This window comes from Streptomyces sp. NPDC051555, assembly GCF_044454405.1.
Taxonomy (GTDB): Bacteria; Actinomycetota; Actinomycetes; order Streptomycetales; family Streptomycetaceae; genus Streptomyces.
The window spans coordinates 1-41,479 of record NZ_JBITDP010000041.1; the positions used below are offsets into that span (position 1 = coordinate 1).

At 71.8% G+C, this 41,479-nt stretch carries 41 protein-coding genes and 1 pseudogene; 29 read left to right on the forward strand and 13 right to left on the reverse strand.

Features of this window, described 5'->3' with window-relative positions:
- From ACIBEA_RS41090 to ACIBEA_RS41100, 3 genes and pseudogenes are all read left to right on the forward strand, one after another.
- Positions 1–347, forward strand: a pseudogene (locus ACIBEA_RS41090) (DNA topoisomerase IV subunit B); the annotation flags it as partial.
- A 178-nt stretch (positions 348–525) separates the two neighbouring features.
- Positions 526–1,410 (forward strand): ABC transporter ATP-binding protein, encoded by an 885-nt coding sequence (locus ACIBEA_RS41095; RefSeq protein WP_399269034.1) that lies wholly within the window; start codon positions 526–528, stop codon positions 1,408–1,410.
- Positions 1,407–2,414 (forward strand): hypothetical protein, encoded by a 1,008-nt coding sequence (locus tag ACIBEA_RS41100; RefSeq protein WP_399269036.1) that lies wholly within the window; start codon positions 1,407–1,409, stop codon positions 2,412–2,414. Before ACIBEA_RS41095 ends, ACIBEA_RS41100 begins: the two co-directional genes overlap by 4 nt.
- Before the next feature lie 21 nt (positions 2,415–2,435).
- Here ACIBEA_RS41100 and ACIBEA_RS41105 read toward each other — a convergent pair whose 3' ends face one another.
- Positions 2,436–3,449, reverse strand: coding sequence for a L,D-transpeptidase (locus ACIBEA_RS41105; RefSeq protein ID WP_399269038.1), 1,014 nt, complete (start codon positions 3,447–3,449; stop codon positions 2,436–2,438).
- Positions 3,450–3,722: 273 nt separating this feature from the next.
- On the opposite strand from ACIBEA_RS41105, the gene ACIBEA_RS41110 reads away from it, so the two are divergent.
- Entirely contained in the window at positions 3,723–4,115 is a 393-nt protein-coding gene (locus ACIBEA_RS41110; RefSeq protein WP_399269040.1) for a hypothetical protein, read from the forward strand.
- 60 nt (positions 4,116–4,175) lie between these two features.
- On the opposite strand, the gene ACIBEA_RS41115 is transcribed toward ACIBEA_RS41110, so the two are convergent.
- The 3 genes from ACIBEA_RS41115 to ACIBEA_RS41125 form a co-directional block, all read right to left on the reverse strand.
- Complete coding sequence (locus ACIBEA_RS41115; protein ID WP_385776774.1) at positions 4,176–4,403, reverse strand: hypothetical protein; 228 nt, start codon at positions 4,401–4,403, stop codon at positions 4,176–4,178.
- 141 nt (positions 4,404–4,544) lie between these two features.
- The gene (locus ACIBEA_RS41120) at positions 4,545–5,048 is read right to left on the reverse strand and encodes a hypothetical protein (protein ID WP_399269042.1); all 504 of its coding nucleotides are present in this window, start codon (positions 5,046–5,048) and stop codon (positions 4,545–4,547) included.
- Positions 5,049–5,231: 183 nt separating this feature from the next.
- Positions 5,232–5,423 carry a hypothetical protein gene (locus ACIBEA_RS41125; protein WP_399269044.1) on the reverse strand — a complete coding sequence of 64 codons (192 nt, stop codon included), beginning with the start codon at positions 5,421–5,423 and terminating at the stop codon, positions 5,232–5,234.
- A gap of 245 nt (positions 5,424–5,668) precedes the next feature.
- Between ACIBEA_RS41125 and ACIBEA_RS41130 the strand changes: the two genes are divergently transcribed.
- The 3 genes from ACIBEA_RS41130 (at position 5,669) to ACIBEA_RS41140 (ending at position 7,820) form a co-directional block, all read left to right on the forward strand.
- Positions 5,669–6,631 carry a LuxR C-terminal-related transcriptional regulator gene (locus tag ACIBEA_RS41130; RefSeq protein WP_399269046.1) on the forward strand — a complete coding sequence of 321 codons (963 nt, stop codon included), beginning with the start codon at positions 5,669–5,671 and terminating at the stop codon, positions 6,629–6,631.
- 172 nt (positions 6,632–6,803) lie between these two features.
- Positions 6,804–7,292 carry an RICIN domain-containing protein gene (locus tag ACIBEA_RS41135; RefSeq protein ID WP_399269048.1) on the forward strand — a complete coding sequence of 163 codons (489 nt, stop codon included), beginning with the start codon at positions 6,804–6,806 and terminating at the stop codon, positions 7,290–7,292.
- 48 nt (positions 7,293–7,340) lie between these two features.
- Positions 7,341–7,820, forward strand: coding sequence for an RICIN domain-containing protein (locus tag ACIBEA_RS41140; RefSeq protein ID WP_399269050.1), 480 nt, complete (start codon positions 7,341–7,343; stop codon positions 7,818–7,820).
- Between the two features lie 62 nt (positions 7,821–7,882).
- Here ACIBEA_RS41140 and ACIBEA_RS41145 read toward each other — a convergent pair whose 3' ends face one another.
- Together ACIBEA_RS41145 and ACIBEA_RS41150 are read right to left on the reverse strand one after the other, a co-directional pair.
- On the reverse strand, positions 7,883–8,752 hold the full coding sequence (locus tag ACIBEA_RS41145; RefSeq protein ID WP_399269052.1) for a DMT family transporter: 870 nt from the start codon (positions 8,750–8,752) through the stop codon (positions 7,883–7,885).
- Between the two features lie 148 nt (positions 8,753–8,900).
- Positions 8,901–9,122 (reverse strand): hypothetical protein, encoded by a 222-nt coding sequence (locus ACIBEA_RS41150; protein ID WP_399269054.1) that lies wholly within the window; start codon positions 9,120–9,122, stop codon positions 8,901–8,903.
- A gap of 203 nt (positions 9,123–9,325) precedes the next feature.
- Here ACIBEA_RS41150 and ACIBEA_RS41155 point away from each other — a divergent pair, with 203 nt between their 5' ends.
- On the forward strand, positions 9,326–9,490 hold the full coding sequence (locus ACIBEA_RS41155) for a hypothetical protein (protein ID WP_399269056.1): 165 nt from the start codon (positions 9,326–9,328) through the stop codon (positions 9,488–9,490).
- A gap of 212 nt (positions 9,491–9,702) precedes the next feature.
- On the opposite strand, the gene ACIBEA_RS41160 is transcribed toward ACIBEA_RS41155, so the two are convergent.
- Both ACIBEA_RS41160 and ACIBEA_RS41165 read right to left on the reverse strand, forming a co-directional pair.
- Entirely contained in the window at positions 9,703–10,347 is a 645-nt protein-coding gene (locus tag ACIBEA_RS41160; protein ID WP_399269115.1) for a response regulator, read from the reverse strand.
- A 38-nt stretch (positions 10,348–10,385) separates the two neighbouring features.
- The gene (locus tag ACIBEA_RS41165; RefSeq protein ID WP_399269058.1) at positions 10,386–11,696 is read right to left on the reverse strand and encodes a sensor histidine kinase; all 1,311 of its coding nucleotides are present in this window, start codon (positions 11,694–11,696) and stop codon (positions 10,386–10,388) included.
- A 190-nt stretch (positions 11,697–11,886) separates the two neighbouring features.
- On the opposite strand from ACIBEA_RS41165, the gene ACIBEA_RS41170 reads away from it, so the two are divergent.
- Both ACIBEA_RS41170 and ACIBEA_RS41175 read left to right on the forward strand, forming a co-directional pair.
- Positions 11,887–12,741 carry an ABC transporter ATP-binding protein gene (locus ACIBEA_RS41170; protein ID WP_399269060.1) on the forward strand — a complete coding sequence of 285 codons (855 nt, stop codon included), beginning with the start codon at positions 11,887–11,889 and terminating at the stop codon, positions 12,739–12,741.
- Positions 12,738–13,709: an ABC transporter permease subunit gene (locus ACIBEA_RS41175; RefSeq protein WP_399269062.1), complete on the forward strand. Its 972-nt coding sequence runs from the start codon at positions 12,738–12,740 to the stop codon at positions 13,707–13,709. The genes ACIBEA_RS41170 and ACIBEA_RS41175 overlap by 4 nt, the downstream gene beginning before the upstream one ends.
- Before the next feature lie 39 nt (positions 13,710–13,748).
- On the opposite strand, the gene ACIBEA_RS41180 is transcribed toward ACIBEA_RS41175, so the two are convergent.
- Positions 13,749–15,449 (reverse strand): protein kinase, encoded by a 1,701-nt coding sequence (locus ACIBEA_RS41180; RefSeq protein ID WP_399269064.1) that lies wholly within the window; start codon positions 15,447–15,449, stop codon positions 13,749–13,751.
- Positions 15,450–15,517: 68 nt separating this feature from the next.
- Positions 15,518–15,658 (reverse strand): hypothetical protein, encoded by a 141-nt coding sequence (locus tag ACIBEA_RS41185; protein ID WP_399269066.1) that lies wholly within the window; start codon positions 15,656–15,658, stop codon positions 15,518–15,520.
- Between the two features lie 143 nt (positions 15,659–15,801).
- Between ACIBEA_RS41185 and ACIBEA_RS41190 the strand changes: the two genes are divergently transcribed.
- The 5 genes from ACIBEA_RS41190 (at position 15,802) to ACIBEA_RS41210 (ending at position 21,340) form a co-directional block, all read left to right on the forward strand.
- Positions 15,802–17,499 (forward strand): hypothetical protein, encoded by a 1,698-nt coding sequence (locus ACIBEA_RS41190; RefSeq protein WP_399269069.1) that lies wholly within the window; start codon positions 15,802–15,804, stop codon positions 17,497–17,499.
- Positions 17,500–17,626: 127 nt separating this feature from the next.
- Positions 17,627–18,436, forward strand: coding sequence for a DUF6042 family protein (locus ACIBEA_RS41195; protein ID WP_399269071.1), 810 nt, complete (start codon positions 17,627–17,629; stop codon positions 18,434–18,436).
- Positions 18,437–18,545: 109 nt separating this feature from the next.
- Positions 18,546–19,634, forward strand: coding sequence for a hypothetical protein (locus ACIBEA_RS41200; protein WP_399269073.1), 1,089 nt, complete (start codon positions 18,546–18,548; stop codon positions 19,632–19,634).
- Positions 19,631–20,356: a peptidylprolyl isomerase gene (locus ACIBEA_RS41205; RefSeq protein ID WP_399269075.1), complete on the forward strand. Its 726-nt coding sequence runs from the start codon at positions 19,631–19,633 to the stop codon at positions 20,354–20,356. The genes ACIBEA_RS41200 and ACIBEA_RS41205 overlap by 4 nt, the downstream gene beginning before the upstream one ends.
- 123 nt (positions 20,357–20,479) lie before the next feature.
- Entirely contained in the window at positions 20,480–21,340 is an 861-nt protein-coding gene (locus ACIBEA_RS41210) for a MerR family DNA-binding transcriptional regulator (protein WP_399269077.1), read from the forward strand.
- Positions 21,341–21,483: 143 nt separating this feature from the next.
- Here the strand turns inward: ACIBEA_RS41210 and ACIBEA_RS41215 are convergent, their stop codons facing one another.
- Positions 21,484–24,315, reverse strand: coding sequence for a tetratricopeptide repeat protein (locus ACIBEA_RS41215; RefSeq protein WP_399269080.1), 2,832 nt, complete (start codon positions 24,313–24,315; stop codon positions 21,484–21,486).
- 125 nt (positions 24,316–24,440) lie between these two features.
- On the opposite strand from ACIBEA_RS41215, the gene ACIBEA_RS41220 reads away from it, so the two are divergent.
- Positions 24,441–24,641, forward strand: a complete 201-nt coding sequence (locus ACIBEA_RS41220) for a hypothetical protein (RefSeq protein WP_399269082.1) — start codon at positions 24,441–24,443, stop codon at positions 24,639–24,641.
- A gap of 200 nt (positions 24,642–24,841) precedes the next feature.
- On the opposite strand, the gene ACIBEA_RS41225 is transcribed toward ACIBEA_RS41220, so the two are convergent.
- Positions 24,842–25,153, reverse strand: coding sequence for a DUF1330 domain-containing protein (locus tag ACIBEA_RS41225; protein WP_399269084.1), 312 nt, complete (start codon positions 25,151–25,153; stop codon positions 24,842–24,844).
- Positions 25,154–25,288: 135 nt separating this feature from the next.
- Here ACIBEA_RS41225 and ACIBEA_RS41230 point away from each other — a divergent pair, with 135 nt between their 5' ends.
- From ACIBEA_RS41230 to ACIBEA_RS41250, 5 genes are all read left to right on the forward strand, one after another.
- A complete protein-coding gene (locus ACIBEA_RS41230; RefSeq protein ID WP_399269086.1) occupies positions 25,289–25,747 on the forward strand; it encodes a MarR family winged helix-turn-helix transcriptional regulator in 459 nt (152 codons plus the stop codon).
- Positions 25,744–27,228: an MFS transporter gene (locus ACIBEA_RS41235; RefSeq protein WP_399269088.1), complete on the forward strand. Its 1,485-nt coding sequence runs from the start codon at positions 25,744–25,746 to the stop codon at positions 27,226–27,228. Before ACIBEA_RS41230 ends, ACIBEA_RS41235 begins: the two co-directional genes overlap by 4 nt.
- Before the next feature lie 239 nt (positions 27,229–27,467).
- Entirely contained in the window at positions 27,468–28,112 is a 645-nt protein-coding gene (locus ACIBEA_RS41240) for a phenylalanine--tRNA ligase beta subunit-related protein (protein ID WP_399269090.1), read from the forward strand.
- Positions 28,109–28,852: a hypothetical protein gene (locus ACIBEA_RS41245; protein ID WP_399269092.1), complete on the forward strand. Its 744-nt coding sequence runs from the start codon at positions 28,109–28,111 to the stop codon at positions 28,850–28,852. Before ACIBEA_RS41240 ends, ACIBEA_RS41245 begins: the two co-directional genes overlap by 4 nt.
- A 142-nt stretch (positions 28,853–28,994) precedes the next feature.
- Positions 28,995–30,341 (forward strand): hypothetical protein, encoded by a 1,347-nt coding sequence (locus ACIBEA_RS41250; RefSeq protein WP_399269094.1) that lies wholly within the window; start codon positions 28,995–28,997, stop codon positions 30,339–30,341.
- Here ACIBEA_RS41250 and ACIBEA_RS41255 read toward each other — a convergent pair.
- Positions 30,334–31,764, reverse strand: coding sequence for a PLP-dependent aminotransferase family protein (locus ACIBEA_RS41255; protein WP_399269096.1), 1,431 nt, complete (start codon positions 31,762–31,764; stop codon positions 30,334–30,336). The genes ACIBEA_RS41250 and ACIBEA_RS41255 overlap by 8 nt on opposite strands.
- 155 nt (positions 31,765–31,919) lie before the next feature.
- Here ACIBEA_RS41255 and ACIBEA_RS41260 point away from each other — a divergent pair, with 155 nt between their 5' ends.
- The 8 genes from ACIBEA_RS41260 to ACIBEA_RS41295 all read left to right on the forward strand — a co-directional run bounded on the left by ACIBEA_RS41260 (position 31,920) and on the right by ACIBEA_RS41295 (position 40,178).
- Positions 31,920–33,167 (forward strand): acetyl-CoA carboxylase biotin carboxylase subunit family protein, encoded by a 1,248-nt coding sequence (locus ACIBEA_RS41260; RefSeq protein ID WP_399269098.1) that lies wholly within the window; start codon positions 31,920–31,922, stop codon positions 33,165–33,167.
- Entirely contained in the window at positions 33,164–34,423 is a 1,260-nt protein-coding gene (locus ACIBEA_RS41265; protein ID WP_399269100.1) for an MFS transporter, read from the forward strand. The genes ACIBEA_RS41260 and ACIBEA_RS41265 overlap by 4 nt, the downstream gene beginning before the upstream one ends.
- A 214-nt stretch (positions 34,424–34,637) precedes the next feature.
- Positions 34,638–35,522, forward strand: coding sequence for a helix-turn-helix domain-containing protein (locus ACIBEA_RS41270; protein ID WP_399269102.1), 885 nt, complete (start codon positions 34,638–34,640; stop codon positions 35,520–35,522).
- Between the two features lie 91 nt (positions 35,523–35,613).
- Entirely contained in the window at positions 35,614–36,579 is a 966-nt protein-coding gene (locus tag ACIBEA_RS41275) for an SMP-30/gluconolactonase/LRE family protein (RefSeq protein ID WP_399269105.1), read from the forward strand.
- A 384-nt stretch (positions 36,580–36,963) separates the two neighbouring features.
- A complete protein-coding gene (locus ACIBEA_RS41280; protein ID WP_399269107.1) occupies positions 36,964–37,833 on the forward strand; it encodes a 4Fe-4S domain-containing protein in 870 nt (289 codons plus the stop codon).
- A 132-nt stretch (positions 37,834–37,965) separates the two neighbouring features.
- Positions 37,966–38,352: a hypothetical protein gene (locus tag ACIBEA_RS41285; RefSeq protein ID WP_399269109.1), complete on the forward strand. Its 387-nt coding sequence runs from the start codon at positions 37,966–37,968 to the stop codon at positions 38,350–38,352.
- A 471-nt stretch (positions 38,353–38,823) separates the two neighbouring features.
- Positions 38,824–39,471 (forward strand): ankyrin repeat domain-containing protein, encoded by a 648-nt coding sequence (locus tag ACIBEA_RS41290; RefSeq protein ID WP_399269111.1) that lies wholly within the window; start codon positions 38,824–38,826, stop codon positions 39,469–39,471.
- Positions 39,472–39,824: 353 nt separating this feature from the next.
- Positions 39,825–40,178 (forward strand): hypothetical protein, encoded by a 354-nt coding sequence (locus ACIBEA_RS41295; protein WP_399269113.1) that lies wholly within the window; start codon positions 39,825–39,827, stop codon positions 40,176–40,178.
- The last annotated feature ends 1,301 nt before the right edge of the window (positions 40,179–41,479 follow it).

The following is a 41,479-nucleotide window of genomic DNA, read 5'->3' on the forward strand; positions in this document are numbered from 1 at the left end:
ACGTCTACCTCTCCCGCCCCCCGCTGTACAAGATCAAGTGGGGCCGCGACGACTTCGAGTACGCCTACTCGGACCGCGAGCGCGACGCCCTGGTCCGCCGCGGCGCCGGCTCCGGCAAGCGCCTGCGCGACGACACCATCCAGCGCTTCAAGGGCCTGGGCGAGATGAACGCCGAGGAACTGCGCGTCACCACCATGGACGTGGACCACCGCGTCCTCGGCCAGGTCACCCTGGCCGACGCCGCCCTCGCCGACGAAATCTTCTCCGTCCTGATGGGCGAGGACGTCGAGGCCCGGCGCTCCTTCATCCAGCGCAACGCCAAGGACGTCCGCTTCCTCGACATCTGAGCCGTCGTGACGTCGTGACATCGCGGCGCCGTGACCAGCGGAGCCCGCACGACGTCTTTGGCCTTTCTTCAGGTGACGCTGCCTACGATCCGCCGGTCGGTCGCCGAGGCCGCGCGGTCGGCCCAGCAGCCGGTCCCCTCGGTCGCCGCCCACGCCTCGCCGAACGAAGGAGACCGAGATGTCACAGCCCTGGCCCCCGCCGCCCGACCCGGCGGCGGCTCCCCTCCCCGCCCGGTCGACCTCCGCACCCGCCGTGGAGGCCGTCGCCCTCGCACGCCGGTTCCGGCGCGGCTGGGCGCTGCGGGAGTGCACGGTCCGGATCCCCGCGGGCCGGATCTGCGCACTCGTCGGCCCGAACGGCGCCGGCAAGTCCACGTTCCTGTCCCTGGCCGGCGGGTTGCTCCCGCCGACGGCGGGTGAGGTACGCGTCTTCGGCCGCGACGCCGGGTCGCCGGCCGCCCGGGCCACGACCGCGCTGCTCAGCCAGGACAAGCCCTTGTACCGGGGGTTCACCGTCGCCGAGACCTTGCGCACGGGCCTGGAACTGAACCCCACCTGGCGGCAGGAGACCGCCGAACGCATCGTCGGCGAGGGCGACATCCCGCTGCGGGCCAAGGTCTCCTCCCTCTCCGGCGGTCAGCGCACCCGTGTCGCCCTGGCGGTGGCCTTCGCCAAGCAGCCCGGCCTGTTGATGCTGGACGAGCCGATGGCGGACCTGGACCCGCTGGTCCGGCACGAGGTGACCGCCCTCCTGCGGGCCGAGGCCGCGGCCCACGGCACCACCGTGATCCTGTCCTCCCACACGATCACCGAACTCGCCGCTCTGTGCGACCACACCGTCGTCATCGCGGCCGGCACCGTCCGACTCGCCGGGGCCGTGGACGAGCTCCTCGCCGCCCACCACCTGACGAGCGACGACGGCATCACACCGCGCACCGCCGACACCGCAGCAGCCCCCGCCCCCGCCCTCGATCAACTCCTCCTCGCCTACCTGCGCGGAGATCCGGCCGAGCCCCACCTCACCGCCGACGCCCGCCCCCACACCCTCCGAGCCGCCGCATGAACACCAGCGCCACCCCCCGACCCGTCGGGGCCCACCCGGGTACCCCGCCCCGACGCCTCGTACGCGGCCTGCCCTGGCTCGTCCTCCGTCAACAACGCCTCGCCATCGCCCTCACGCTCCTGCTCGCGGCCGGTTCGACCTGGTACGCCGTCCACACCACGGACGTCGCCCTCGCCTTCCTGGCCCGGCACGACATCGCACCCTGCCCGCCCGGCGAAGGCTGCCGCCTGCCGACCGAGTTCGCCGAGCGGTTCCAAGTCCCCTTGCGGGGAATGACGTTCGGGCTGTCCGTCCTGCCGGTCATGGCGGGCATCTTCCTCGGCGCGCCGCTCTTCGCGACCGAGCTGGAGTCGGGCACCCACCGGCTCGTCCTGGCCCAGAGCACCACCCGCACCCGCTGGTTCCTCGCCAAAGCGATCCCGCCGGTCCTGCTCGCCCTCGTCACGACCGTGCCCGTCGCGTCGGCCGCCGGGCGCTGGCGCGGGGTGGTCCTCGATCACGCGGGCACCAACGCGACCTGGTACGACTGGGGATCCTTCAATGCCACCGGCCCGGTCCCGATCGCCCGCACCCTGCTCCTCGTCGCCGTCGGCATCGCCCTCGGGCTCCTGCTGCGCCGCACGATCACCGCCATGGGCGCGAGCCTCCTCGTCGGCGGCGCCGTCTTCGCGGCCTGGGAGAAGGCCCGCCCCTACCTGGGGCAGGCCATCACGGTCCGGGGCACCCCCGCCCGTATCGGCGTTCCCGACGGTGCCTGGGTCCGCGACAGCTCCTTCATGACCACCGGCGGAGCGCGCGTCCAGGTCCCGGACGCCTGCTTCCTGCGCGACCAGGCCGAGTACGAGGCCTGCCTGCGCGACCACGACATCACCCGCTACTGGGCCGAGTACCACCCGCCCGGCCACTTCCCGGCCCTGCAACGGGTCGAGTCGGTGACCTGCCTGGCCCTGGCCGCGCTCACCTTCGCCTTCTCCTGGTGGTGGACCCGCAACCGCCTGCACTGACGAACCGATCTCCGGGAGGCCCTACTTCACCGCGCTCTTGGCCTTCCACTGGTCGTAGCCGATGCTCCAGTCGGCGTAGCCGTTGCCGACCCCGCCGAGTTCGCCGTTGGCCTCCTCGCCCTGCACCGTGACCAGGTCGCCGAGCAGCGTGTTCTCGAAGAGCCACTTGGCGTCCTTGGGCGTCATGCCGATGCAGCCCGCGCTGTGGTTGGTGTTGCCGATGTACTGCTGGCTGTCGTCGGTCCCCTGGTGGAGGTAGCCACCGGAATCGCTGAAGCGCATGCCCCAGTTCACCCAGACGTCGTAGTTCTTCGGACCGCCCACCGACGCGGAGGTCATGTGGACCTTCTCCTCCTGCGACTTGATGGCGAAGGTGCCGGGGCGGGAGGCGCGGCCGGACACCGGCTCACCGCCGGACATGGGGATCTTCTTGACCTGCTGGCCGTCGCGCTTGACCACCAGGGTGTGGGTGTCCAGGTCCGCGACGAGCTGCTGGTCACGGCCGATCTTGAAGGTGCGGTCCAGGTCCCGTTCGAAGTGGGCGCCACCGGGATCCACGAGGGTGAGGGTTCCCTTGACGGTGACCTCGGTGTTCGCGCGCCACGGGTCCTTGGGGCGCCAGTCCAACCGGTCCTTCCCGCCCTGGGTGGTCACCCATCCCCACGACCCCTCGGTGGGGGTCGACGCGGTGACCGTCAACGCCTTCTCCACTTCGGCCTTGTTCTTCACCGGCTTCTCGAACTCCAGCGACACGGGCTGTCCGGTGCCCACCGTCTTCCCGGCCCCCGGCGTCAGGTCGAAATCCAGCAGCGGTCCGTCGGTCACCTTCTTCGGCGCCGGCGGTGCGGCCTGCGCCTGCTTGCCGTCCGCACCGGCGGACGCCCCCGCTCCGGCCGAGGCGTCCTTGCCGTCCCCGCTGCCGCACGCCGTGAGGAGGAGCAGCCCGGTGAGGACGGCGGCGGATATGCGCGCCGGCCGAAGACGGTGGTGGGCTGCGAGGGCGGTCGATACGGCCGTGGGCTGAACGCGGGACATGGCGCGACTCTTCTCCGAATGGTGTCGTTACCTTCGATAAGAGGTTCATGCCGTGTACATGGTTCTCCTCGTCCGATGACCGTTCTGCAACAGCCCTCCCGGCGGTGCGGGACGGGAACTCCCGTCGTCGCACGTGCTGTGAGGCGATCGTTAGGGAAACGTCAGTGCCGTCTGCGATGGTCACCGGCGTGTCCGGTCCCGGGCCCGCCCGCCGGGCGAGGGACGGCGCGGAACGTGCCTTGCTCGCGATCTGGTGAAGGTGGGGTCCTGCAGATGAACAAGAGGGTTCTCGGAATCTGTGCCGCGGTGTTGCTGTCGGTCGGCGTGGCCACTCCGGCCGGCGCCGCCTCGGCGGCGGAGCCGCCCTACGACATCCTGACCATGGGCCAGGGGACGAAGCTCCTCGGCATCGTCTACGAGCACGAGAACTTCACCGGGTCGCGGATCGAGTTCCGGGGCGAGTCGTGCACCGGCCGCGCGGACGGACTGCCCGACTACCAGTTCCCCCTGGGGGACAAGTGGCGGTGGCGGATCTCCTCCGTGGAGAACAAGCTCTGCAACCAGATGGGGCTGCGGGACCGGAACGGCACCAACTTGGCCATCGGCGGTTCGCAGAAGCGGCTCGGCTGGTGGAACGACCAGACGGTGACCGTTCAGTTCAGCTGAGCCCGAGCCCTGTCGCCGCCTCTGCGTCGGCCTTGCGCCGCCCCTGCGTCGGCCCCCACGTCAGTCCCCCCGGGTCCATCCGTGGAGCGCTGGTGCGGCCAGTGCCCGGTCGATCGCATGGGTGACGTCGCAGGCCGAGGTGCTCACGCGGAGGCCGAGGACGGCGTACCCGGTTCCGCATTCCAGGATTTCGCTGGTCCAGTGGGACGGGAGCTGGGCAATGATGCGCAGGCAGGCCAGCTCGGGGGTGGATTCGGGCGCCCCGGCGAGTCGGATGCGGTGCTCCACGGTGTCGTCTCCTGCGGATCGGGGGCCCGGGGGCGGCCCGGAGATGTACGCGGCATGGGCCGGTTTCCGAGAGGAGACCGGCCCATTTGCGTTGTTGGTGAGAGTCACGTGAGAAGGAGGCGGTCGATGGGGGAGTCGAGATCAGCCGCGGAAGGTCACGCTGCCGCCGTTGCGGTCGAACCAGCCGCCGAAGCCCCAGTTGGACCAGCCGCCGTCGCCGCGGTTGACGATCGTGCCCGACTTGAAGGCGAGGACCCGGTAGGTGGCGCTGCCCTGGGTGACCCGGGCGTTGGCGACCACGCCCTGGATGTCCAGGGAGTAGTTGAGGTTGTCATTGATGATCATGACGTTGTGGTTCGGGTACGCCTTCATGGTGTCGTCCAGCTGGCGGTGCACGAAGGCGGGCCGGTCCTTCTCCATCCGGATGTCGTTCAGGACGTTCCCGATGATCCCCGCGATCTGGCCCATCGCGTCGACCACGATCTCCGTCTTCCAGCCGGTGCCCATGGTCCCGGCCTGCTGGGAGGCGACCGTCGCCGCCGGTGCGGGGGCGGTGGCGGCCTGGGCGGTGGCGGGCAGCAGCAGCCCGGTGACCGCGACGGCGCCGACGAGGGTGAGGGCGGCGCGCTTGAGGTGCTTCGACATGGTGTTCTCCTTCAAGGGTGGTCCGGGCAAAGGGATGCCCGGGGCAGGGTGGCGGGAGGTCGTTCAGAGGGTGGTGGGGGACGGGCCGCGACGCTCCTTCGGAGGAATCAGGCCGGCGTCCGGACGGCGGGGCCGGGGGCGGGGTCCGCTCCGGCGGGAGCGGGCGCGCTCACCCCGGTCCGCTCATCCCCAGTCGTTGGTGAGCGGGTTGATGGTGACGGGCGTCGTGTCCGCGGCCCCCGTGGTCGTGACGACGGTGACCGCTCCGGTCGAGGACCCCGTGTCGGCGTCGTCGGCCTGGGCGATCCCGGCGCCGCCGAGGACCAGGAGGACGCTGATGACGCCGGACGCGATGCGGGAAGCGGAGCGGTTCACGGGGTACCTCCTGGAGTGCTGACGGGACCGGACCGAAGTGCGTTGTTCGGGCCCTCCCACCGTTTCCGTTCCGGCGGGCCGCCTTCACAAGAAGAACTCTGCCAGCGGGCACCGGCCCCGGACGGGCCGCGACCGTGCAGCAAACGGCCCGCTTCCCGTGCACTTTCCTGCACGCCCCGGTCCGGCGGGAACACCCGGCTGAAGCCGCTGTGTTACGGCTGGGACACCCGTGAGGGGTGGGGCCGATGATGTCCCGCCACGACACGAACGAGCTGGCCTTCCTCGGTGTCCCCCTGGAAGAGGAGCAGTTCTACCGCGCCCTGCTGCGGGACCGCGACGACGCCGGCGAGCACCAGCCGGCCGTGGTCTCCCGGACGTTGGAGCTGGGCATCGTGGTGCGCACCCCGGCCGGCGGCCTGCGGCCGCTCTCCCCCAAGCGCGCCGTGGAGCGGTTGATCGAGCACCGGGTGGGTCAGACCCAGGACGACCTCCAGGAGACCGCCCGGCGCACCGGGCTGGTCGACTCGCTGAGCACGGAGACGCACGCCCCCCGCGCCACCACGTACGACAACCCGGCGGTCCGGCAGATCGAGGGCCTGGAGGCCGTGCGCGCCGCCATCGACGAGGTGACCTTCTTCGCCCACTCGGAGAACCTGACGACCAACCCGATCGGCGTGCTCACCGCGGAGTCCATCGAGGTCTCCCGGCCGATCGACCTGAGGATCCTGCGCCGCGGGGTGCGGATGCGGACCCTGATGGCCTCGGCCTGCCTCCAGGACGGGACGACCATGGCCTACCTGAGGGAGCTCGCGGCCCGCGGCGCGCAGATCCGGGTCTCCACCCACCCCCTCGACCGCATGATCATCTGCGACCGGGCGGTGGCCCTCACCCCCATCGACCCCGACAACACCGCCCGCGGCGCGCTGCTGACGCGTGAACCCGGACTGGTGAGCACCGTGGTCTCGCTCTTCGAGCGGATGTGGGCGGCCGCCCAGGAACTCCCCGAGGAGGACCTGCCCTCCCTCACCGAGACCGAGCGGCAGATCCTCAAGACCCTCTACCTCGTCGACAAGGACGAGACGGGAGCCCGCCAGCTGAACATCGCCCTGCGCACCTACCGCAAACACGTCGCCCGGCTCATGATCCGGCTCGACGCCGACAACCGCTTCCAAGCCGCGCTGCACGCCCGCGAACGCGGCTGGATCTGAATTCTCCGCACGTTAGGAAAGCGTGAGGGAAACGTCAGTCGTGTCTGCCAAGGTCACGCGTGCCCCCGGTACGGCGCCCGTTCACGGGCCCATCCTCCGCGGGGTGGCTCACCAGGAAATCCAGAACAGAGTTCCGTTCCATGGAAATGCGCTTGAGAAGGAAGAGGGCCTCATGCACATCCACAACAAACTCGCCGGCGCCGCGGCCGTCATGGGGGCGAGCGTCCTGCTGGTGGCGGGGACGGCCACCAATGCCAGTGCCGCGGAGATCAAACAGTACCGCAACGCCCAGACCGGCCTCTGCCTCGACTCCGACGCCAAGGGGAACGTCTACACCAAGGGCTGCGGCGCGGACAACCCCTACCAGCAGTGGGAACGCAAGGTCGTGGACGGCCAGATCATGCTCCGCAACGTCGCCACCCGTCGGTGCCTCTCCCAGGAGACGGGCAGCCTGACCAACCCCTCGCCCCCCTACACCTCCCGGGTGGCCACGCGCACCTGCGTCGGCTGGGACCTGGACCGCTGGTGGGAATTGACGGTGGACGGCAAGATCCGCCTCATCAACGTGAACGCGGACAACGCCCTGGATTCCAACACCAAGGGCAACGCCTACCTGAAGAACTACACGGCGGACAACACCTACCAGCAGTGGTACATGTGAAATTCCGGCCGCCCCGCGCACAACTGACTCGGTAGGGAGATAGATCCGATGGGCCTTCGCATCAAATGGAGCGGAACCGCAGCCGTTTTCGGGGCGGGCGTCATGCTGGCGACGGGGCTGGCCACGCCCGCGCACGCCGCCGGGGAAGCCACCTGGTACCGGAACGTCCAGACCGGCCGCTGCCTCGACTCCAACCCCAGCGGGAAGGTGTACACCTCCCCCTGCGCGGACAAGTACAACTTCTACCGGCAGTGGCAGCGCACGGTCGTGAACGGGAAGATCAGGCTCAAGAACATGGCGACGAACCGATGCCTGACCCTGAACGACTCGTGGTCCGAGATCGTCAGGACCGACCCGTGCGGAATCGACGACAACGAGCTCTGGTGGGAACTCCGCGTCAACGGCACCACCCGGATCGTCAACCCTGACAGCAAGGCCCTGGACTCGGACAAGAAGGGCAACGCGTACGCGAAGGACTACGGCGCGGACAACCCGTACCAGCAGTGGAACGAGCTCGTACCGCAGTGACGACCCGGCTCCGGCCCGGACCGCCCACGGGCATCCGGGCCGGAGCCGCGCTCCCCGGGCACTCAGGGAGCGGCCGGCCCGCCCGGCGCCGCACCGCGCCGGGCGAGGGCGAACACCCCGGCCGCGATCAGGCCGAGCCCCAGCAGCTGGGGCACCAACCACCACTGGGCCCGCAGGTGTTCCTCGTACAGCAGGACGCCCAGCGCCACGCTCACGCCCGCGTCGCCGAGCGTCAGCGCCGGCTGCGAGGCGACCAACGGGCCTCCCTGCATGGCGTGTTCGAGGAGCAGTAGGGCGCAGATGCCGCTCAGTGCGAAGGCGTAGGTCTGCCAGACGGTCAGGAAGCCGACGAGCCCGTCCTCGTCGAGCACCCGCACGGCCGACTTCATCAGGGCGGCCGTGAGCGCGTAGCCGACGGCCGTGGCCGCGCCCAGGCAGCCGGCCCGCATCCGGCCGGGGGGCCGGCGCAGTCCGACCGCGGCCGTCACCGCCATCGCCGCCGCGCACGCCACCAGTGCCAGGACCCAGCGGTCGAAGGGCACGTGGGTGCGGTTCCCGGTCGGCGACGCGGCCACCAGGACGACCCCGAGCCCGACCACCACCCCCGCGACGGCGAGCCAGAGCGCCCCGGGCAGCCGGCTGCGCCCCACCAGCGAGGCGATCAGCAGCGCGAACGGCAGTTCCAGCACGAACAAGGGCTGTACGAGGGCCAGCGCACCCAGGGAGAGCGCCGCGGCCTGCCCCACACCGGCCGCGATCACCGCCAGGATCCCGCCGATCCACAGCGGCTGCCGCAGCAGGTCCAGGACCAGCCCGAAGCGGAAGCCGTCGCTCTGCGGCACGGTGAGCGCCGCCCGCCGCTGGAGCACGGTCGCGAGCGCGTTGCTGAGCGCCGCGAACAGCGCGAAGAGGACCGGCAGTGCGATGCCCATGCCCCGATCCTCACCGCACCCGCGCCGACCGCGCCCCCGCGACATCGCCCCGCACCCACCCACCGCCCCGCGTTCCCCCGTACGGTCCCGTGCTCATTACCTGATCCGCCGACGTGGTCCGGGTCCGTGGCAGGGTCAGGCCAGGGGATCAAATGCCGTCGGCGTAAGGCTCGCCGAGATCCTTGCCGGCCTCGGCCGAGTTCATGAGAACAGCTGGGCCATAGGTAAGGAGGTCCAGGAGCGGCCACGCCGCCCCGGCCATCGCAGAGCACAGCAGCGGGCCAAGCGGAGGCCCGGGGACGGCGGCGGCGCCAGGCAGATCCTGTTGGAAGACGACCGCGTTGGCGAGCAGGGCGGCGAGCTTCATCATCTGTCTGGGACTGGCCGCTCCGGCCCGTGGCGAAGGGGATTGCCAGCATCAACAATGAGGGCATGGCAGAGGACAAGCCTGGGTGGCGCCCACCCAACAGCAAACATCCTTGGATACCGCCGAGAGAGGTACGCCCGCTTTCTCCCCACAACGGCCGTGAACCTGGTGGGTGGCGATCTCCGCAGGGCCTCAGCACCTACATCGTGGTCATCGCATTCGCCATCTGGACTCTCGGCGCCATCCAGTGGCACAGCCAGGACTGCGCCCTCATCCCCGTCTCCTACCGCCTCGTCATCACCCACGGATTTCCAGACATCATGGAAGGGTGCGGACCCCGGCACGCAGTCGACGTGGACGACGACTCGTAGTGCATCAAGGGGGCGCGGCAGCGGTGACTACTGCTCCCCCGTCCAAGAGCCCGTCCGCCTCCGCGCGTTCAGCGGGCAGTAACCGCGGCGCGGCGGACATCGCCGCCTCCCCGACGCACGTCCGCGCCCCCGTTCCACCGGCTTCCGCTCCGGCCGGTCTTCCCACGACTCCCCTCCTCCCGAAGGGAGTCGAGCCCGTCGGCCGTGCCCCGTCAGGTGCCCGGAGCGGCGCCCGCGGGCGGGGCGTCCGGGCCGGCGTCGTGGACGATCAGGGCGACCTGGACCCGATTGGTGACGTCGAGCTTGGCCAGGATGCTCGATACGTGGGCCTTGACCGTCGGCACGCTCATGTAGAGCCGGGCGGCGATCTCCGCGTTGGTCCGGCCCTGCCCCACGGCGAGCGCGACGTCGTACTCCCGCGGCGCGAGGCGCTCCAGCCGGGCCCGGGCCCTGACCCGGGTGTCGGCGGCAGCGGACGGCGGGGCCAGGGCCCGGGAGATGAGCTGCTGGGTCACCGCGGGGGACAGGACGGGTTCCCCGGCGGCCACGCGCCGCACGGCGGCCACGATGTCGGTGGGCGGGGTGTCCTTGAGCAGGAACCCCGCGGCGCCGTGGGCCAGGGCCCGCAGGACGTACTCGTCCGGATTGAAGGTGGTCAGGATGATGATCGCCGGGGGTTCGGCCAGGGCGCGCAGGAGCACGGTGGCGGCCAGCCCGTCCATGACGGGCATCCGGATGTCGAGCAGGACCACGTCCGGGCGGTGCTCCGCGGCCCGGGCGGCGGCCTGTTCTCCGTCGGCGGCCTCCCCGACGATCGCGATGTCGTCGACGCCGGCGAACATCACCCGCAGACCCATCCGCACGAGCGGGTCGTCGTCGGCGAGCAGGACCCGGATCACGCGGCCCACGGCAGCCACGCGTGGACGAGGTAGTCCCCGCCCGTCGGTCCGTGCCGCAGCTGGCCCCCGGCCAGCGACGTCCGCTCGGCCAAGCCGATCAGCCCCTGCCCGGAGCCGGGGATGGCCGGGGCGCGGGCCGCCGTGCGCGCGGGCGTCGCGGGGACCGGGTTGCGGACGATGACGTCGACGCCGCCGCCGGGCTCCCCGCTCACCTCGACGCGCACGTCGGCGTCCGGGGCGTGCTTTCGGGCGTTGGTCAGCGCTTCTTGGACGATCCGGTAGACGGTCCGGCCGGCGAGGGCCGGCACCGCGTCGGGGTCCTCGACGTCCAGCTCCAACCGCAGCCGCATGCCGGCGGCCCGGGATTCACGGGCGAGCCGGTCGAGGTCGCCCAGGACCGGTTGGGGCGCCTCGGGCGCCGCCGGCCCGGGCCGCCCGTCGGCTGCGCCCGCCTCCCCGGGGGCGGCGCCCCCGGCCGGCGCGGGCGCGCGCAGCACCCCGATGACGGTCCTGAGGTCTTCCAGCGCCTGGTGGGCGTTGTCCCGGATGACCCCGGCCACCTGCCCCACGTCGGCGGGGTGCGCGGACGTGTTGAACTCCAGCGCCCCGGCGTGCACGCTCAGCAGCGACAGCCGGTGCGCCAGTACGTCGTGCATCTCGCGGGCGATGTCCTCGCGCACCCGCGCCTGAGCCTCCAGGGCCCGCCGGGCGGCGTCCTCCTCGGCCCGCCACGCCCGCTCGGTCAGGGTCCCGACGAGCATCCGCCGCGAGCGGACGAAGAGTCCCCACCCGACCGCGAGGGCGACGAGCGTCCACGCGATCAGCAGGATGCCGAGGACGGAGAAGCCGGTCGAGGGCATCGCGCCGAACAGCATGGTCAGCGGAACAGGCAGCGCCGCGGCCGCGGCGACCCGGGCGGTGACGCGCTGCGGACGCAGCGCCGCGACGGTGAACAGCGCGACCATCGCCGACACGGTGACGGCCGGGGACAGCAGGCCGAGTACGAGGGTGAGGACGGCCACGGCCACGGGGAAGCGCCGCCGCCACCCCAGCGCGAGGGCCGCGCACACCCCGGTGAGCGCGCCGGGCCCGTACATCCTCAGCCACCCGCTCCCCGTCGCGGACGCGACGAGGTGTTCCACCGGGTCGAGGACCACGGTGCCCACGGTCATCCGCGGGAACATCAGCAGCGGGTTGCTGCCCGTCGCGGCCAGCGCGACCGACAGTCCGGCGGCGAACACCACGAGGGCGAGGTCGACGGACCGCGCGCGGGAGATGCGGGAGATCGCGCGGGGGATTCGGGGCATGGGCCAGAAGCCTACGTGAACCAATAGGTATAAAACGCCCAGTCCTCGCTTCCCCCGCCCGGTACCTCCCTTCGTCGGGGGAAGCCCATACTTTGGTCACCGCGGCCCGCCCGCGCCCCCTCCCAAGGTCCCGCCGGCCGCAGACCTTGCTCCGATGCCCGGCCCCCGGCGGCCTGCCTAGCGTCGGGGCATGAACACCGAACCGAAGCCGCCGACCGGTGGACCCGGTGCCCTCGGGCCCGAAGCCCTCGGGACCGGCGCCCTCCCCGCGCTACGGGCCGCCGGGCTCGGCCGCCGCTACCGGCGCGGCTGGGCCCTGAAGGACTGCGACTTCCAGATCCCGGCCGGCCGGCGCTGCGCCCTCGTCGGACCCAACGGCGCGGGCAAGAGCACCCTGCTGTCCCTGGCCTCCGACCTGCTCACCCCCACCGAAGGCACGATCAGCGTCTTCGGCGCCCCGCCGCGGGCCCCGGCCGCACGCCGCACCACGGCCTTGCTCAGTCAGGACAAACCGCTCTACCGGGGCTTTCGGGTCTCGGAGATCCTGCGCATGGGCCGGGAGATGAACCCCGACTGGGACCCGGCGACCGCCGAGCGCGTCATCGCCGGCGGCGACATCGCGCACCGGGCCCGGATCGGCTCGCTCTCCGGCGGCCAGCGCACCCGGGTGGCCCTCGCCCTCGCCTTCGGCAAACGCCCCCGGCTGTTGATGCTCGACGAGCCCATGGCCGACCTCGACCCGCTGGTGCGCCACGAGATGGCCCAGCTCCTGGTCAGCGAGGCGGCCGTGCACGGCACGACCGTCCTGCTCTCCTCGCACGTCCTCTCCGAGCTGGAGGGCACCTGCGACTTCCTGGTCGTCCTCGGCTCCGGCCGGGTCCGCCTCGCCGGCGACATCGACGAACTCCGCGCCGTCCACCACCCCGGCGGCGACGACCCCGCACCCTCACTGGAACAGCTCGTCATGACCTACCTGCGCGACCCCCACCTGCCGTCCGTGACGACGGCCGCCGCCCAGCCCGCGCCCGCCCGGGAAGCGGCGTGATCGGCGTGCGCGGCGTGAGCGGCGTGAGCTGGCTGGTGTGGCGCCAGCACCGGACCGCCCTGTGGGCCCTCCTCGCGACGACCGTCCTCGTCGGCGGCTACCTCGTCTCCGGCGCCCTCGCCGCCCACACGGACCTCCCCGGCCTCGACGGATGCACGGGAGCCGCCGCCGAGCACTCCCGGCGCTGCTCGGACGCCCTCACCACCTTCCAAATGCGGCACCAGCACCCGCTGCGCACCGCCCTCCAAGGCCTGCTGCTGCTCCCGCTGCTGTTCGGCCTGTTCCTCGGCGGGCCGCTGTTCGCCCAGGAGTTGGAGTGCGGCACCCATCGCACCGCGCTGTCCCAGTCCGTGACGCGCACCCGCTGGTTCCTGGCCAAGCTCGCCGTCCCGGTGACCCTCACCATCCTCTTCAGCGGGTTGATCACCGCCGCGGCGACCTGGTGGTGGCACACCGTCGCCACCCCGCTCGGCAGCACCTTCCCCTGGTACGGCCCGATGCCCTTCGACGCCGTCGGCCCCGCCCCCACGGCCAAGGCCGTGCTGATGCTGCTCATCGGCATCACCCTGAGCCTGCTGGTCCGCCGTACGGTCGGGGCGATGGGCGCGACGGTGGCGGTCGGCGCCGTGGTCCTGTTCGCCCTGGAACAGGCGCGCGGCGCACTGTGGCCCGTAGCGGAGGGACGCGTGTACGACGTGGGCGGCGACCCCGCACCGTCCGGAGCCTGGCTCCTCGACGAAGGACTGCTCTCCACCGGAGGCCGGCGCATGGCGGACCTCCCGGACTGCCTCGCCGCCACGGACCCGACGCGATGCCTCACCGCACACGGCGCCGCGGGCCGCTGGGCCGAGTACCACCCGAGCGCCCACATGTGGCCCCTCCAGTGGACGGAAACGGCCCTCTGCCTCACGGCCGCCGTAGCCCTGGCCCTCTTCTGCCACTGGTGGACCCGCCGACGACTCACCTGAGCAGATGCCACCTGAGCGGACGTCGCACCGAGCGCGCGGTCAGGAACGTCGGCAGTGGCCACCGGGGGAGGCGGCCGGCGGGGTGCACTGGTACCCGTGATCGCGCGCGTCGTCACTGAGGTAGCGGCCGATGCACTCGTTGGCGGTGGTCCGGCCCTTGGCCGCGCAGAAGGTGACGGCCGCCCCGCCATCGGTGAAGGGGCCGGGGACGTAGACCACCCAATACCCGGGATTGAGCGAGGCGTAGTCCCCGCTGCGCAGCACCTGTGCCTCGGGGACGGTGACGCGGATCGCAGCCAGCCGCTGGTCGCGTACGGCGATGCCGGAGCGCTCCGGCTCGGAAAGGAGCTGGGCGATCCAGCGGCCGGCGCCGGGTGCCGGCCCGTCACCGTCGGGCACGGCCGCCGCCGGAGCGCTCTCGGTCGCACGCGGCGCGCTCTTCGTCGCTCCGGGCGCGCTGGAGGTACCCGCGGGAGAGGAGACCGGACCCGGATCCGCGGGAGGGGAGACCGGACCAGCGGAGCGCCCGGAAGCCGTGGGCGAGGCCGCGTCCTTGGCGTCCGTACGGTCGCCCGCGCCCGGCCCGAACAGGGCGTACCCACCGAAGCCGAGCAGCGCCAGGGCCACCACAGCGGCCGCCGCGGTGAGCGGGGCGGCCTTGCGCCGGCGGTCCGGTCCGCTGGACGGCGGTGCCCCGTGCGGGCCACCACCACCGTCCAGCGGGCCGATGGTCGGCAGCGCACTGCGGGGCGTGGCCGCGTACGGCGGGAAGGGCACGGGCGTGGGCGGCGGGCCGAACCGCTCGACGGACGGCGGCCGCCCGGCCACGGGGGAGACCTCGGGAGGTGAGGCGGGCGCCCGATCGAGCCGGGTGGGCTCCGGCACGACGGCACCACCCGCACCACCCGCACCACCCGCGCTCCCCGCGTCCCCGGCGACGACGGCCAACAGCCGGTCCAACCGCTCGGCGGACGGCCGTGCGGCCGGATCGCGGACCAGCAGCTCGGCCAGTACGGACGCCAGCGGACCGGCCCGGTGCGGCGGCGGAACCGGCTCGTCGAGGACCGCGGCCAGGGTGGCCAAGGTGGTGGCCCGGCGCATCGGACTGACGCCTTCCACGCACACGTACAACATCATGCCCAGCGACCACAGATCGGAGGCGGCCAGGTCGGCGCCGCGGATCCGCTCGGGCGCCAGGAATTCGGGGGTCCCGATGACCTCCCCGGTCACCGTGAGCGCGGCGGCCTCCTGGAGCGCGGCGATGCCGAAGTCGGTGAGCACGGCCGAACCGTCCACCCGCAGCAGCACGTTGGCGGGCTTCACGTCCCGGTGCCGGATGCCGACCGCGTGCGCGGCCCGCAGCCCGGCGAGCACCTCGCGACCGGTCCGGGCGGCCTCGGCGGGCGCCAACGGCCCCTGTTCCAGCCTCCGATCGAGGGAGTGACCGGGCAGCAGCTCCATCACCAGCCAGGGGTGCTCGCCCTCGTCGACGATGTGGTGGATGGTGACCACGTTCGGATGGTTGATCCGGGCCTGGGCGCGGGCCTCGCGCAGCACCCGCTCGCGCAGCACCCGCCGCAGTTCCGGATCGCCTTGCCCCACCTCCGCCCGCACTTCCTTCACGGCCACTTCACGATGGAGCGCACGGTCCAGCGCCCGCCAGACCGTTCCCATCCCCCCGCTGCCGAGCCGATCCACCAGCTCGAACCGTCCACCGATCACGTCCCCTGCCGCGCTCATGGCGCAAGGCTAGGGCAGCGCCGGACACGCCGCCCCGCTCTTCGCGGTATGCCCCCCTCCGGTCGGCCTCACTGCCTGTCCGCGCGCCGACGGGCCCGGCCGATCCGGGCGGCGCGCACCGCCCAACTGCTGCCGGTGATGACCGCGGCGGCGGTGATGTTGCCGAGGACGTCGTGGAGAAGGAAGTCGAAGAAGCCGTTCAGCATCACGGTGCGTTCCCCCTGGGGATGGATGTGGTGAACCGGGTGTCGCCCCAGATTGGGAGGTGATCTGATGGACCGGGGGGCCGGCAGGGCATCACCGCACGTCAATGCCACATCGGGTGTGGACACGGCTGGACAACGGGGGTCGGATGGCGCGCAAGAGGCAGCTGAAGGGGCGGCCGGAAGCGAACAGGCTGGCGGCGTTCGTGTGTCGGATCACGGACCCGCGGACCATCGACCAGGTACTCGCCCTCGTTCCCGGCGCCAGCAAGGGCAACTCCACCTGGGCGAAGTACATGAACGGCACCGAAGTCATCCCCAAGAAGGACCTGGGAGCCCTGATCCAGGCGCTGTCCACCGGCAAGCCGGCCCAGTTGCGCGCCTACACGGTGGAGGCGAACGAGCTCTGGAAGGCCGCGCACGCGGAGTCCCTGCGCCCGGCCGGACCGGAGTCGGCGACCGTGGAGGGCCGGGGCCGGGCGGCGGAGGGGGCGGCGCTCACACTGGTGCAGGTGCAGGGTGAGCTCATCGAGGCGCTGAAGGGACAGCACAAAGCGGTCAAGGCGGCGGACAAGGCCAACGCGATGATCTCCTCGCTGCTGCAGATGGGCGCCCTCCTGGACACCGTCATCGCCGGCCAGGAGACGCGGCTGAGGTCGGTCGCCGTCCGGGAGCGGGCCGAGGCGGAACTACAGCTGTCACAGGCCCGGTTACGGCTGGAGCGGACCGCGGCGGAACTGGCGAAGGCGAATGGGCGTCGCTACACCGCCGAGCAGGCCCAGCGGGCCCTGGCCCACGAGGTGTGGGAGGCCCGCCAGCAGGTGGCCCGGCTCCAGCAGCGCATGGAGGACGTCATAGCGGTGGAGCCCCCGGTCGTGGCCGCGCTGCCGCCGGTGCCCGACGTCCTGATGGAGGAGTTCGACGACGCCCTGGCGGGCCTGATCGAGGAGGGCGCCGAGGCCGACCAGGAGATCGCCGACCTCGCCGCGCAGGCCCACCTGCGGCAGGAGGAAACCCCGGCCGGGCCGACCCTCATCGAGGGCACCGTCATCACCGGCCTGGTCCGCACGGAACAACAGCGCACCGACCGCCCCTCATTGTCCTGGACAACCCCGGACAATGCCGTGACCGGCGGCGAGAGGGACCAGCCGGAGAACACGGCCGGCTTCCAGGGCACCACCTCGTCCCTGGTGGCAGGACTCGCGGAGGTTCAGGACGCCACGGGCTTCGCCCACCAACTGCGCGCCCTGCGCTTCCGTTCCGGCGCCCACAACTGGCCGCTGGACAAGATCGCCACGATGGTCCTCGGCGACGTCGGCCTGACGGTCGACATCGCGACCTGGTTCTCCGGCCGGACCCTCCCCCCGGACGGTCCGCTGACGAGGAGCCTCGTCCTCGCCATGGGCGCCACGGCCGGGGAGGCGCAAGCCTTCGAAGACGCGCACGGCCGCATCGCCGAGCGCGTGCGCGAGGAGGCGGGGACCGGGCCGGCACCGACCCCCGGCACGCCCCGACCCCACCTGCTCCAGCGGCCCCCGATCCAGCGGCTGGGCGCGATCAACTACGCCTCGATGCTCGCCGCGTCGGCGAGCGCGGCCGTCACGGCATCGGCGATCACCGTCCAGGCCCAGATACAGGGCCCCACGTGGGTGAACTTCTGGCTGGCCCTGTTCCTGGCCGCCGTCCTCGGCACCGTCTGGGTGATCTGGCCCACGACCACGGGCGCCGCGGCCCGCCGCTGGCGGGCAGTCGTCGCACTCGCGCTCCTGGCCGGCATCATCCTCCCGGTGGCAACGGGCACGGACCTCTTCGGCGCCCGATGGATCGAGGCGTACACCCAGGGCTGACCCCGTGCCCGTGGGCCTCCTGACGCGTACCGGCACGCGTGCCGGCATGCCTGCGCGCGGCCACGGCGACCCCACCCGCGGGCATACGATGCGAGCGTCTGACCGCCTTTCGAGGAGGACCTCACGGATGCCTGAGAACCCGTCTGTGCCCGGACCGCGCCGGGACATCGCGATGCACAACGACTGGTGGGCTTCGGGCTGGGAGCACGTCCTGCCCCGTCAGGGCCTGCCGCTGACGATGCTGATCGGGACGGCGAGCCAGCCGGACTTCACCGGATCCCTGGACGATGTCCTGCGGGAGACGTTCGGAGGCCACTGGCGCATGCTCGCCGACGGCCTCGACGGCCCGCTCACGTTCTCCTGGACCGAAGAGGAATGGGACTACGACGAGGCGCCCGAGGGGCGCGAGGCCTCCGAGGCGAAGCGCTGGGAGCGCTTCGGCGCCCTGCTCACCGCCGCCGGCTTCCCGGTACCCGGCACCGTGCGGGAGTTGTCCGAGCTCTACCTGACGTGGGGCCTGGCGAGCCGCGAGGAGACGCCGGACGGCACCCGATGGTCGATGCCCCCGGTACTGCCGCTGCCCGGTGACCTGCTGACCCTGGACGCCGAACTCACCGAGCGGCTCGACTCGATCCGCTGGACGATGGGCACCGGCCCGCTCGTCAACGACTTCATCACGCACCTGATCGACGATCTGGGTGAACCGCAGGAGGTGCTCACCTCCCTGGACCGCCTGGCGGCCAGTACCGGTCTGGACGCCGCCGACGTCCGCCTCGCCATCGTGGAGCTCGTACTGTCCGGCGACGCCCAGGTGCACCGCGGGCAGGAGCCCGTCGACGCGGAACGACTGGCGACCCACCAGCGCTTCCGCCTGGTCATGGACTGGGAGCACTTCCACGAGACCAGGATCCAACTGAGCCACGCCGACGACGCGTGACGTAGAGCGCCCGGGTCCCCGCGCCCCGGAGGCACCTCCCCCGGCTGGGGGAGGGGGATCGCTCCGGCGGCCGACGCCACCTCGCCGCGGTCGGTGCGACGTTCAGGGCATGACTGGTGCTGAACGGACGACGAAGGCGCTCTGGAGTGCCTGGTGGCGGCGATGGCCGCACTGGGTGCCCAGGGCCACGGCGCTGTGGGCGGTGCTGTACGCCGCCTTCGGCCTGGCGTGCGCGCTGAGCGGGGCCTCCGCGCCGGGTTGGGCGGTGGTGGCGGTGGGGGTACTGGGGGCTTCGGTCAGCGCGGCGGTGGTGTGGTACGGGCTGGGGCCCGCGCTGCGGGTACTGCTCTGGGTGGTCTGCGCGCTGGCCGGGACCATCGCGTTCAGCCTGCTGATGGACGTGATCACGCTGGTGCTCGGTCAGGGAGTGGACAGCGGGGCCTCCGCCGCGAACAAGGCCCTGGCGGCGGTCGGGGCGGTTCTGCTCGCGGCCACGGCCCGCTCCGACCGGCTGCCCGCGGGTACCGCCGTACGAGAGCCCTCCGCCGCGCCGCGGCCCGTCCAACTCATCTCCCTGGCAGGGACGCTGGCCTTCGTCCCGTACGTGGGGATGAAGCTGGTCTGGGCATCGGGCGGTACGTTCGCGGGGATCTCCGGTGAGGAGATGCTCGCGGTCTCGGAGCGCAACGGCGCCTCGGGGATCTTCCTCACCCTGGAGTCCTGGGGCCTGGACCCCACCGCGCTGCTGGCCGTGCTCGGCGTCTTCCTGCTCTGGGGCCTGGTCCGCCCGTGGGGGCAGGTCTTCCCGCGCTGGGCGCCGTTCCTGCGCGGTCGACGGGTGCCGCGCTGGCTCCCGCTCGCCCCGGCTCTGCTCGGCGCCGCCACGCTCGCCCCCTACGGCGTCCTGGGAGTCGGATACCTGGCCCTGGCCACGGCCGACGTGGTGACGATGCGGCGCGGCGACTTCCACTCCTCGGGCGACGCCCTGCTGGTCGCCTGGATCGGGATCGTCGCCTTCGCCGTCCACGGCATCGCCCTGACGATCGCGGCCCGCTCGTACTGGCTCCGGACACGTCCCACCGACCGGAGCAATCCCCAGGCAGCGCAACGCCAGTTGCCCCATTCCCGTCGACCACATCACGCCCTAGACTGCGACCGCTCCAAGACCTGGCGATCATCAGGAGGGTGCGGAAGATGAACCGAGCACTGATCAGCGGACTCGCGGCCGTGGCGTTAGTCGTGTCCGGGGGAAGTGCCGCCACCGCTTCCGACGGCGCTCCGCCGCGCACCACGCACGGCCCGTGCCAGTACGCGCAGACCCCGGACGAACCGCCCGCGCGCCCCGTTCCACTGCCGCCCGATCCCCGGCGCACCCCCAGCCGCGGCGTGGTCGATGTGGCCGTTCCGACCAGCCAGGGCCCGCTCCCGCTGCACGTGGACCGGGCCAAGGCGCCGTGCACGGTCCAGAGCTTCCTGCACCTGGCACGGCACGGCTTCTACGACCGCACGGTGTGCCACCGTCTGACGGCGTACCCGACACTGAAGGTCCTGCAGTGCGGCGACCCGACCGGTACTGGTGAGGGCGGGCCCGGGTACAAGTACAAGGACGAGCTGCCGGTGGATCTGCCGCCCGCACCCACCGATCCGACCGGCGCGCGCCGCCTCTACGGGCGCGGCCTGCTGGCGATGGCCAACGCCGGCCCGAACACGAACGGTTCACAGTTCTTCGTCGTCTACGGCGACTCCGCACTGCGACCGAACTACACGGTGTTCGGCACGGTCGGCCCCGACGGCCTGGCGACACTCGACAAGGTCGCCGCCGGAGGAATCCAGCCGACCCCGGAGAACCCCGCACCGGTCGACGGCGCCCCCGTGCTGCGGACCGAGCTGCGCTGCGTCCGCCCGTCCGACCGGCACTGACCGGTCAGGCGGTCCGCCGGTCACTGTCGGAGTCGCAGGGCAGGTCGGCGGCCGTGTGGTTTGCACGTGACGTAGCGGCATGTGGTCCAGTAAGCGGCGAGCACGACATCGAGAGGTGCCCGCATGCCCCTTCCCACGTTTCCCCGCCGGGTCAAGATCGGCGATGCCGCCGCGTTCGCCGGGACGACACCCCGCGCCATCCTCCACTACCACGCCATCGGGCTGCTCCCCGAACCGGAACGCGGCAGCGATGACCGCCGCCGCTACGGATACGACGACATGATCCGCCTGCTGTGGATCCGGAGGATGGCCGATGCGAGCATCTCCCTGGACGACATCAACGCCGCCTTCAAGGGCGCCACCGGCATCGAGCAGTCCCTGGCCCACCTGGAGCAGTCCCTCGCTTCCAAGGCGGCCGTCATCGAGGCCCAGCGGGCCGCCGTGAATCGTCTCCGCGAGGTGGGCAGCCCCCTGGGCCTGCTCTCACCGCTGGTCACCGGCCGCCTGCGGGACCTACCGCCCGGAGCCCTGCGCTCGGACGACCTCGATGCCCTCCTGGTCACGGAGCGCATCTTCGGTCCCATGGGCGCCGCCATCCAGGCCGACCGGTTCATCGTCCTGGCCACCCACCCCGATCTGCGGGCCGAGGAGGACCGACTGACCGAGGCCGAGGCGGCCCTGGACGACACCGTGTCCCCCGACGACCCCCGCATCGAGGACCTGGCCGCCCAGCGATGTGATCACGAGACCGCCCTGGCAACCACCATCGAAGGGTCCGGCCTGGAGGAGTCCCTCAACGCCCTCCTCGACCGGGAAGACGAGCTCGCCGGCGAGGAAGGAGACGGGACGGGGATGAGCGTGATGGAGGCCATCGGCAAGATGCCGTACGACTTCTCCCCGGCCCGCGTCCGGTACGAGGAACGTGTCATCGAACTGCTCCACTCGCCCGATCAGGGCGGCGACCCGGACCCACGGACCTGCTGACCGGCGTCGGCGCCGAGAGCGAGCCCGAAAGGAGCAGCCCGAAGTGGCGCAGCGCGAGCGCAACCCCTTGCCCCGGCGGCTGTTGGACGCCGAGGGCACCTTCGCGCCCTCCGACGAGGATCTGCACGTCGTCCGTACCGGTGCTATGGAGCCGGCTCGTTCCGCAGGCGCGCGGCATCGTGGTGCCGTCCGAGCTGGTGGTAGGCGGCGGCGAGGTTGCCGCGGGCGCTGACGGTGTTGGGGTGGTCGGGTCCGAGGACGCGTTTTGTGTCGGCGTGCACGGCCTCCAGGAGGCTGAGCGCGTCGTGGTGGCGCCCGAGCTGGTGGTAGGTGACGGCGAGGTTGGCACGGGCGTGGAGGGTGTCGGGGTGGTCGGGCCCGAGGAGGCGTTCGGAGCCGGCGTGCACGGCTTCGAGGAGGGTGAGTGCGTCGTGGTGGCGGCCGAGCTGGTGGTAGGTGGCGGCGAGGTTGGCACGGGCGTGGAGGGTGTCGGGGTGGTCGGGCCCGAGGACGCGTTCGGAGCCGGCGTGTACGACTTCGAGGAGGGTGAGTGCGTCGTGGTGGCGCCCGAGTTCGCTGTGGGTGACGGCGAGGTTGGCGCGGGCACTGATGGTGTTGGGGTGGTCGGGTCCGAGGACGCGTTCGGAGTCGGTGAGGACGGCCTGTTGGAGGGTGAGCGCGTCGTGGTGGCGTCCGAGTCTGCCGTAGGTGACGGCGAGGTTGGCACGGGCGCCGATGGTGTTGGGGTGGTCGGGTCCGAGGATGCGTTCGCGGTCGGCGTGGACCACCTTTTGGAGGGTGAGCGCGTCGTGGTGGCGGCCGAGCTGGTGGTAGGTGGCGGCGAGGTTGGCGCGAGCGTGGAGGGTGTCGGTGTGCTCGTGCCCGAAGAGGCGTTCGAAGTCGCTGTGGACGGCTTCTTCGAGGATGAGCGCGTCGTGGGGGCGGCCTAGGTTGCGGTACGTGTCGGCGAGGTTGGCGCGAGCATGGAGGGTATCGGTGTGGTCGGGCCCGAGGAGGCCCTCGCAGTCGGTACGTACGGCTTCTTGGAGGGCGAGCGCGTCGTGGTGGCGGCCGAGATGGTGGTAGGTGACGGCGAGGTTGGCGCGGGCGCGGAGGGTTTCGGGGTGCTCGTGCCCGAAGAGGCGTTCGAAGTCGCTGTGGACGGCTTCTTGCAGGGTGAGTGCGTCGTGGTGGCGGCCGAGGCTGCTGTGGGTCGCGGCGAGGTTCGCGCGGGCGACGATGGTGGCGGGGTGGTCCGGCCCGAGTGTGCGCAGGGCCCTCTCCGTGATCGAGGCCCAGTAGCTGTGCGCGTCATGGTGCAGGCCGCTGGCTCTGAGGCTGAGCCCGTTGAGGACGATCACCGAGTGGACGCCGTCCCGCCAGAGCTGTTCTTCCGCGTGTTGGCGCAGCATGGTGGCGTTGGCCCGCAGTGCTTGTGCGAGCTCCCGCGGTAGATCGGTGGGTGGCCAGATCGCCTCGAGTGCGTCGGCGACAGTTGCAGCGAGACCAGGTTGCCGGCTGGTGGGGGTGGTTTCGCGGATGGCACGGGCGGTGAGGGCGTGCATGCGGATCTGACGGTGCGGGGTGTGCGGGTCGGTAGTGATCAGTGCGTACCGGCGTAGGACTCGCAGCGCGTGCACCACCTCGCCCGTGGTGACAACGGGCTCGGCGCCCTCATCCCGGGCCGTGGTGAGGAACGCGGCGACGGATGCGGTGGTCCAGAGAGCTTCGGGGTGGCCGTCCGGGTCGAGGAGCGCGAGCAGCCGGACGAGGGGTGTGATGACGCCTTCGGGGCCGGCCTGTCCGGCTGCGTCCAGGGAGAGGAGCAGGGCGGCGGTGACCTGCCGTTGATAGCCCTCGGTGTCCGCCCACTCCGGGAGGACGTCCTCCAGCCGTAGCGCCTGGTCCTCGAGCCGCTCCAGGTACTGCGCGCAGGTGAGTTCCTCGGCGAGGAGGTACGCGGCCGCGTGGCCCAGCGCGAGCGGGAGGTGGCCGAGCACGCGGGCGACCTCGCCTTCCCGCCCGTCCAGAAGGTGTCCTCCACCGTCACCGGTGACCCGCTCCTGCAGGTAGTCGACGGCTTCCCGGGGGGTGTAGACGTCGATCTCGATGCGGGTGCGGCCGCCCCCGGTCAGGCGCGGGTCGTGCAGCCGGGTCGTGGCCAGCGTCCATCCGATGCCGGGCCGGGCCGGCGGCCACCACGGGCCGACGACGACCGGGTCGGTGACGTCGTCCAGCACCACGAGCCAGGACCGCTCGGTGGTGGCCAGCCACTCCAGGAACGCCCGCGCGTCCTGCTCGGGATCCTCCCCGCTCGCCCCGAGCGCCCCGACCCGCAGGGCGGCCTGCGCGTAGAGGGTGATGACCTGCGCGCTCCCGCCGGCCGGGACCCACACCACCAGCCGGTTCCCCTCGGCCACGGCCTGGTGGGCGCACTGCGCGGCGAGCTGGGACTTGCCGACCCCGCCCATCCCCGACAGCACTCCTGCCGACGCCCTTCTGGCCTGCGTCAGCACCACGGAGCCTCCCGCGCGGGCCGCGTCGATGCGCTCGCGGAGTTCCTCGCGCGGCTGGAACGCCGATGCCGCCAGCGGCGGCGCCCCCACCAACAGAGCGGGCCGGCCCACCACTTGACCCTCGTCACCCGCCGAGGCCCTGCCCGCCGAGGCCGCAACGACCGGACCCGGCCTGCCGGACCCGCGCTCCTGGGCTTCCTCCGCCTGCCGCCGCAGCTCCAGCAGCCCCTTCTCATCGAGCCGTAGCACCCGCGCCATCGCGGCCACGGTCCGCGCGCTCGGAACGGTCGGCTTGTTCAGGGCATTGCTCACCCCCGTACGCCCCACCTTGGCCTGCCCCGCCAGCCAGGTGACCGTCTGGTCCCTCGACGCCAACGCGTCCGCGAACCGCGCCTGCAACCGGGACAGGGCCTCACCACGCCCGTCGGCGGCAGGTTGTTCCTCATCTGCGGTGCTCATGGTTCCCCCGGCCGGTGTGCGCGCCACTGTTCAGCATTGTTCATCTTCGCCCGGCCGAACCCCGTCGCACACCCGATTCGAGACGGTCGATCCATCAACCGATCCGCATCTCCGGGGAGTTCGACATGTCCGCTCTGACCGTGGCGCTGTTCACCGTCTGCCTGATCCTGATCACCGCCCTCATCGTCGCCGCGGCGGCCGGGAAACTCGCCCGCCTCGACGGCGCCACCTACCCCGCGGCCTGCCTGCGCGCCGCCGCCGCGTTCGCGGCGTTCTTGACCCTGGCCGCCGCCATCACCGCCGCCCTCGCCGCGGTCCTGACGTGACGGCAGTGGCCCCGGTCAGGACTATCGGGCTGGACGAGATCTTGGCTGCTGGGCGGGGCCGGCCCGCCCGCAGCGTGCGCGTCGACTCGTCGGTCTCCACCAAGCCGGAGTCGACCGCGGCACCCTTCCGCCACAGCCCCCGCTCCCGTTCCTGCCGCTGTGGGCGAGCGTGAGCTTCGTCGACGAGGTCAGCGAGACAGTCAGCCGATGCCTTCGACGCCTTCGAGACCTTCGATGATGCGGAAGTCGCGCTCGGCGCCGTCGGCGAGGACCACCAGCGCCTTCTGGTACGCCTCGCTCTCGTATGCCGCGACGGCCTGTTCGAAGCTGTCGAACTCGATCAGGATGACGCGTTGCGTGTTTCCGGCTTCGTGGGCGACGACTCGACCGGCACGGGACAGGAGCCGCCCGCCCCCGGCACGGACGGCCGGACCGGCCAGCTCGTCGTAGGCAGTCAGCCTCTCAGGGTCGGAAATCGCACGGTAGACACTGACCCAGTAGCCCTTGGCCATGGAAACCTCCTGTGTTCGGCCGGACATGTCCGACTCCGAATCGACGCTCGGATTGCTCGATCCCGGCGACGTCTTCCTTAGTACCCCGGGAGAGAGATGCATAAAAAATCAATATAAATATTGTATGCTTCGCGCATGAGCCGTCAAGACCCCATTCGTGGCGCATCCACCGCGATCGGGTCGGCCCTCTACGGGCTGGCCACCAGGGCTGTGAGACGCCTTCCGCGCGATATGAGCGTCACGTCCGCCGCCACCTTGGCCACCCTGCACAGGACCGGCCCGCGACGCATCACCGATCTGGCCGTGATCGAGGGCGTCACCCAGCCCGCGATGACCGTGCTGGTCCGGGTGATGGAGGAGTCCGGACTGGTCGAGCGGAGGGGCGACGCGTCCGACAAGCGGGTCACGCTGGTGTGTCTGACCGAGGCCGGCGCGGCGTACGTCCGGACGCGGCGCCAGGCCGGCGTCGATGCGCTCGCGCGGTTGATCGACGAACTCGCCGACGACGAGGTCGAGGCCCTGGCGGCGGCGCTTCCGGCGCTGGCGCACCTGGCAGAGCTCGAAAGCCGGGACCGCGAAGGGCCGAAGCGGTGACGGGGCGCACTCCGGGGGACACTCCGGAGGGCGCCCCGGAGCGCGCCCCGGAGCGCTCCGACACGCGGCTGCTGGCCCCCGCCCTGCTGTTCATCGCCCTGGTCGTGGCGGCGGTCGCCAGCCTCGGGACGCCGCTGATCACCAGTGTGGCGACCACGTTCCACGTCTCGCTCGACAGCGCGCAGTGGACGCTCACCGTCGCCCTGCTGAGCGGCGCCGTCGCGACGCCCGTCCTCGGCCGGCTCGGAGCCGGCCCGCACCGACGGGCCACGATCCTCACCACGCTGGCGATCGTCGTCGTCGGCAGCGCGCTGACCGTGCTGCCACTGCCGTTCGCGGGGCTGCTCATCGGCAGGGCGGCCCAAGGAGTCGGGCTCGGCCTCACGGCTCTGATGATGGGCGTGGCCCGGGACCATCTTCCCGAGGAGCGCGGCACGGCGACGATCGCCCTGATCTCGGTGGTCTCGATCATCGGCGCGGGCGTCGGCTACCCGCTGACCGCACTGCTCGCCGAGATCGGGGGCGTACGGGCCGCCTACGGCTTCGGTCTGTTCGTCACCGCCGTCGCCTTCCTGACCGCGTGGCGCTCCATCCCCGCGGCTCCCGAAGGCCGCTCCGCCCACGTGAACGTGCCGGGCGCGCTCGTCCTCGCGGGCGGACTGTTCCTCGTCCTGTTCCTGGCCGGCCAGCGGAACCTGTGGAGCCGGCACCTCACCGTGGCGGTGATCCTCGCCGCCGCCGCCGTGCTCCTGCTCTGCGTCTGGACCGCCTCCGAGCTGCGCAGCAAGACCCCCCTGGTCGATGTCCGAGCGGTACGGCACCCGGCGGTCGCCAGCGCGAACATCGCCATGTTCGTCGGCGGGATCGGCATGTACCTCCTGCTCACGCTCATCACGCGGTACGCGCAGACGCCGCACAGCGCCGGCTACGGCTTCGGGTTGACCACCTTCGTCGCCGGGCTGGTCCTCGTCCCGTTCTCGGTGCTGGGGTTCGTCGCCGGCAAACTCGCGCCCCGGGTGCGGACGCTGATCGACGCACCCGCACTCCTGGCCGGCAGCGCCGTCATCGTCGGTGGCGGGTTCCTCCTCTTCGCCACGGCCCGGTCGAACCTGGCCGAACTGCTCGTCGCGATGGGTGTGCTGGGCTTCGGCGTCGGCAGCTTCTCAGCCGCCATGCCCAGCGTCATCCTGGCCGTCACGCCCAAGAGCGAGACATCGAGCGCGATGAGCTTCAACTACGTCGTCCGCAGCGTCGGGTACTCCCTGGGCAGCGCGACAGGCGGCCTGGTCCTGGCCACCGGCACCCACACCGGTCATCTCTTCCCGGACGACCACGCCTACACCACCGCGGCGCTGGTCGGCATCGCCGCGATGACGGTCACCGCCCTGACCGCGACCGCTCTCGCCCGCCGACGCCCGCCCGGGACCGACCCCACCGCGGCCACGACCGGCGCGCCGAGCCAGGGCCGATCGAGCCGATGACCGGCCGGTCGGGCTCGGTGAAGGCGTAGGCGCGTAGGGCGGTGCTCATGGCCGGGTGTCCTCTCGGGTCGGTCGGCCAGTAGGTGCTCGGCCGGGGGGCGTACGTCCTGATGGAAGCCGTAGTCCACATAGTGGGACTGGTCTGGACCGCACCCTCTGCGGTGGACTTGGGGGGCCCGCTTCCGCCTGTTGGAATGATCAAGCGAGATGCGCCCAGCAAGCGAAACGGGAGTACCCCTTTGAAAGCCCCAGCACTGAGCGCGGGCGAGAAGCCGTCCGGAGGGGCCGGGCCGACCCGGTTCGCCGCCGTCGTGGCGGCGGTGGACACCGCGGCTCTCGGTACCCTGCTCGAACTGCGGCGCCAGGAACTGGCGTCACGGTCCGACGACGTGTTCGAGCGCCCTTCGGCGGTCGCCGAGGTCTACGCCCGGTGGTTCGACGCCCACGGCGTGACCTGCCCGCTGCCCGGCCAGATCGCCACGGCGCGCCGCAAGGGACTGCCCGTGATCGGGCCGGCCGTCGATGCCCTGCTGTACGCCGAGCTGACCAGCGGCGTACTGATGGGCGTCCAGGACGCCGACGCCATCGAAGGCGACCTGCACTTCGACTGGGCGGTGCAGGGCGAGACCTTCGCCGGCTTCCGCTCCACCATCACCTGTGCCCAGGACGAGCCCGTCGTCCGGGACGGGGCCGCGATCGTCGCCTCCGTCCTCCAGGGTCCCGACCGCCGGACCAGCGTCACCAAGGACTCCCGGCACCTGGTCTTCACCGTGTACGACGCACCCGGACTGGATGCCGAGGACTTCGACGGCGCCGTACGGCTGCTGCGCGATCTCCTCTTGGACGCCGGTGCCGCCCCCGACGTGCTGGAGGTGAGACTGTGACCGGCGCGCCCGGATTCTCGGCCGCCGGTTACGCGGAACTCGCGCAGGAACCCCTGCCCAGTCGGCACCAGCGGCGCATCCTGATCTGCGTCGGCGAGCCGGAGGCGGGCGGGCATCCGGACGTGTACGCCGCCGCGGCCCGCTGGCAGCGCCAGTACGTCGGCGGGGTCTACGTCCGCGTCCCGGGCGGCCCCGAGCAACAGCGGTCCGTCGTGGCCCGGTTCACCGCCGCGGGGTGCACCCTGCAGGCCATCCACTTCTACCGGCCCGCGGATGTCGGGGCACTGGCGTCGCTGGCCCGTCAGCTCGACGCCGTAGCCGCCGCGTACCCGTCGGCATTCCCGTCGACGCAAGGCGAGTTCGACCCCGTGCGGGTCGCCGAGCTGCTGATGGTGGGCGCGACCGACGTCGTCGGCCCCTACCCGCAGCGGCACATGGCCGCCGCGCGGGCCGCGGCCTCGTTCGTCAACGACCGGCTCGGCGAGGCCTGGCTGGCACTGCCCATGGTGACGCGGGCCGAGGGGACGTCGTGTGCGGCCGGGGGACCGCACGCGCAAGGGAGTCGCCAAGGCAGTCACCAGGGGAGCCGTCCGGGCTGTACCCCGGACGAGCTGGAAGACCACTTCGCCGACACGGCGAGGGCACTGGCGGCCGAGACCGAGAGCCGCCTGGAGGTCCTGGACCGGCTCCCGACGTGCGGAGACAGCGTTCCGTGCTCGGCGGCGGCCCTCTCCGAGTGACCCGCGGGACCACGACCCCGCGGGACCACGACCCCGCGGGACCACGACCCCGCGGCCCTGCGACCCCGCGGGTCCGCGGCCCCGCGACTCCGCCGCACCATGCAACTCATCAGCGCCACCAGCATCTGGGGGGAACTGCGCGATGCGCACCACCGCTACTCTGCGCGCCGTACTCGATTTCGACCTGACCGACTACATCGGCAACGCCCGCGCCGTGGGGCGTGATCTGCTCGACCCCGCGTTGCGCGCCTGGATGGCCGAGGCGTACGAGGACGTGGCCGTCCTCCTCGCCCTCGACCGGGACCGGCTCAGCCGCAGCGAATACACGATGCTCCGCTTCGCCGAACTCGTCTTCCAGGCCGAGTGGAAGCTGGCCCTCCCCGAGGGCGAGGCGCCCCAGGAGGTCGCCTCGCGCGGCGGCGGCCCGCTGGACCGGCGCGGCAAGCGCTACCAGCCCTACGGCAACGTACGCCTCCTCAACCACCTGCTCGGCACCCGCAGCCACGCCCCGGACGGGGTCGTCGAGCGGGCCTGCTGGCAGACGATCCGCGCCACCGCCGAGAGCTGGCGCGCGTACGAACAGCGCACCCTCGACGGAACGGAGAAGTGGGCACAGGACGCCCTGCCCTCCGACGCGCAGCTGACCGAGCGCATCGCACGGCTCGGGTCGCTGGTCTCCCTGACCAACGGCCGCGCGCCCGCGCTGCGGGCCGCCGCGCCCGAACCGCCGCGCCACTGGCGGGACTACGCGCTCACGCCGCACGGCCCCGCCAACGTCCTGGAGCACCTGGCCGTGCTGCCGCAGACCACGCAACACGACGAGATCACCTTCCTACGGGTGATCCACCTCGTCGAGGCCACCACGTGGGGGGTGCTCGCCCGGGTGATGTCCGCCGCGGAGTGGCTGCGCGGCGGGCGGTGGGAGTACGCCGCCGAGTGCCTGGCGCGCGCGGCGGACCTGGCCGCGGCGCAGACCGAGGCCCTGCTTGTCATGCGCAGGACGATGCCGGTGGAGCACTTCCAGGGTTTCCGAGAGGCGACGGGCGACGCCAGCGCCGTCCAGGCCTTCCCCACCCAACTGCTGCACATCCACCTGCTCGGGGTCCACCCGGAGAAGACCGAAGCGCTCGCCGAGGCCACGGAGAACGCCTACGTCCTGATGCACCAGAACCCGGACTTCGAACCACTGCGGGAGCTGCTGCGGTGGGTACCGGAGCACGAGGCGGGGCGGCGGGTGCTGGACGCCGCCCACCGCCTCGACCAGGAGCTGTTCGCCTGGCGGAAGATCCACTACGGGGTCGCGATGCGCTACCTGCCCACGGAGACCACGGGTTCGGGCGGCACCTCGGGAGCCCCGTACCTGCGGAGCTTCTACCAGGACCGGCTGTTCGACGCGGACCGGTCGCTGCTTCCGCAGCACCGCTTCGGACCGAGCACCGTCCTCAGCCCCTGGATCCGGTCCCGTCCGGCGCTCTCCCCCTTCAACTGACGGGGGCCATCAGCGTCGGGCGCGTCCCATCGGACTGTTGCGTGTACACCTCCCCGATGCGCCGGACCGCCTCGGAGATGCCCGACCGGCCCAGGGCCGTGTACCCCAGTACCAGCCCGGGCCGGGCCGTCGCCGGATCGTCGTAATACGCCCCGCTGCCCTTGACCAGGACGGACTGCCGGAGCGCCTCGGCGACCAGGCCCGCCTCGTCGGTCCTGGGCGGCAGCGCGGCGACGACGTGCAGTCCGGCGACGGGGCCGATCAGCGTCGCTGCCGGCAGGTACCGCTCCACGGCCTGCGTCAGCATGCCGTGCTGCGCGCGGTAGCGCGTACGCATCTTGCGCAGGTGCCCGTCGAGCAGGCCGCTGCGCAGGAAGTCCGCGAACGCCAGCTGCATGAGGCCGTCGCCGCCCAGGTCCCGCCTGACCCGGACCGTCTCCATCATCGAGGTCAGCGCCGGTGGCAGTACCAGCCAGCCCAACCGCAGCCCGGGAGCGAGGAGTTTGCTCGCCGTGCCGGCATAGATGACCCGCTCGGGGTCGGCCGGCTGGAGCGCCAGGTGACGGCCGCGGTGCTCCAACCACAGCCCGCCGTCGTAGTCGTCCTCGATGATCCAGCCGCCGGTGTCCCGCGCCCACCGCACCAGCTCCTGCCGGCGGTTGGCCGACATGGGCACGCCGAGCGGGAACTGGTGCGAGGGCGTGACCAGGACGGCCCGCACCCGGCTGGCGTAGAGCTGCTCGATCTCCACCCCCTCCGGCCCCACCGGCACGGCCAGCGTCCGGATCCCGTTCTCCTCGACGAACTGGCGCTGCCGGTCATGGCTCGGGTCCTCGACCGCCAGCCTGTCTATGCCCAGCTCGCTCAGGGCCGCGCAGATCAGGCCCAGTGCGTGGGCGAACCCGCCCGTCACCATGGTGTTGTCCGGGTGCCCCAGCACACCGCGGACCCTGCCGAGATACGCGACCAGCTCCGTACGAAGCGGTTCGACGCCGAGCAGCGGCGGATAGCCGAGTCCCTGGTAGCGGGCGGTGGTCACGGCCCGCTGGTAGGAAGCCATCCATTCGCGATGCGGGAAGGTGGCCGGATTGGGCGTGCCCGGCAGCAGGTTGAACCGCGCCGACGGGATCGCCCGGTCGACCAGCACCACGGGCTTCCTGATCCGGGTATCGGCGTGGGCCGCCACCCGAGTACCGGAGCCGCGGACCGACTCCAGCAGGCCCTCCCCTGTGAGCTTTTCGTACACCTCGACCACGACACTGCGCGATACGTCCAGGTCCTGGGCGAGCTGGCGGCTGGAAGGGAGCCTGGAGCGGGGCGCCAGCCGACCCTGCTCCACCTGTCTGCGCAGTTGGTCGGCGATCTGGGAGCCGAGTGGCTCCGGGCTGTCGCGTTGTACCTCCAGTATGACGTGCCACGTCATGTTGTCCCCCCAAAATTACTGTTTGTAGCGGTCATGGCGAATTTACAGCCGGATCCGGATTGGTCCGGTGGCGAGCCGGTCAAATGGCCTGGCGTGCAACGTGCCTGATCAGCAGACTGACCAGCCGATACACCCCGCCGAAAGGTCCACGTGCCATGCCCTCCCCCTCCCCCTCCCCGTCCCCGCTGCTGGTCCTGATCAGCCCCATGGACCAGGAGACCCGTGGTCACCTCCTGGAGTCGGTGGCACGTGACCACCGGATCTGGCTCCTCTCCGACCGCGAGGTCGGCTGGGAGGCGCCGTTCATCACCGGGCACACGCGCGTCGACACCCTGGACGCCGACGGCATGATCGAGGCGGCCCGGACCGTGGCCCCGGACGCGATCCTGTGCTGGGACGAGACCCGCATCCTTCCGGCGGCCAAGGTGGCCGCCGCGCTGGGGCTCCCGGGGCTGAGCCCGCAAGCCGTACTGACCTGCCGCGACAAGCACCTGACCCGCCTCGCGGTGGCCGGGGCCGACGGCCCGCAGGCCCGCTCCACCCCCGTGTCCACCCTCGCCGAGGCGTACGGGGCGGCCGCGGAGACGGGCTACCCGGTCGTGGTCAAGCCCCGGGCACTCGTGGGCAGTACGGGTACGCGCATGGCCCGCACCCCCGAGGAGCTGGCCGCGGTCTTCCCCGCCATCCGAGGGACGACCATGGTCGAGGTGCGCGAGCGCTTCGAGCAGCCCGTGCTCATCGAGGAGTACCTGGACGGCCCGGAGATCAGCGTCGACGCCCTGATCTGGGACGGTGAGGTGACCCCGCTCTTCGTCGCCCGCAAGGAACTGAGCCCGCCGCCCAACTTCGAGGAGGTGGGTCACTGCGTCGACGCCGCCGACCCGCTGCTGGCCGACCAGGAGCTGCTGCGCGCCCTGACCACGGTGCATGCCGCCGTCGGCATCACCCGCGGCTGGACCCACTCGGAGTGGCGCCTGACCGCGCGCGGCCCCGCCCTGGTGGAGGTCAACGCCCGCAGCGGCGGCGACTTCATCTCCTACCTCGGGCTGCTGGCCACGGGCTGGGACGCGGGCCTGGCAGCCGCCCGTCTCTCGCTCGGACAGCGCCCCGAGCAGGGCTCCGCGCGCAGCGGCGCCGCCGCCGTGCGCTTCCTCTACCCCGAGGTGGAGACCGTCGTCGGCCGCGTCACCATCGACCGCGACCGGCTGCCCGCGGGCATCGAGATCGCCCGCGTGGTCGCACAGCCCGGCCACGTCCTGGAACTCCCGCCCGCCTCGCACACCGGCCGGTACGCCATGCTCGTGGCCTGCGCCGACACCGCCGAGGGCTGCCTGGAGACCCTCGACGCCGCCGAGGACGCGGTGCTCCTCGAAGCGGCCGAGCCGGTCCCGGCCCCGCGATGAGCGTCGAGGGGGCGACCCGTACGGGCGATCCCGAGGCGGCCGGCGTCGTACTCACCTGGCGCGAGGCGCCCCTGCCGGTGAAGGCGGCGATCGCCGGCATCATGGTGAACCGGCTCGGTGGCTTCCTCCAGGTGTTCCTGGTGCTCTACCTGGTCGCCGGTGGATTCCCCGAGGTGCGGGCCGGGTTCGCGCTCGCCGCACACGGCGCGGGCGCGGTGGCGGGAATCCTCCTCGGCGGCTGGCTGGTCGGCCGGATCGGCGTCCGGGCCTCGATCGTCTCCTCGATGACGGCCAACGCGGCGCTCACGGCAGCCTTCCTGTACGCCGGGTCGTACCCGGCGATGCTGCTGCTCGCCGCGGGCACCGGCGCGGCGAGCCAGGTCTACCGGCCGGCCTCGGCGGAGCTGGTCAGCCGATTCACCAGCGAGGAGCGCCGCGTCATGGTCTTCGCCATGTACCGCCTCGCCACCAACATCGGGACCACCGCGGCGCCGCTCATCGGCGCCGCCCTGGTCGCCCACTCGTACACCCTGCTGTTCTGGGCGGAGGCTGCCGCCGCCCTGGGCGTCGCCGTACTGGGCGCCCGGCTCCTGCCGCGCGACCGGCCCCGGCCCGCAGCCGCCGGCCCGGCCGGGGCGAAGTCCGCCCCGGAGCCCCAGGCGCACGCGGGGCCGGGCGGCTACCGGGCAGTGCTGGGCGACCGGAGCTTCGTACTGTTCCTGCTCGCCATCCTCGGCTTCTCCGCGGTCTACACCCAGTACCTGTCGACGCTCCCGCTCGCGGTGCGGGAGCGCGGACTCGACATCTTCGTCTACGGCGTCCTCGTCGCCGTCAACGGCCTGATCGTCATCCTGTGCGAGCTGGTGGTGACCCGGAAGGTGCAGCACTGGCCCGCCAGGATCGCCACCATCACCGGAATCCTCGCCGTCGGCGGCGGCCTCGCCGCGTACGCGCTGCCGTGGGGCGTCGCCGGTCTCGTGGCCGCCACGGTGGTGTGGTCGGTCGGCGAGATCATCGGCTCCCCGACCATGACCGCCTACCCCGCGCTCGCCGCGGCGCCCGAGAACCGGAGCCGGTACCTCGGCGCCTCCCAGGCGATGTTCGGAGTCGGCTCCGCCGTGGGACCCGCGGCGGGCGTCGCCGCGTGGGCCCTGATGGGCGACACCGTATGGCTCGCGTGCGGGGCCGTCGCCGCCCTCGCCGCGCTCGCCGCCTTCGTCGGCATGCCGGCCTCCCCGAAGCGAAGCGGGCGGTAGCGCCCTCACCCCCGCGCCTCGGCAGCAGCCGGCCGGTCCCAGCCGCGGCCTCTCCCGCCGCCGCGGCTGACCGCGTGTGAGGGGCTGACGAGTGCGCGCAGGCCGGTAGAGGGCTCACGGGGTCTGCGCGGCCGGACCGCAGGAGCCAGACCCTCCGGTGCCCCTCCACGGCAGGGAGAGGCTGCGCGCTGCGCATCGACTCATACTCGGAGCCATGAACGGGACATCACAGCTGGGGGACTTCCTGCGGACGCGGCGCTCCCAGCTGCGCCCCGGCGAGGTCGGGGTAGCGACCTACGGGGAACGGCGGCGCGTGCCGGGGCTGCGGCGCGAGGAGCTGGCGCTGCTGGCGGGGGTGAGCGCCTCCTATTACGCCCGACTGGAACAGGGGCACTCACTGAACGCCTCGCCGGAGGTGCTGGAGGCGATCGCCCGGGCACTGCGGCTGGATGACGCCGAGCGCCTGCACCTGCACGACCTGGCCCGGCCGACCACCTCCCGAAGCCGGCGCAGCCCAGCCCCGGAGCGCGTGACGGAGCCGACCGCCCAGCTGCTGGACGCCCTCGCGGGCGTCCCCGCGATCGTGCTCGGCCGCCGTAGCGACGTCCTGGCGTGGAACCGGCTGGGCCACGCGCTGTTCGCCGGACACCTCGACCCCGCCGCACCGGACGAGCCGGCGGAACGCCCCAACATGGCCAGGCTGGTATTCCTCGACGCCCATACCCGTGACCTGTATGCGGACTGGCCGAGCAAGGCCAGGGCGGTGGTCGGGAACCTGCGCCTGGTGGCGGGCCGACATCCGCACGACACCGCACTGCACACCCTGCTGGGTGAGCTCAGCGCGAAGAGTGAGGACTTCGCCTCGATGTGGGCCGACCACCGGGTCAAGACCTGTACGGTCGCCGACTACGAGATGTGCCATCCACTGGTCGGTTCACTGACGGCCACTCAGCAGACCCTGAGTCAGGGGCCGGGCCCCAGCGTCGTGGTGGCCACCACGACGGCCGGTTCCTCCTCGCGGGCCGCGCTGGACCTCCTCGCCCAGGCCATCACCCGCTCCGCCCCGGCCCCCTCGGACAGCCGGTTCAGCGCCGGCTGACCCACCCCACCCATCCCGGCCCGCCCTCCATCCCCTCTTGCGTCGGCGTGTCGCTGCCGCATGCCCGAGAACAGTGAAGGAAGGAACCCCCGTGTTCACCAAAATCTCCAAGGCCGCCGTGACGGCCGCCGTCGCTACCGTCGCCTCGTTCGCGCTGGCCGCTCCGGCCCCGGCCTCAGCCGCCTCCGCCCCGCTCGGCCACGTCCGCACCGTCGTGCACTTCGACCTGGCCAGGGGCCAGACACCGGAGAACCTGGCCCTGGCCCCCGACGGCACCGCGTACGTCACCTTCGCCAAGGCCCGCCAAATCGCCGCGGTCTCCCGCAACGGTGCCGTACGGATCCTGGCCACCCTGCCCGCGCCCGCCGACGGCGGCGTCCACACCCCGGCACTGGGCTTCCCCCTCACCACCGGCATCGTCCGCGCCCACGACGGCACCTTGTACTTCCTCTACGCCACCGGCACCGACGACCTGACCGGCGTGTGGCGCCTGCGCCCGGGCGGCCGACCGCAGCGCATCGCCGCGCTGCCCGCAGCCGGGCTGCCCAACGGCCTGGCTCTGGACGCCCCCAGCCGCACCCTGTACGTCACCGACTCCGCCCTCGGCACCATCTGGCGCGTGCCGGCGGGCGGCGGCGCCGCGACCGCCTGGTCCACCGACCCGGCCCTGGCGCCGGCCGGCTTTCTCGGCGCCAACGGCCTGAAGCTCCACAACGGGGCGGTGTGGGCCACCAACCTCGACAAGGGCACCATCGTCCGCATCCCGATCCGCGCCGACGGCCGCCCCGGCATCGCCCGGATCACCGCTACGGGCCTGGCCGGCATCGACGACTTCGCCTTCACCGGCCGCGGCGACCAGATCATCGCCGCCCTCAACACCGTCAACGAGGTCGCCCTCGTCCAGCACGACGGCACCCACACCACCGTCCTGACCGCCGCCGACGGCCTCCAAGGACCGACCTCCATCGCGCTGTACGGCCACACCGCCTACGTCCCGAGCGCCGCCTACCTGACCGCCAAGGACCCCAACCTCCTCCTCACCCACCTGAGGGACTGAGCCTCCGCCTCCCTCGGCCGGCGCGCGCGGAACCAGCGCTCAGCTGCGTCCCCATGCTTCGATGTACAAGCCGTCGGGCAGCGACTCGTCGTCCGGGTGAGCGAGAGCCCCCATCAGCGCGGGGAACCGAGGACTTCACGGGAGTCACCTTCCTCCGAGGTGGGGCACGGTGTCGACGCCCTTCCCGGTGTCACTGCCAGGCATCCAACGGGACGGTCGCGCGGTACGAGGCACGACCCGAACGCCTTGGCTTCGATCGGGTCGAGAGAGCGGGTCGGGCCCGGAAGTACAAGATCCGTAGGCCCTACCGATTCCGTCCCGGGGTGCGGTATCCCTGAAAGGCGGCCCCGATCGGGGTCAACGCCCCTTGGAAGGACATCTGCCGTGGACGGCTGGTATGTGGACGACCGTTGCTTCAACTGCGATGTCGCACGGCAGCTCGCGCCCGATCTCATCGGCGAGGCCGACGGAAGGTCCCGGATCCTGCACCCGCCACAGGACGAGGCGGAGAGGCGCCGCTTACACGCAGCCGCCTTCGCCTGCCCCACCCGCTCGATCCACCCTCCCTCGGGGCGGCTGGACCAGACGCTCGATCCCTTTCCGATGGCCTTGGACAGCGGTGTACTGCTGTGCGGGCACAACTCGCAGCACACTGCCGGGGCCAATTCCTACTTGCTCCTGCGGCCTTCGCGCACGGCCATGATGATCGACACACCGCGATGGAGTCCTGAACTCGCCGACCGTTACGCGGCATCGGGCCCGATCACCGATGTGCTCCTCACCCACCGCGACCACGCCGCACACGGCCGCCGCTACGCGAACCATTTCGGCGCCCGGCTGTGGGTCCACGAGGGCGACCTCGATGCGGCGCCGGACGCGGACCAGGTGATCCGCGGCCTCGAACCCCAGGAAATCGCAGAGGGGGTCACCGTCCACCCCCTGCCCGGCCACACGCCGGGCAGCGTCCTCTACCTCGCGGATGACCGATACTGCTTCAGCGGGGACAGCTTCTACTGGTCACGCGCCACCGGTGATCTGGAAGTCGCGGACAGCGTGACCTGGTACTCCATCCAGGAGTTGGCCACCTCACTGATCAGGACAACCGGACGGCTCCGCTTCGAATGGGTCCTGCCCGGCCACGGAGATCGCCGCCGACTGCCAGCCGACGAGATGTCCCGGCGGTTGGGGGCACTGACGGAGCGCACGCGGCTGTTGAAGCCCAGGCCGGTCGACTTCACCGCCATTCGCTGGTGAAGAACACCCCGAACCCGACCCGAGCCGCGCCTCCCGGACACCGGCCGGCACTCTGTCTGCTGCCCCGCTGTGGGTACTTCGACGGGACCTCCTCGACGGGCCATAGGAGCGACTTCTGGGCCGGATACAGCGGTGGCCCGTTCCACGGTCCCCTGGGCTCGGACCGGCGATGCGCCCTTGTACGAGGACGCGCTGGCGCACGAGGACGCGGCGAACTGCCCGGAGGACCGGGACCGGCACATCGAGACCGTCGAGGGGGCGACGATCGGGCTCCCGGCCGCGGTTGATGGAGTGCTGGGAGGAGATCTCCGCGCGTGGCGGCGTCTGGAGGGCCGGGGCCTGACCATGTGCGGCACCCGCCACGCCGACGACGTGGCCCGCGAACAGGCCGCCCGCCTCCAGGCCCGCCGTGCCGCCGCCCACGGAGGACGACCGGGAGCCGGGTCAGGCCCGGCCACGGCCTCTTCCGCCATCGCGGCTGACCGCGACGCACGCTGGCCAACCCCAAGGGGAGCCTGAGCAAGCCACCCCGCGCACTGGCTTGCCCACCCGACCGGAGGGGGCGGCGTCGTCGGTCACCGGCACTCCCGGTTCCCCGGCACGGCCGCGGCTGGACGGTGTCCTCTGACCTGAGATCTGGACCGATTCGGAGGACCTGGACGCCTGCCCCACCTGATGGTCGTACAGTCCGGCCGCTCGAATGAGTGGCCCTGGGGGCTGCGAGGATCGGCGGATGGTGCGCGTAGGTGAGTTCTTCCTCGCAAGAGACGATGAGTCCGCCCTGCGGGTGGGTCCTCGCCGTAGTTCCTGGACCGCTGTCCCGCGCCATCGGAACTGGATCGGTTGCCAGTGAGGGCGATCGGCGGTTCGTGACAGCGAAGTTGGACCGGACCGGAATGCGCTGGTCGAGGTTCCGCCTCGATGCTTAGTAGGAGTCTGTTGGGCGGTCCCCGGTGTTCGCCCGGCCCGGAGGCCCGGAATGATCAGGGTATGGACATCGCGGATCAACTGGTGAGGTCGGCGGGCAACGGCGACGAGATCGGGGTATCCCGGCTGCTGGAGCAGGGTGCCGTGGTGGATGCGCCGAACGGTGACGGGCGCACGGCGCTGGACCAGGCGGCACAAAAGGGGCATGCCGATGTCGTCCGCCGACTTGTCGCAGCGGGGGCCGATCTGGAGCAGCAGGCGGGTGAGTACCAGGAGTCGACGCCGCTGTGCCTGGCTGCGAGCCATGGGCACACGGCGGTTGTCGGAGTTCTTCTCGATGCCGGCGCCCGCACCGGAGCCCAGGGCCGGCTGGGCTACGTTCCACTGGTGCTGGCAGCCACGACCGGCGACGAGGGGCACCCGGAGACGGTAGCCCTGCTGCTGGACCGCGGGGTGGACATCAACGCGATGATGAAGGACAAGTCCGCCCTCGACTGGGTGGTCTGGTTCGGGCAGGAAGAGATGGTGCACCGCCTGCTCGGCCGTGGTGCCGTGCCCTCGGCCGAGACCCTGGCCGCCGCGCGGGAACATCTCGGATGCCATCCGGAGCGTCGGCGGAAGACCGAGCGCATCGCCGTTGCCCTCCTTGCTGTGGATGTCGCTCCCGCCACGGACCAGGAGCCCGCAACGGAAGCCGGGAATCCGGCATAGCGATCGTTCAGCCTCGCGACGGCGCTCTTCAGGGGCCCAACTCCACTGTCACCGGTCGTCCGACTTCAGCGGCAAACGATCCGGGTTCGATGGCACGGGATTAACGCTGGCCGGGCTAGGGTCGGCGGTCGGGCTCGGTAACGGCGGGGTTCGCCGCCCGGGGAGGGCCTTACCCAATGAGGTCGCCTGGTGTCCGGGGAATGCGGATTGCGGTGACACCGCGCCGCGGATCGGGGCTTCATGAAGGGCGGGACCGCTGACACCGGTCATGGGGATGCCCGGTAGGGGGAGGCTGTATGGGCGGGACCAGCATGCCGGGAGACCGTGGTCCCGGTCGGGTTGCGCCACTTGTATTGGCGCGTCGTCAGGCGGTCTCGCGACTGCTGGTGCTGGAGGCCCGGGGCGAGCTCCGCACGGAGCATGCCCGGCTGATGGCGTCCGGGGCGGGGGTGTCGTTGCGGACGGTGTGGCGGTGGCTGGCCGCAGCCCGCGAGGAGAGCCGTACGGGGGCACGGGCGCAGGAGCGGTTCACGATCACGCCGGAGGTCCATGCGCGTCTGGCGCGGTGGTGCGGGAACGCGGCAGCGGTGCACCGGGAGTTGCTGGCCGAGGCGGGCGCCGTAACGGGTTCTGAGGGGGACGTTGCGTGCGAGGTGGAGGGTGTGCCGTCGTTGGCGACGCTGCACCGGGCGGTCCGAGGGATCTGAATCCGGGGCAGAGGGCGGCGTTGTCGGGCGGAGGACGGGCGAGGCGGCGGAGTGATGTCCACCTGCGCCGGCCCCAGACGTGGCGCAACGCGTGCTGGGAGGGCGACCACAAGCACGTCCCGGCGAGGTGTTTAGCGAGGTCACATACAGCGACCCGATGCCGCCCCGCCTCGGGGCTTCTGACCGATCTGGGCCTTCGACGATGTGGGACCGCCTGCTCTACGAGTCGTTTGTCACCCTCGACTACGAGGTGTTCGGCAAGAACGTGCGTTCCGCATGCTCAACCTTTAGGGCTGTGCGAGTGGTTTGGTGGGTGGCAGTTCCATGCGGTGAATGTTGCTACCACCGGGATCAGTTGCCGCTGGACAGCGAAGTGTCGTCGGCCAGTGAAACTGAGTAGTCGTCATGCTTTGACCTGGGGTTGTGCAGGTTGGCGGCTGTTTCGGCTCACTGCGCAGTTTCAGTGAGCCGCGACACAAATCTGCGCTGGGGAAGAAGTCGCGTTTTTCTCGGGATTCTACACAGCTACACACATCTAGTCCCACATGATGCATACTGACGACTGCACTGTCCGGGTACGTTTTTCAGCTGGGGATCTGTATGAACGGGACTCCTATCAACCCCTGGACTCCTGCGCACCAGGCGGTTGAGTCGAGCGATCCTGCTGCCCTTACCCGTCTGCTTCATGAGGGAGCCGACGTCAATGAGGTCTGCTGGGGAATGACTCTCCTGATGCACGCTGTCGACCTGGAAGGGGACTCGGCAGTCCAGTCGGGCAGGCCGATCGACAGTGCACTCACCGCGGTCCTTCTTGCCTACGGAGCTGACCCGACAGTAGCTATCAACGGTGAAACGGCCCTGGACTGGGCTCACGAGTACGGGCATGAAATGGCGGTCCGCCTGCTGAGTAAGTTCACGCCACAAGGGCCGACTCCTACAGGAAGCCGCCCGCGTAGCGGGCTGTCCTGGAGGCGGAGCCGGAAGGGCTGAGGGTGGGGGAGCGAAGCGGACCCACCCAACGGGCCGAAGGCCCAGACCTCGTGAAACGAGGTCACCCCCCGCGCACAGCGCGGGAGATCGTAGGCCTGCGAAGCAGGCCTCGTCAGGGTGGAGCGCAGCGGAGCCCTGACCGGCCGAAGCGAAGCGTAGGACTTCTGGCCGAAGCGAAGCGTAGGACTTCCGGCCGAAGGCCGGCTCTGTCCTGGAGCGCAGCGCAAGGACAGCCCGCCGAAGGCGGGCCGCCGAGCGCAGCGAGGCGGTTCAGTCCCAAGCGCGCAGCGCTTGGGGACCCGCTCCGCGGG

Bases quoted from the DNA above. Each gene is read 5' to 3' on its own strand.
- ACIBEA_RS41095 (WP_399269034.1), top strand. From the start codon at position 526: ATGTCACAGCCCTGGCCCCCGCCGCCCGACCCGGCGGCGGCTCCCCTC.
- ACIBEA_RS41100 (WP_399269036.1), top strand. From the start codon at position 1,407: ATGAACACCAGCGCCACCCCCCGACCCGTCGGGGCCCACCCGGGTACC.
- ACIBEA_RS41105 (WP_399269038.1), bottom strand. From the start codon at position 3,449: ATGTCCCGCGTTCAGCCCACGGCCGTATCGACCGCCCTCGCAGCCCAC.
- ACIBEA_RS41110 (WP_399269040.1), top strand. From the start codon at position 3,723: ATGAACAAGAGGGTTCTCGGAATCTGTGCCGCGGTGTTGCTGTCGGTC.
- ACIBEA_RS41120 (WP_399269042.1), bottom strand. From the start codon at position 5,048: ATGTCGAAGCACCTCAAGCGCGCCGCCCTCACCCTCGTCGGCGCCGTC.
- ACIBEA_RS41130 (WP_399269046.1), top strand. From the start codon at position 5,669: ATGATGTCCCGCCACGACACGAACGAGCTGGCCTTCCTCGGTGTCCCC.
- ACIBEA_RS41135 (WP_399269048.1), top strand. From the start codon at position 6,804: ATGCACATCCACAACAAACTCGCCGGCGCCGCGGCCGTCATGGGGGCG.
- ACIBEA_RS41140 (WP_399269050.1), top strand. From the start codon at position 7,341: ATGGGCCTTCGCATCAAATGGAGCGGAACCGCAGCCGTTTTCGGGGCG.
- ACIBEA_RS41145 (WP_399269052.1), bottom strand. From the start codon at position 8,752: ATGGGCATCGCACTGCCGGTCCTCTTCGCGCTGTTCGCGGCGCTCAGC.
- ACIBEA_RS41150 (WP_399269054.1), bottom strand. From the start codon at position 9,122: ATGATGAAGCTCGCCGCCCTGCTCGCCAACGCGGTCGTCTTCCAACAG.
- ACIBEA_RS41160 (WP_399269115.1), bottom strand. From the start codon at position 10,347: ATGGGTCTGCGGGTGATGTTCGCCGGCGTCGACGACATCGCGATCGTC.
- ACIBEA_RS41165 (WP_399269058.1), bottom strand. From the start codon at position 11,696: ATGCCCCGAATCCCCCGCGCGATCTCCCGCATCTCCCGCGCGCGGTCC.
- ACIBEA_RS41170 (WP_399269060.1), top strand. From the start codon at position 11,887: ATGAACACCGAACCGAAGCCGCCGACCGGTGGACCCGGTGCCCTCGGG.
- ACIBEA_RS41180 (WP_399269064.1), bottom strand. From the start codon at position 15,449: ATGAGCGCGGCAGGGGACGTGATCGGTGGACGGTTCGAGCTGGTGGAT.
- ACIBEA_RS41190 (WP_399269069.1), top strand. From the start codon at position 15,802: ATGGCGCGCAAGAGGCAGCTGAAGGGGCGGCCGGAAGCGAACAGGCTG.
- ACIBEA_RS41195 (WP_399269071.1), top strand. From the start codon at position 17,627: ATGCCTGAGAACCCGTCTGTGCCCGGACCGCGCCGGGACATCGCGATG.
- ACIBEA_RS41200 (WP_399269073.1), top strand. From the start codon at position 18,546: ATGACTGGTGCTGAACGGACGACGAAGGCGCTCTGGAGTGCCTGGTGG.
- ACIBEA_RS41205 (WP_399269075.1), top strand. From the start codon at position 19,631: ATGAACCGAGCACTGATCAGCGGACTCGCGGCCGTGGCGTTAGTCGTG.
- ACIBEA_RS41210 (WP_399269077.1), top strand. From the start codon at position 20,480: ATGCCCCTTCCCACGTTTCCCCGCCGGGTCAAGATCGGCGATGCCGCC.
- ACIBEA_RS41215 (WP_399269080.1), bottom strand. From the start codon at position 24,315: ATGAGCACCGCAGATGAGGAACAACCTGCCGCCGACGGGCGTGGTGAG.
- ACIBEA_RS41220 (WP_399269082.1), top strand. From the start codon at position 24,441: ATGTCCGCTCTGACCGTGGCGCTGTTCACCGTCTGCCTGATCCTGATC.
- ACIBEA_RS41225 (WP_399269084.1), bottom strand. From the start codon at position 25,153: ATGGCCAAGGGCTACTGGGTCAGTGTCTACCGTGCGATTTCCGACCCT.
- ACIBEA_RS41230 (WP_399269086.1), top strand. From the start codon at position 25,289: ATGAGCCGTCAAGACCCCATTCGTGGCGCATCCACCGCGATCGGGTCG.
- ACIBEA_RS41250 (WP_399269094.1), top strand. From the start codon at position 28,995: ATGCGCACCACCGCTACTCTGCGCGCCGTACTCGATTTCGACCTGACC.
- ACIBEA_RS41255 (WP_399269096.1), bottom strand. From the start codon at position 31,764: ATGACGTGGCACGTCATACTGGAGGTACAACGCGACAGCCCGGAGCCA.
- ACIBEA_RS41260 (WP_399269098.1), top strand. From the start codon at position 31,920: ATGCCCTCCCCCTCCCCCTCCCCGTCCCCGCTGCTGGTCCTGATCAGC.
- ACIBEA_RS41265 (WP_399269100.1), top strand. From the start codon at position 33,164: ATGAGCGTCGAGGGGGCGACCCGTACGGGCGATCCCGAGGCGGCCGGC.
- ACIBEA_RS41270 (WP_399269102.1), top strand. From the start codon at position 34,638: ATGAACGGGACATCACAGCTGGGGGACTTCCTGCGGACGCGGCGCTCC.
- ACIBEA_RS41290 (WP_399269111.1), top strand. From the start codon at position 38,824: ATGGACATCGCGGATCAACTGGTGAGGTCGGCGGGCAACGGCGACGAG.